At 51.0% G+C, this 57671-nt stretch carries 54 protein-coding genes, 2 tRNA genes, 1 other RNA gene and 1 other annotated feature (1 of these 58 running past the window's edge); of the genes, 47 read left to right on the forward strand and 10 right to left on the reverse strand.

Annotated elements, in window-relative coordinates; translation table 11 throughout:
* Positions 1 to 451: 451 nt before the first annotated feature.
* Both DW817_RS03810 and rlmD read right to left on the reverse strand, forming a co-directional pair.
* A complete protein-coding gene (locus tag DW817_RS03810) occupies positions 452 to 862 on the reverse strand; it encodes a TIGR04076 family protein (RefSeq protein WP_009014510.1) in 411 nt (136 codons plus the stop codon).
* Positions 863 to 1002: 140 nt separating this feature from the next.
* Positions 1003 to 2385, reverse strand: coding sequence for a 23S rRNA (uracil(1939)-C(5))-methyltransferase RlmD (rlmD, locus tag DW817_RS03815; protein WP_243634062.1), 1383 nt, complete (start codon positions 2383 to 2385; stop codon positions 1003 to 1005).
* Between the two features lie 326 nt (positions 2386 to 2711).
* Here rlmD and DW817_RS03820 point away from each other — a divergent pair, with 326 nt between their 5' ends.
* The gene (locus DW817_RS03820; RefSeq protein WP_016459414.1) at positions 2712 to 3104 is read left to right on the forward strand and encodes a CrcB family protein; all 393 of its coding nucleotides are present in this window, start codon (positions 2712 to 2714) and stop codon (positions 3102 to 3104) included.
* Between the two features lie 35 nt (positions 3105 to 3139).
* Positions 3140 to 4234, forward strand: coding sequence for a metallophosphoesterase (locus DW817_RS03825; protein ID WP_165851868.1), 1095 nt, complete (start codon positions 3140 to 3142; stop codon positions 4232 to 4234).
* Between the two features lie 42 nt (positions 4235 to 4276).
* Here DW817_RS03825 and DW817_RS03830 read toward each other — a convergent pair whose 3' ends face one another.
* Entirely contained in the window at positions 4277 to 4942 is a 666-nt protein-coding gene (locus DW817_RS03830; protein ID WP_009015866.1) for a Crp/Fnr family transcriptional regulator, read from the reverse strand.
* Positions 4943 to 5059: 117 nt separating this feature from the next.
* On the opposite strand from DW817_RS03830, the gene DW817_RS03835 reads away from it, so the two are divergent.
* Positions 5060 to 5815: an ATP-binding protein gene (locus DW817_RS03835; RefSeq protein WP_120111147.1), complete on the forward strand. Its 756-nt coding sequence runs from the start codon at positions 5060 to 5062 to the stop codon at positions 5813 to 5815.
* Positions 5816 to 5970: 155 nt separating this feature from the next.
* Here the strand turns inward: DW817_RS03835 and DW817_RS03840 are convergent, their stop codons facing one another.
* Positions 5971 to 6546, reverse strand: a complete 576-nt coding sequence (locus tag DW817_RS03840) for a chromate transporter (protein WP_120111150.1) — start codon at positions 6544 to 6546, stop codon at positions 5971 to 5973.
* Positions 6534 to 7148: a chromate transporter gene (locus DW817_RS03845; RefSeq protein ID WP_165851869.1), complete on the reverse strand. Its 615-nt coding sequence runs from the start codon at positions 7146 to 7148 to the stop codon at positions 6534 to 6536. Before DW817_RS03845 ends, DW817_RS03840 begins: the two co-directional genes overlap by 13 nt.
* Positions 7149 to 7304: 156 nt before the next feature.
* Here DW817_RS03845 and DW817_RS03850 point away from each other — a divergent pair, with 156 nt between their 5' ends.
* A complete protein-coding gene (locus DW817_RS03850) occupies positions 7305 to 8189 on the forward strand; it encodes a LysR family transcriptional regulator (RefSeq protein WP_009015862.1) in 885 nt (294 codons plus the stop codon).
* A gap of 119 nt (positions 8190 to 8308) precedes the next feature.
* Here the strand turns inward: DW817_RS03850 and DW817_RS03855 are convergent.
* The 3 genes from DW817_RS03855 to metA form a co-directional block, all read right to left on the reverse strand.
* A tRNA-Ser gene (locus DW817_RS03855) sits at positions 8309 to 8396 on the reverse strand.
* Between the two features lie 23 nt (positions 8397 to 8419).
* Positions 8420 to 8881, reverse strand: a complete 462-nt coding sequence (gene tadA, locus DW817_RS03860; RefSeq protein ID WP_009015861.1) for a tRNA adenosine(34) deaminase TadA — start codon at positions 8879 to 8881, stop codon at positions 8420 to 8422.
* Between the two features lie 10 nt (positions 8882 to 8891).
* The gene (gene metA / locus DW817_RS03865; RefSeq protein ID WP_009015860.1) at positions 8892 to 9815 is read right to left on the reverse strand and encodes a homoserine O-succinyltransferase; all 924 of its coding nucleotides are present in this window, start codon (positions 9813 to 9815) and stop codon (positions 8892 to 8894) included.
* Between the two features lie 41 nt (positions 9816 to 9856).
* Positions 9857 to 10097 (reverse strand) — a binding site (T-box leader).
* Between the two features lie 251 nt (positions 10098 to 10348).
* Here metA and alr point away from each other — a divergent pair.
* Entirely contained in the window at positions 10349 to 11494 is a 1146-nt protein-coding gene (gene alr, locus DW817_RS03870; RefSeq protein WP_021736543.1) for an alanine racemase, read from the forward strand.
* Positions 11495 to 11592: 98 nt separating this feature from the next.
* On the forward strand, positions 11593 to 12993 hold the full coding sequence (locus DW817_RS03875) for an FAD-binding oxidoreductase (RefSeq protein ID WP_009015858.1): 1401 nt from the start codon (positions 11593 to 11595) through the stop codon (positions 12991 to 12993).
* Positions 12994 to 13388: 395 nt separating this feature from the next.
* On the opposite strand, the gene ffs is transcribed toward DW817_RS03875, so the two are convergent.
* An RNA gene (gene ffs / locus DW817_RS03880) (signal recognition particle sRNA small type) lies at positions 13389 to 13488 on the reverse strand.
* Positions 13489 to 13555: 67 nt separating this feature from the next.
* A tRNA-Ser gene (locus DW817_RS03885) sits at positions 13556 to 13646 on the reverse strand.
* 164 nt (positions 13647 to 13810) lie between these two features.
* On the opposite strand from DW817_RS03885, the gene dnaX reads away from it, so the two are divergent.
* The 41 genes from dnaX to lpxC form a co-directional block, all read left to right on the forward strand.
* Entirely contained in the window at positions 13811 to 15697 is a 1887-nt protein-coding gene (gene dnaX, locus DW817_RS03890) for a DNA polymerase III subunit gamma/tau (RefSeq protein WP_120111158.1), read from the forward strand.
* A gap of 12 nt (positions 15698 to 15709) precedes the next feature.
* Positions 15710 to 16042, forward strand: a complete 333-nt coding sequence (locus DW817_RS03895; protein ID WP_009015856.1) for a YbaB/EbfC family nucleoid-associated protein — start codon at positions 15710 to 15712, stop codon at positions 16040 to 16042.
* Between the two features lie 7 nt (positions 16043 to 16049).
* Entirely contained in the window at positions 16050 to 16646 is a 597-nt protein-coding gene (recR, locus tag DW817_RS03900; RefSeq protein ID WP_021736552.1) for a recombination mediator RecR, read from the forward strand.
* 37 nt (positions 16647 to 16683) lie between these two features.
* Complete coding sequence (locus DW817_RS03905; protein WP_009015854.1) at positions 16684 to 16929, forward strand: pro-sigmaK processing inhibitor BofA family protein; 246 nt, start codon at positions 16684 to 16686, stop codon at positions 16927 to 16929.
* Between the two features lie 3 nt (positions 16930 to 16932).
* A complete protein-coding gene (locus DW817_RS03910) occupies positions 16933 to 17331 on the forward strand; it encodes a GtrA family protein (protein ID WP_009015853.1) in 399 nt (132 codons plus the stop codon).
* Positions 17332 to 17376: 45 nt separating this feature from the next.
* Positions 17377 to 18324: a diacylglycerol kinase family protein gene (locus tag DW817_RS03915; protein WP_014128820.1), complete on the forward strand. Its 948-nt coding sequence runs from the start codon at positions 17377 to 17379 to the stop codon at positions 18322 to 18324.
* A 9-nt stretch (positions 18325 to 18333) separates the two neighbouring features.
* Positions 18334 to 20370, forward strand: a complete 2037-nt coding sequence (locus tag DW817_RS03920; RefSeq protein WP_009015851.1) for an LTA synthase family protein — start codon at positions 18334 to 18336, stop codon at positions 20368 to 20370.
* A gap of 102 nt (positions 20371 to 20472) precedes the next feature.
* The gene (locus DW817_RS03925) at positions 20473 to 21822 is read left to right on the forward strand and encodes an MATE family efflux transporter (protein ID WP_243634063.1); all 1350 of its coding nucleotides are present in this window, start codon (positions 20473 to 20475) and stop codon (positions 21820 to 21822) included.
* Between the two features lie 451 nt (positions 21823 to 22273).
* Positions 22274 to 22813, forward strand: a complete 540-nt coding sequence (locus DW817_RS03930; protein WP_009015849.1) for a chromate transporter — start codon at positions 22274 to 22276, stop codon at positions 22811 to 22813.
* Positions 22810 to 23385 (forward strand): chromate transporter, encoded by a 576-nt coding sequence (locus tag DW817_RS03935; protein WP_016459420.1) that lies wholly within the window; start codon positions 22810 to 22812, stop codon positions 23383 to 23385. The genes DW817_RS03930 and DW817_RS03935 overlap by 4 nt, the downstream gene beginning before the upstream one ends.
* Before the next feature lie 441 nt (positions 23386 to 23826).
* Entirely contained in the window at positions 23827 to 24474 is a 648-nt protein-coding gene (locus DW817_RS03940) for a hypothetical protein (RefSeq protein ID WP_120111164.1), read from the forward strand.
* Positions 24475 to 24603: 129 nt separating this feature from the next.
* Complete coding sequence (locus tag DW817_RS03945; protein ID WP_009015846.1) at positions 24604 to 25614, forward strand: glycosyltransferase family 4 protein; 1011 nt, start codon at positions 24604 to 24606, stop codon at positions 25612 to 25614.
* 15 nt (positions 25615 to 25629) lie between these two features.
* The gene (gene wecB / locus DW817_RS03950) at positions 25630 to 26790 is read left to right on the forward strand and encodes a non-hydrolyzing UDP-N-acetylglucosamine 2-epimerase (protein ID WP_021736573.1); all 1161 of its coding nucleotides are present in this window, start codon (positions 25630 to 25632) and stop codon (positions 26788 to 26790) included.
* Between the two features lie 10 nt (positions 26791 to 26800).
* Positions 26801 to 27187, forward strand: coding sequence for a hypothetical protein (locus DW817_RS03955; RefSeq protein WP_243634064.1), 387 nt, complete (start codon positions 26801 to 26803; stop codon positions 27185 to 27187).
* A 12-nt stretch (positions 27188 to 27199) separates the two neighbouring features.
* Positions 27200 to 27901 (forward strand): F0F1 ATP synthase subunit A, encoded by a 702-nt coding sequence (atpB, locus tag DW817_RS03960; protein ID WP_009015843.1) that lies wholly within the window; start codon positions 27200 to 27202, stop codon positions 27899 to 27901.
* Between the two features lie 30 nt (positions 27902 to 27931).
* On the forward strand, positions 27932 to 28192 hold the full coding sequence (gene atpE, locus DW817_RS03965; protein ID WP_009015842.1) for an ATP synthase F0 subunit C: 261 nt from the start codon (positions 27932 to 27934) through the stop codon (positions 28190 to 28192).
* A gap of 32 nt (positions 28193 to 28224) precedes the next feature.
* A complete protein-coding gene (gene atpF / locus DW817_RS03970; protein ID WP_009015841.1) occupies positions 28225 to 28710 on the forward strand; it encodes a F0F1 ATP synthase subunit B in 486 nt (161 codons plus the stop codon).
* A 133-nt stretch (positions 28711 to 28843) separates the two neighbouring features.
* Positions 28844 to 30712: a F0F1 ATP synthase subunit alpha gene (gene atpA / locus DW817_RS03975; RefSeq protein ID WP_009015840.1), complete on the forward strand. Its 1869-nt coding sequence runs from the start codon at positions 28844 to 28846 to the stop codon at positions 30710 to 30712.
* 2 nt (positions 30713 to 30714) lie between these two features.
* Entirely contained in the window at positions 30715 to 31623 is a 909-nt protein-coding gene (gene atpG, locus DW817_RS03980) for an ATP synthase F1 subunit gamma (RefSeq protein ID WP_016459423.1), read from the forward strand.
* Positions 31624 to 31647: 24 nt separating this feature from the next.
* The gene (gene atpD / locus DW817_RS03985; RefSeq protein WP_367281716.1) at positions 31648 to 33117 is read left to right on the forward strand and encodes a F0F1 ATP synthase subunit beta; all 1470 of its coding nucleotides are present in this window, start codon (positions 31648 to 31650) and stop codon (positions 33115 to 33117) included.
* 1 nt (position 33118) lies between these two features.
* The gene (gene atpC / locus DW817_RS03990) at positions 33119 to 33559 is read left to right on the forward strand and encodes an ATP synthase F1 subunit epsilon (RefSeq protein ID WP_009015837.1); all 441 of its coding nucleotides are present in this window, start codon (positions 33119 to 33121) and stop codon (positions 33557 to 33559) included.
* 48 nt (positions 33560 to 33607) lie between these two features.
* Positions 33608 to 33796, forward strand: coding sequence for a hypothetical protein (locus DW817_RS03995; protein ID WP_014128814.1), 189 nt, complete (start codon positions 33608 to 33610; stop codon positions 33794 to 33796).
* A gap of 182 nt (positions 33797 to 33978) precedes the next feature.
* On the forward strand, positions 33979 to 34398 hold the full coding sequence (locus tag DW817_RS04000; protein WP_131219503.1) for a hypothetical protein: 420 nt from the start codon (positions 33979 to 33981) through the stop codon (positions 34396 to 34398).
* 74 nt (positions 34399 to 34472) lie between these two features.
* Positions 34473 to 35732, forward strand: a complete 1260-nt coding sequence (gene murA / locus DW817_RS04005; protein ID WP_021736530.1) for a UDP-N-acetylglucosamine 1-carboxyvinyltransferase — start codon at positions 34473 to 34475, stop codon at positions 35730 to 35732.
* A gap of 7 nt (positions 35733 to 35739) precedes the next feature.
* On the forward strand, positions 35740 to 36780 hold the full coding sequence (locus tag DW817_RS04010) for a rod shape-determining protein (protein WP_120111167.1): 1041 nt from the start codon (positions 35740 to 35742) through the stop codon (positions 36778 to 36780).
* A 70-nt stretch (positions 36781 to 36850) separates the two neighbouring features.
* The gene (locus tag DW817_RS04015) at positions 36851 to 38263 is read left to right on the forward strand and encodes a phosphodiester glycosidase family protein (protein WP_021736564.1); all 1413 of its coding nucleotides are present in this window, start codon (positions 36851 to 36853) and stop codon (positions 38261 to 38263) included.
* An 87-nt stretch (positions 38264 to 38350) separates the two neighbouring features.
* A complete protein-coding gene (locus DW817_RS04020; protein WP_021736571.1) occupies positions 38351 to 38659 on the forward strand; it encodes a biotin/lipoyl-containing protein in 309 nt (102 codons plus the stop codon).
* A gap of 73 nt (positions 38660 to 38732) precedes the next feature.
* Complete coding sequence (locus DW817_RS04025) at positions 38733 to 40448, forward strand: SpoIVB peptidase S55 domain-containing protein (RefSeq protein WP_021736578.1); 1716 nt, start codon at positions 38733 to 38735, stop codon at positions 40446 to 40448.
* A 262-nt stretch (positions 40449 to 40710) separates the two neighbouring features.
* On the forward strand, positions 40711 to 41493 hold the full coding sequence (locus DW817_RS04030) for an ABC transporter permease (protein ID WP_021736525.1): 783 nt from the start codon (positions 40711 to 40713) through the stop codon (positions 41491 to 41493).
* 1 nt (position 41494) lies between these two features.
* Positions 41495 to 42256, forward strand: a complete 762-nt coding sequence (locus tag DW817_RS04035; RefSeq protein ID WP_021736585.1) for an ABC transporter ATP-binding protein — start codon at positions 41495 to 41497, stop codon at positions 42254 to 42256.
* A 4-nt stretch (positions 42257 to 42260) separates the two neighbouring features.
* Positions 42261 to 43517, forward strand: coding sequence for an MlaD family protein (locus tag DW817_RS04040; protein WP_021736535.1), 1257 nt, complete (start codon positions 42261 to 42263; stop codon positions 43515 to 43517).
* 125 nt (positions 43518 to 43642) lie between these two features.
* Positions 43643 to 44962 (forward strand): TolC family protein, encoded by a 1320-nt coding sequence (locus DW817_RS04045; protein WP_021736579.1) that lies wholly within the window; start codon positions 43643 to 43645, stop codon positions 44960 to 44962.
* Positions 44963 to 45303: 341 nt separating this feature from the next.
* Positions 45304 to 49623, forward strand: coding sequence for a translocation/assembly module TamB domain-containing protein (locus tag DW817_RS04050; RefSeq protein WP_120111170.1), 4320 nt, complete (start codon positions 45304 to 45306; stop codon positions 49621 to 49623).
* A gap of 329 nt (positions 49624 to 49952) precedes the next feature.
* Positions 49953 to 52151, forward strand: a complete 2199-nt coding sequence (locus DW817_RS04055) for an outer membrane protein assembly factor (protein ID WP_016459429.1) — start codon at positions 49953 to 49955, stop codon at positions 52149 to 52151.
* Positions 52152 to 52178: 27 nt separating this feature from the next.
* Positions 52179 to 52667 (forward strand): OmpH family outer membrane protein, encoded by a 489-nt coding sequence (locus DW817_RS04060; protein ID WP_014128806.1) that lies wholly within the window; start codon positions 52179 to 52181, stop codon positions 52665 to 52667.
* A gap of 24 nt (positions 52668 to 52691) precedes the next feature.
* On the forward strand, positions 52692 to 53615 hold the full coding sequence (locus DW817_RS04065; RefSeq protein ID WP_021736547.1) for an OmpH family outer membrane protein: 924 nt from the start codon (positions 52692 to 52694) through the stop codon (positions 53613 to 53615).
* Between the two features lie 14 nt (positions 53616 to 53629).
* Positions 53630 to 54034, forward strand: coding sequence for an OmpH family outer membrane protein (locus tag DW817_RS04070; RefSeq protein WP_009016385.1), 405 nt, complete (start codon positions 53630 to 53632; stop codon positions 54032 to 54034).
* A gap of 134 nt (positions 54035 to 54168) precedes the next feature.
* A complete protein-coding gene (lpxD, locus tag DW817_RS04075) occupies positions 54169 to 55203 on the forward strand; it encodes a UDP-3-O-(3-hydroxymyristoyl)glucosamine N-acyltransferase (protein WP_021736593.1) in 1035 nt (344 codons plus the stop codon).
* Positions 55204 to 55218: 15 nt separating this feature from the next.
* Positions 55219 to 55827, forward strand: a complete 609-nt coding sequence (locus DW817_RS04080) for a YjbH domain-containing protein (RefSeq protein WP_009016383.1) — start codon at positions 55219 to 55221, stop codon at positions 55825 to 55827.
* A gap of 143 nt (positions 55828 to 55970) precedes the next feature.
* Positions 55971 to 56888, forward strand: a complete 918-nt coding sequence (locus DW817_RS04085) for a lysophospholipid acyltransferase family protein (protein WP_009016382.1) — start codon at positions 55971 to 55973, stop codon at positions 56886 to 56888.
* A gap of 20 nt (positions 56889 to 56908) precedes the next feature.
* On the forward strand, positions 56909 to 57671 hold the 5' portion of the coding sequence (gene lpxC, locus DW817_RS04090; protein ID WP_009016381.1) for a UDP-3-O-acyl-N-acetylglucosamine deacetylase. It continues 86 nt past the right edge of the window; only the first 763 of its 849 coding nucleotides appear in the window; it begins with the start codon at positions 56909 to 56911; the stop codon falls past the right edge of the window.

Genomic DNA, 57671 nt, shown 5'->3' on the forward strand with positions numbered 1-57671 from the left:
AAAAATGGGGTGAGGAAAGAATATTTCCTCACCCCAACATTTATTATAGAACCCAAATTTTCTTAACAAGCGTACAAGCCAAAGAAATGAGCCATGTAGAAAACGCTTTTTTCTACATGGGACTCATTAAATAAAGAGGTCACCATCCAAATCACAAGACGGATTTGGATGGTGACTCTCTGTTTTTCGTTTGAGATAGGTGCCTTTTCCGCAAGATAGCATCACAGCATCTTTGCGAGGCTTCCTTACTGCGCCCGCGTCATGAGAACGACTGTCTCGACATGGCATGAGAGGATAGCAAGAACGTCATATCGCTTTTTTTAGTCGTTGAACGTTGTCGGGAACATATCCACCGTTTTTTGTCTAAAGTCCTAGTTGTTGGAAACATATCCACGAAGTATTTTAAGGACAATTTTTTATTGGTAACGATTCTATAAAATGAAATTTTGATTTATCCCGTATATGCATTATCTGCAGTATTTTTGAAGTTCTGCTTAGATAGCCATTCTTCTTCATCCCTGTTTTCAGGAATATCTATACGCTCAATCTTGAAGATAACTGGTCTAGTTCCATCATTGCAGCAAGCAATCATCATGCGTTCGTCATTTGTCCAGCCGTGCATGATGGATCCTCCCTGCAGCGCAGTATATACATAGCGACTAACTGCATCCCACGCTTCACCGCAAAACTGACCATTCATCAGATGATAGAAGTCATCTTTTTGGGATGTCCTATCCAAAATAAACTCATCTCCAACTTTAAAACACGGACATGGTCCAGACTTCGGATCAGCAAGATATTTTTCCTGCAAATCCGGAAATACCTTAGTTTCCAAAACCGTTATTTTGCACTGATGTTTCACTATCATTCTCCTTAAAAATATCGATTCATTTTTAGTAAATCCTAGATAAGTCCTGATAAAGCAATTTTGGATAAATTCCAGAGGGAACTTATCCAAAACATGAATCTCTAAAAGCCCATATTTAAGCCACTTTCTGGCATCTATTGTTCTTTCCTTGACATCAATACCACTGACTCGACATGGCTCGTATGGGGGAACATATCAACGGGCTGGACTTGACGAATCTTATAGCCGCCTTCACAAAGGATGGCGGCGTCACGGGCAAGAGAGGCCGGTCCGCAGGAAACGTAGACGACGCGTTTGGGACGCACGGCAAGGATGGCGTCAAGAACGGGCCGCTCACAGCCGGCTCTTGGCGGATCAAGGACAACGACGTCGGGGCGGATTCCGTCCCTCACAAGAAGGGGCAGCTCTTTAGCCGCATCAGCACAGATGAATTCACTGTTTTTGATGTGATTGTCCCGGGCATTTTTTCTGGCGTCAGCAATCGCTGGTGAGACAATCTCGATTCCCAAGGCGTGCCGTGCCTTTTGGGCGAGAAAAAGGGTAATCGTCCCTGTGCCGCAGTAAAGGTCGATAACGTTTTCCTTTCCTTCCAAGGCGGCATAGGAAAGGGCAGTTTCATAAAGGCGCTGCGCCTGCAGCGTATTGACTTGGAAGAAGGAATGGGGGGAAATGACAAAGGTCAGGTCGCCCAAGCGGTCATGGATGACACCGGGCCCATAGATTACCTTGTTGTGAGGACCCATAATGACGTTTGTGTGGCGGGTATTAACGTTCTGTACCAAGGTAACAAAGCCGGGGATGGCTTCTTTCAGCATATGGGTCAGTTCCTTGAGATGGGGTACACGGTCCGTATTGGTGACAAGGACAGCCATGACCTCTCCGGTCTGGACGCCGACGCGGCCCATGATATGGCGCACGATGCCCGTGCGGGCGTCTTCTTTTAAAGCGGGGATATGGTAGCGTTCCATCCAGGCACGGACGACGGCCGTAAGTTCGTTATTTGCATCATGCTGGATGAGGCAGCGTTTTACGTCGATGACGTGGTGCGTGCCCTGGGCAAAGCAGCCAATAGACAGGCTGTGCTTTTTCCCTTCTGCCACAGGGACCTGCATCTTGTTGCGGTAATGCCACGGATCATCGGCTCCCAAAGTGGGATTCACGTTGATGCCCGAAAAATGACCAATGCGTTCCAAGGCATCGATGACGGTCTGACGCTTTTGAACAAGTTGCGCCTCATAGGCTAGATGCTGGATCTGGCAGCCGCCGCAGGCTTCATAGACAGGGCAGGGCGGTGTGATTCGGTCCGGACTGGGGACCAGGATCTTTTCCAAGCGTCCCAGGCCGTAGTTTTTCTTTTTGGCTGTGACTGCGGCCGTTACTCGTTCACCAGGAAGGGCTCCGGGGATAAAATAGGTAAATCCTTTCACTTTACCGACCCCTTCGCCGGAACTGCCCAGCCCCGTTATGGTGATTTCAATATGTTCGTTAGGTGTGGTTGTGCGTTTATCTCTTTTCATACCAATCATTATAGCGGGGAAGAAGAGGGAAGGCAACTTTTCCCTGTTTTCTCTTTGTACAAAAATTGTAAAGCTAAATTTACCTCAAAAAAACGATATTTTGAAAAAATGAATCATCTTGCAAAATTAATGATTGACAGATAATATCTTCATCATCTACCATAAGAGTAGCTATTCAGGATAGAGAGACGCTTCTTTAGCAAGCGCCTTTTTTCAACGGTAAAAAGTATACAAAAATAGCGTAAGAAAATAAAAAAATGATTATTCTTGTAGCGGGTGTTTGCTCGGGACTGGGAATGTTGCTTTATTGAATTGAGGGGGGAATCATGACAATTACAGAAGATTTGCACATGCTGCTTTATGTGGCGCTTGGAGGCGCCTTGGGCTCCGTGGGGCGTTATCTTGTTGCCGGAAGCCTCAAGGGTGTGGGGGGGACGGATTTTCCCTGGCACATGATTGCTGTCAATACGCTTGGCTGCATTTTGGTTGGCTTTTTTGTGGCTGTATTATACGTTAAACTGCCGCATCCTCGTTGGATCAACCTCTTTTATTGGGGATTCATTGGAGGTTTTACAGCCTTTTCTTCATTTATCAAAGAAGGAATGCATTTTTTCCTGCATGGGGAGCATATTACGGGATTCCTTTATATTTTCCTGCAGAACATGCTTGGTATGTTTGCTGCCGGTGCCGCTTTTTGGTTGGGCAAGATGCTGCTTTAAGGATGACCGCGGCTCCTTTGTAAGGGGTGATGGAAGTGAGTATCAATATGTTTTTTCTTATTGTGACGGCTTTGGGTCTTGTAGGATCGACCTTTTCCTGGGGGATGTACCGAACGGGATTTTCCCTGCTTCACTCTGCTTGGACGCTCCTGCCCTTTTTACTCATGCCCTTGATTTTTGCCATTGGTAATATTTTTACGGAATCGCTTCCTGTTACGCTGATTCGTTATTTTAGTTGGAGTGGCGGAGTGTGGATGGGTTTTATCTTTTATTCTGTGCTCTTATCTATCTTTTATGGTGTTTGTTGGCTCCTTGGCCGGTTTTCCCAGTCTTCGAACCTTGCACCCAATGCGGCCATCACAATTTTTTTCATCGCTTTTTTGGGGACCGGTCTTGGTGTTTACCAGGCCCTTCATCCCCATGTGCGGCGGATCACCCTTCGCACGTATAAACCTTTGACGCGGTCCATGCGTATCGTCTTTGCTTCGGACCTGCATTTTGGAACTCTTTGGGGCCGCCGGTATGGGCAAAAGCTCGTGAGCCGCATTAATGCGGAAGACCCCGATCTTGTGATTTTTGGCGGTGACCTTGTGGACCGCAGTCTTTCCTTTGTCATGCGCGAGGGCAGTATGGATGCCTTGCGCAGCCTCCGCGCTCCTATGGGCCTATATTCCGTCATGGGCAATCATGATCTCATGGCAGGTACGGGAGAGCAGGAACGGACTTATCTGGAACGAATGGGCATTCGGTTCATTGTGAATGAGTCCATTCCTGTGAGCAGTTCCGTTTGGATCACAGGCCTTGATGATGAGCGCTTTGGAAAAAAGGGCTATGAGGCGCCTGCAGCCCAAGGCAGTGACCTCCATATCTTTGCGGAACATGAACCATACCATGTTTTGGAAGCATCACAAAAGGAGTATGACCTTTATTTTGCCGGCCATACTCATGGAGGACAATTCATTCCTTTAAACCTCATTACACAGCGACTTTTTGCGCTGGACCATGGCACTCAGGCCTTTGGGAATATGCTGGCGACTGTATCGACAGGCCATGGCCTGTCCGTTATTCCCATGCGTCTTGGCGTACCGCCGGAAATTGTGGTTGTCAGTGTAGAACCGATTAAAAAATAAAAAAGGCCGTTACGAATCCTGTGTTCGTAACGGCTTTTTACTTCAAAGTTCATCGGTGAAAAGGGTGAAATGGTTCTTTTTGTAGGCAATAAGTCCGTCTTTTTGCATGCGGCTCAGTTCCGCTGAGAGAGCAGAACGGTCGACGCCGAGGTAATCCGCCATTTCCTGACGGTCAAAGGGGATGGAAACCTGCTTTTTTCCTTGTTTGTCAGCGAGAAAGGACAGATAGGACAGGACACGGCCGCGGATCGATTTTGATGCCGTATAGACCATACGCCGGGATAGGCCCAAGTTTTTGCGGGCCAAGATGGTCAGGAGGTTTTCTACAAGCTTATGATGATGACTGCAGTTTGAGGGACAGATGGTCAGTATCTTGTGCATATCCATCATAAGGACTTCCGTATCTTCTGCTACTTCCACGCTGATAAGGAGCGGCTCGTCATCCATGCAGGCATAGGCTTCGGCAAATATTTCCCCGCTGTGGGCCTGTCCCAAGATGGTCCGGTTTCCCCAGATGTCATCGTAGGCGATGTTGACGCAGCCTTTGAGGATAAGACTGACTGTGTGGACCTTGTCACCGGCACGGTGAATGTAGCTGCCTTTTTCAAAATGGCGGGTCACTGCGCCCAAACAGGTGAGGGCCGACTTGATTTCCTCCGTACGTAAGGTACGGAAAAAGGGTGTTTTCGCTAAAAATGCAAAATCCATGGTTTCTCCCCTTTTGTTGTTGAAACAACGTAATTAATTGTACCCCTATCGTATAATGACACCATCGAAAAAGCAAGTGAAACCATGAATCTTTTACATACAGGGGAGGAAACACTCATGAAACGGAGAATCATCAAAATCGACGAAAATAAATGCAACGGCTGCGGCCTTTGCGCTAAAGCCTGCCACGAAGGTGCCATCGGCATGGTCAATGGCAAAGCCAAGCTCTTGCGCGATGATTATTGTGATGGCCTTGGCGACTGTCTGCCGCACTGCCCGACCGATGCCATTACTTTTGAAGAACGGGAAGCCCTGCCTTATGACCGGGAAGCTGTTGAAGCAAAGATGCGGGCTGAAGGAAAACCGGTTCCGCCCCAGGGGGTCTGCCCTGGCTCCCGCGTACGCATGATGGCGCCCAAAGGCGGCTGCCCTGGGTCCCGTATGAAGATAATGGATCAGGCGGGAAAAGCAGCTGCGCCTGCTGCACCGGCTGCCGCGTCTGTAAGCCAGCTGCGCCAGTGGCCTGTGCAGATCAAACTCGTTCCTATCCAGGCTCCGTTCTTTGACGGAGCAAAGCTCCTCATTGCGGCTGACTGTTCAGCTTATGCGTATGCAAATTTCCACGAAGAATTCATCAAAGGTCATATTACCATCGTGGGCTGCCCGAAACTTGATGCCGTCGACTATTCGGAAAAATTAGGTGCGATTTTTGCTTCAAATGATATCAAGAGCGTGACCGTGGTCCGCATGGAAGTTCCTTGCTGCGGCGGTCTGGAACATGCTGCCGTCAAAGCCCTTCAGGAAAGCGGCAAGATGATCCCTTGGTCCGTTGTAACGATTTCGACCGATGGCAGGATTCTTGATCGGACGTAAGGCGGCCTTTGAAACGAGGCGCTTCTTAAAGTTCGGCATTTCCTTAAGGCGCGTCTCTAGCTGGAAGCTAGTTGCAGGGCTTTATTTAGCTCCGAACAGATGATCTTTCTAAAAGTGCAAAATGGCCTCGAATCCGCTAGGTTCGGGGCCATTTTTTAGTGTTCCAAAAGGATGCCGACGGCAGCAGAAAAGGCAATGTAGATGATGGGATGGAGCTGCCACTTGCGATAGCAAAACCAGATGAAGGCTGTCAGTATCATCATTTTAACTTTAAAGAGGTCGGCCAGGTTTCCCGTAACTTTCCAGGTATTTACCTGGAAGAGGGCAATCTGTGCGACACTCAGGCCTGCAGCCATGATGAGGGCCGCTGACGCAGGGCGGAGGCCGGAAAAGATCTGGCTGACGATGGCTGAGGATTGAAATCTACGGAGCATCCGTGCAATGATGAGGATGATGATGATGGACGGGGCAATGAGTCCTAAGGTGGCGATGGCACCGCCTGCAAATCCCGCCGTTTTGAAGCCGACATAGGTCGCCATGTTGACGCCCAGGGGCCCCGGCGTCGATTCAGAGACGGCAACCATATCGGCAATGTCGGTCGTAGTAAACCAATGGGTCAGACGGCTCATCTCCTGAAGAAAAGGCAGTGTCGCGAGCCCGCCGCCAACGGCAAATAACCCGGTTTTGAAAAATTGCCCAAATAGTTGGCCGTAAAGAATCAGTGTTTCCATGATTCGTCCTCCTTTGCGTAGTTTTCAGCGTGGTCTTGTGGATCTTGTTCCTTGCTCCTTGTCTTAATAGAGGCAGACTTTGAGGAAAAGAGACAGCCTGCTATGCCGGAAAGAACAATCAGCATGACAGTTGGGATGCTTGTCAAGAGAGATAAGACAAGGACGATGAAAAATAACAGCCAGCTGGTCTTGTCAATGAGGGCTTTTTTCCCTAATTTGATGACCGCATCAAAAATCAGGACGGTGACGCAGGCGCGGATCCCGTCAAAGGCATGTTTTACAATAGCAAGGTCAGCAAAATTCAAAAGAAAGGCGGCAATGGACGTAATAATCAAAAGGGAAGGAAAGATAACTCCCAGTGTAGCAATGATGCCGCCTGTGATTCCGTACAGCTTGTAGCCAATAAAGGTAGCCGTATTGATGGCGATGACGCCGGGCGTACACTGCCCAATGGCATAGTCATCCATGAGTTCCTCTTCCGTTGCCCAGTGGCGCTTTTCCACCACTTCCCGCTGCAGAATCGACAGCATGGCATAACCGCCGCCGAATGTGGTGATCCCGATTTGGGCAAATACCCAGAAAAGCTTCCAACACTTTTTCATTCCATCCATTTTAGCTTCCTCCTTTAGGCTGCTTTCGTCCCCTTAGGCGCATCTAGGTACCGTTTACGGGATTTTGGCGGTTTTCTTTTTCTGCACCATAGCGTATCATAGAATTAACTATATGAATAATATTTGTTTTATAATGAGGTATATGATATGAATATATATCAACTGCGCTATTACATCGCTGTCGTTGAAGAAGGTACGATTTCAGCAGCAGCCAGGAAACTGAATCTTTCTCAGCCACCCCTGTCTACCCAAATCAAGCTGCTGGAAGAAGAGGTAGGAACGGAGTTGTTTATACGCGGTGCGCGCCAGATCACGCTGACACCGGCCGGACGCCGGTTCTACCAGTATGCACTGGAAATGACAGATATAGAACGGCAAGCCTTGGAAGAAATCCGCGATATGGGCCGAGGCGGAACTGGGACCGTGCATCTTGGTTGTATCTCTTCCGCCCACGTGAAGGAAGTCTATGAAGGGCTTGATGCTTTTCACAGGCAATATCCCCTTGTCCGGCTGCGAATCGTAGAAGGCAACACGCTTGAACTGGAAGAAAAACTGGCTCGAAATGAGCTGGAAGCTGCTTTTGTTCGGACTCCGGAAACTTTTAAGCATGTTGAGCGTCTTCCCCTTCGCCAGGATCCGATGATGGCTTCCGGCAAACGAGCGTTTTTCAGTGAGATTCCTTCGCATAGGAAGCTCATCATGAAAGACCTTGCAGCGTGTCCTCTGATCCTTTATAAACGCTGGGAAGCAAGGATCCGTGATCTTTTTTCTCACGCTGGAAGGCAGCCGCAAATTGTTGGTGTTGCAGACGACCTTCGTACTTGCCTTATGATGGCTGATTATGGACTGGGAATCAGCGTGACACCCTTGGAGGCCCTTCGCGGCTATCCCCATCTGACGCGTCGGGTGATTGCGGAAAAGGGCCTTGTTTCCACGCTTGAACTTGTACTTCGTAAGGATGCCTATATTTCAGCCAGTGCAAAAGCCTTATTTACTGTTTTTAAAGAGCGTGACAAAAATCAGGAGGAATAGGGACAACTGGCATGGACGGTATTTTGAATCAGCAGGAGGCAGGCTTCTGGACTTTTTTACCCAATAAGAACCCCCACCATGGTGTGACCCATGGTGGGGGTTGATGTGACTTATAATAATGGCGGATGGGGTGGGATTCGAACCCACGATACCTTGCGGTATACTTGATTTCGAGTCAAGCACCTTCGACCACTCGGACACCCATCCGCAGACTAGGCTATTATATCATATTAACGGCGCCGTGTAAAAAATTCCTGCAAAATTTTTTTACAGCGCTCTGCTTCGATACCGGCTTTGATGATGGTATTTGCATGGAGACTGGGGTGGAGGGGAATCTGGAAGAGGCTCCCACAGGCTCCGGCTACGCTGTCGCTCGCCCCAAAGACAACGCGTCCGATCCGGGCATTATAGATGGCACCGGCGCACATGGGGCAGGGTTCCATGGTCACATAAAGGGTGGAGTCAGCTAGGCGCCAGCGCCGGAGCTTTTCACAGGCTTCCCGGATGACAAGGATTTCTGCATGGGCCGTGGCATCATGCGCTCTTTCCCGTCGGTTATGGTTCCGGGCAATGACGCGTCCATCCTGGACGAGAATGGCCCCTACGGGAATTTCCCCTTCAAGAGCGGCCAAGGCTGCTTCCTTCAGGGCTTCTTCCATATACATCTTTTCTTCGTCTGTTGCAAGCTCCATGGTAGGATTCCTATTCTTTCCGGGTCAGCTGCAGCAGGTCATAGGGCGTTTCCTGATAGACCATATTGACCCAATTGGTGTAAAACAGGTGAGCATAGCTGCACCACTTGAAGCAGGGCTGCTCACTGCTGTCATTGTCGGGATAGTAAAATTTCGGCTGCTCCGGGTCAAGGCCCTTGTTTTTGTCACGGATGAATTCATCCTGCAGGGAATTTCGGTCATATTCAAAATGGCCCATGACAAAGATATGGCGCATGTCGCTCGTACTGCAGATGTTGATGCCGTTTTCGGCGCTGCGGCTCAACACTTCAAGGCGCGGGTCAGCGTCGATCTTATTGTCATCGACACGGGTATAACGCGATTGGGGAATGAAGTAGCGGTCATCAAAGCCGCGCAGGAGCGGATGGAAGTTTGTCGTAAGTCCATAGGGATAGATGCCGTAGAGCTTTTTGGGGAGCATGATCTTTGGTATATTGTAGTAATAGTATAACCCAGCTTGGGCGCCCCAACAATAGTGGAGAACAGAAAAGACATGGCTCCGGGCCCACTCAAAGTACTGGACAAGTTCAGGCCAGTATTCAACATCTTCAAAGTCAATCTTTTCGACTGGTGCGCCGGTGATGATGAAGCCATCATAATAGCGGTCCTTGATGTCATTCCATTCAAGATAGACTCGGTCTAAATAGGAATTATCCGTGTGCGTACTGACGCGGGACACAGGGCGGCAGAAATCAATCTCGATTTGGATAGGGGAGTTGCCCAATAGGCGCAGGAGCTGCAGTTCCGTCGGCTTTTTAAGGGGCATGAGGTTAAGAATCAGGATCTTCAAGGGCCGGATATCCTGCGTCATGGCACGGTCTTTTCCAATGGTGACGATTCCTTCTTCACGGAGACGGTTTACAGCGGACAGGCCGCCGTCAATTTTAATGGGCATGACAAAAACTCCTTTCCTGCAATAAAAAAAGCTTTCCTCCCTGCAGGGACGAAAGCATCGTGGTACCACCCAGCTTTACCTTGCCCTTGGGCAAGGTCTCTTGGAAACGCGGCCAAAGCCGGATTCCCCAGTGCAATAACGGGCACACCCGTACGGCCTACTGTGATTTCAGCCAATCAGCTCCAGGACCATCTTCCTTTTCTCATCTGCACTCCCTTTCACCGGTGCGGGAGTTCTCTGGAACCAGACAATAAAAAGTACTCTTCCTTTCATCGCATTTTACTATGAAATTGGAAAAATTTTAGCATGCATGGAAAGGTCCGTCAAGGAGCAAGGGGAGAAATTCCGTAGGAAAAGGATATCTTGTACAATCTGTTACAAAGTCATCTTGAATAGACCTGAAAGAAGCAAGGCCCCCTTGGAATTTTCGTTGCCAAACAAAAAGGGAAAGAGTATGATAAAGGCGTATAGCCCTTTTCTAAAAAAGGGCCGGGGAACAATTCCCGTAAATTTTAAGGAAACGGTGGCGTTTTATGAGAGCGAGGAATGTTTGGGCCGAAGTCGATCTGTCGGCCATTGCCCATAACGTACAGGTCACGCGCAAAGTCCTCAAACCGGGGACAAAAATCTGCGCGGTTGTCAAAGCTGATGCCTATGGCCACGGAGCCGTGCCCGTTGCAACGGCAGCCCTGGCGGCAGGCGTCAATTATCTGGCGGTGTCCATGACACAGGAAGCCCTGGAGCTTCGCGAAGCTGGTATCATGGCGCCTATCCTCATTTTGGGGACCATGACGGAAGAACATGAAAAGGCCCTTGTGGACTATAACATCACCCAAACGGTCTATGATCTTGCCGTGGCCCAGGAGCTTTCGGCAGCAGCCCTGCAGGAAAACAAGGTGGCCAAGGTCCACCTGGCTGTCGATACGGGGATGAACCGGATCGGCTGCCGTCCTGAAGAAGCGGCCGATCTTGCTGAGGCCATCAGCAAGCTGCCCCATGTGGAGCTTGAAGGGATGTTTTCCCATTTTGCCAGCGCCGATGAAATGGATAAAAGTTTTGCTGAAAGCCAATATCGAAAATTCATGGAAGCTGACCGCGCTGTCAAGGACCGAGGCATCCAGATTCCCTTGGTCCACATCGATAACAGCGCTGGTATCACGGAGATGAAGCATACAGAATGTGACATGGTCCGTCAGGGCATCACCCTTTATGGACTGTGGCCATCGGACGACGTAGAACGCTGTCTTGACCTAAAACCGGCCCTCAGCCTCAAGGCAGAAGTCGTCTTTGTGAAGGATGTTCCAGCCGGTGAGAAGATCGGTTATGGCTGTACCTACGAGACGAAAGCACCCATGAAGGTAGCTACGATTCCCTTGGGCTATGCTGATGGCTATTCCCGCGCCCTGTCAAACCGTGGCTATATTACGATCCGTGGTTATAAGGCTCCTGTTGTGGGTCGCATCTGTATGGACCAGTTTATGGTTGACGTGACGAATGTGCCGGGTGTCCATAAGGGGGATGAAGCGGTTATCTTTGGGCCGGGTGGTGTTTCCCTTGACCAATTGGCTAAGTGGGTGGGAACCATACCCTATGAGCTCATGTGTCTTTTGTCAACGCGTGTTCCCAGAAAGTACACCTACACGTATACCATCAAGCATTACGAAAACAATCGTTTTTAGGAAAAAGGGCGTAAGCCCACTAGGTTCACACACGGGTTCCGCTTCTTTTTCTGCAGAAAGGCGGGCCCTTTTTTGCATCAGGAAGGTAGGAAAGCAGTATGGAGCACTATGAAAAATTAACAGAAAGTACAATTGAAGAACTAAAAGCCATTGTAGGCGAAAAATATGTCCTCACGACGCCGGAGACCCTCGAAACGTATCAAACGGATCAAGAGACAGATTCCCGGTTCTTCCATGTGCCGGAAGCTGTTGCAGCGCCAGGAAGTACGGAAGAAGTGGCGGCCATCATGAAACTTGCCAACAAGCGCCATTTTTCCGTAACACCCCGCTCCGGCGGGACCAGCGTCTCCGACGGAGCCATTGCTGTCTGCGGTGGCATTGTCATGCTCATGGAGCGCATGAACCGCATCTTGGAAGTAAACCCGGATGGTATGTATATGGTTGTCGAAGCTGGGGCTAGGACCCTCGATGTGCAGGAAGCGGCCAAGAAGGAAGGTCTCTTTTATGCCGGTGATCCGTGCAGCGCCGACAGCTGCCTCATTGGCGGCAACCTTGCGACAAACGCCGGTGGCGATAAGGCCGTTCGCTACGGCACGACGCGCAGTCAGGTCCATGCCATCGAAGTGGTCCTGCCCACGGGCGAGATTGCACACCTGGGGGCCCGAACGAAGAAAAATACAACTGGTTTCTGTCTTGATCAGCTCGTTCTTGGGAGCGAAGGGACCCTTGGCGTCATTACAAAAGCAACGCTGAAACTGCTGCCCATTGCCCCCTACCGGTCGGACGTCCTTCTTGTCTTCACAGATCCACGGAAGGCCACGAGCCTTGTTCCCATTCTTTTAAAAGCTGGGCTTGACCCGACGAGTGTTGAATTCATGGATCATGGTTTTGTGCAGGCTTCCAGCGACTATTCAAAGATTCGACTCAGTCATTATGACGACGGCTGCTACGTTATTTTGACCCTCGAAACCTTTGATGAAGATGAGATGGATAAAAAGCTCATAAAGGTCGATGAGCTGGCTCAGGCGCATGGTGCCGTGGAAGTGTCCCTTGCTGATGACCGGGTGTGGACAATCCGCAAAAATTGTCTTGAAGCGACGAGAATCCTAAGCCGCGTCAGTACCAGTGACGATTTTGTCTTTCCGTTGGATAAGATTTCAGATGCCATCATGGATCTGTCGGAACTTGCCGCAACCTATCCTTTCCGCGTCTTTACCTTAGCTCATGCGGGAGATGGGAACCTGCACTTTAATATACTTAAAGGGGAGCTCAGCGATGAAGCTTGGGAGGAAACCCTTTCATCCTTCCATGAAAAGGCCTATGCCTATGTCTATGCCCATGACGGCCTTCTTTCCGGTGAACATGGAATTGGGGCAAAGAAAGTAGGACAGCTCGAGCGTTTGACGGACCCTGGGCAGATGTTCATGATGACAGCCATCAAGAAGGCCTTGGATCCTTTGGATGTACTCAATCCGGGGAAGGTCATTGCAAGATATTGAGGCCGGCTCAAAAATCGGGCTGATTTGATGCAGGACCTGAGCCACTTGCTTTAGAAAAGGTCGACCTGAGGCAAGGGGCTCACGTTGTAGCGTACGATGGACCGTCTCACGTTTGGGGACAGGATAGTTCAGTTGTGAGTTTAAAAATTGTGGGTTACAACACGAAGGCCTTAAGGTCTTTTCCCCTGCGGTCTTTTCGCACCATGGCATCACAGCATTGCAGGCACCTTTACGTCTTTTGCTTGGCAGCCAGAGCCGGCGTCTCGAGACAGCATTCTGGACTCTTCCTGAATGGATTGCCTGACCGCCATTTTTCCTCCACGGCAAAAAAGTCCCGCTGGGAGACTTTTCGTTTCCCAGCGGGACTTTCCCGTCCTTATTTTCTCGATGGGCCACAGGAACAGGCACTCCTGCGGCACACGAAGCGGTCTGCTTATTGCTGCTTCCTTCCGGACCTGACAAGGTTCACAGGACTTCATTGCGCAGGACCTATCCCTATGGTCCATCCAAAAAATAAAAGCGTACTTAAAAGAAAAGCCGCATGCTGCGGCGGATTCTTAAATGGCGGAGAGTGAGGGATTCGAACCCTCGATACGGTTATCCCGTATACACGCTTTCCAGGCGTGCTCCTTCAACCACTCGGACAACTCTCCAGGTTGAAATGCTTAGGCAAAGCTTTTCGATTGTATGCAGTCTTTAAAAATGACTGCGTGTTTTAGTATAAAGGATATTCATGCCGTTGTCAAGAAATAAGTTGAATTTTTTTATGGAAACAAGGTATAATACCATGGTACAACAGAGAGAAAGGATGGATTCCATGTCTTACGTCGCATTATATCGTACTTGGAGACCCCAGGATTTTGATGGCCTCGTGGGGCAGGAACACATCAGGAAAGCGCTCACGAACGCACTTGAGTCGGGGCGCATTTCCCATGCTTACCTGTTTACAGGCCCTCGCGGTACGGGTAAGACGAGTACGGCGCGGATCCTTGCTAAGGCCCTGAACTGTGAGAAGGGGCCAACGCCCCATCCTTGCAATACTTGCGATCATTGTCGGGAAATTACGGAAGGTACCAGTGCCGATGTCATTGAAATCGACGCGGCCAGCAACCGCGGAATTGATGAGATCCGGAAGCTTCGGGAACAGGTCCATTTTGCACCTGTTTCCAGCCGTTACAAGGTCTATATTATCGACGAAGTGCATATGATCACGGCAGACGCATTCAATGCCCTGTTAAAGACCCTTGAAGAGCCTCCAGAGCATGTCGTCTTTATCCTTGCGACAACGGAGCCGCAGAAGATCCCGACGACCATCCATTCCCGGTGTCAGCGTTTTGATTTTCGCCGCGTTACGGTCGACGATATTGCTGCCCACCTGCAAAAAGTAGCAGAAGGCAGCAATATCAATGCGGAACCGGATGCCCTGCGTCTTATGGCCATTCAGGCCGATGGGGGCATGCGCGATGCCGTTGGTCTTCTGGATCAATGCAGTATCATGGCTAATCCCGTGACAGCTGAAACGGTGCGGCAGGTCCTTGGTATTGCCGGGCGCGATACGATGCGGGCCTTGGTAGAGAAAATTGGCCGCCGCGATCTGCCTGCTGCCTTGGATCTCCTCAATCAGCTCATGGACGATGGAAAAGATGTCACCCAGGTCCTGACAGAGCTCCTCGAATATATGCGAGCCCTGCTCCTTTATCAGGCTGATCCGGCGTATCAGGAGATTTACTTGACCGATACAGCGGAAAATCTCAAAACTGTGGAACCGCTTTTTACGCGCAGCCGCATTCTTGCTGCAACAGCGCGTATCCATGAGGCCTCCCTTGATGTGAAGCGTTCCCTGCGGTCAAAGATTGTCGCAGAGATTTGTCTTTATGATCTCTGCCGCGGCGAAGGGGAGAGTCCTGCGGCACTTCTGTCCCGCATTGAGACACTTGAAGGGAAAGTCACCCACCTCATGGCAGGCGGTGCTCCAGCCGTATCACCCGCATTTGAGCCGCCAAGGGAAAAAAGGAGCAAGACGCAGGAAGCGGCTTATGCTTCCCCGATGGCAACGGCACCGGACATGCCTTCTGTAACTCAGAAAGAAGCTTCTTTTCCCTCTGCAGAAGGGCCTGCTGCCATTCCTTTGGAAAAACGGCAAGAAGCTTCTTTTGAAAAGCAGGCATCCGCTGTACCGCAGCGAGCGGGCCAGAAAATGGAAGCCGAGGGTGCCTCTTTTACTCCGCCCTTTGAAGAAAAAACGGACGCTCCCCGTCAGCCTTCTGATCTAGCAGGGGCCCAGCGACTCTGGAATGGCGTTCTGCAGGGTCTCAAACAGCGTCATAAGATGGGCTTTTTTGCCTATGCGCGGGAGGCAACTCCCCTTGACTTTGATGGCAAAAGGCTCACGGTGGGGACGGCAACGCAATTGGCCAAGGACCGCCTTGAACGCAATGATCTAAGGGACGAGGTCCTTGCCATCTTAAAGGCGGGGACAGGGCAGAATTTCGAATTTGCGGTCGAACAGGCCAGCGAAAAACAAATGGAAGCGGCAAGGAAAACTGCGCCTCGCGTGGCTTCCCGCCCCCAGCATAAGGCGGCGCCGCCTGCGCCGCCCAAGGAAGCGCCCCTTCCCAAAGAAGACGACGAACTTCCTGAAACCGTCAAACGGGCCATGATGGTCTTTGGCGGAAGCCTTGTAAAAGATGATTCGAATCAATAGGAGGAATGAACAATGTTTAAAGGCGGAATGGGAATGAATGGTATGCAGGGCATGCTGAAAAAAGTCCAGAAGATGCAAAGTGAGATGCTGAAACTCCAGGATGAACTCAAGGAACGCACCGTGGAAGCCACGGCAGGCGGGGAGGCAGTCAAGGTTGTTGTAAATGGCAGCAAGAATGTCGTAAGCCTTGCCATTTCGCCTGAAGCTGTCGATCCAGATGATGTAGAAATGCTCCAAGATCTCATCGTAACAGCTGTCAACGAAGCAATGAAGAAGGTTGATGAAATGACAGAAAAGGAAATGGGCAAAGTAACGGGCGGCATGAAGCTGCCGGGGATGTACTGAGAACACTATGCGCATGATCAAACCTCTGGCCCGGCTTCATGAGCAGCTGCGCAAATTGCCGGGGATTGGCTCCAAATCGGCGCTGCGTCTTTCCTACCACGTCCTTGATATGAAACGAAGCGATGTGGAAGCTCTGGCAGCGGCGCTGGTTGCTGTCAAGGATCAGGTCCATCTCTGTGCGTCCTGTTTCAATCTTTGTGAAGGCACACGGTGCGAAATTTGTGAGGATGAAAAGCGGGACCATGGGCTCATCTGTGTCGTTGAAGAACCGCAGGATGTAGCGGCTATGGAACGGACAAAGGGTTTTGAAGGGGTGTACCACGTCCTTCATGGCGTTCTGTCCCCCCTTGATGGCGTGGGCCCTGACCAGCTGAAGATCCGCGAACTCATGCGCCGTTTGCAGGACGGTTCGGTACACGAAGTGATCCTTGCAACCAATTCCGATGTGGAGGGGGAGGCAACAGCAGCCTATCTGGCGAGTCTCATCCGTCCCTTGGGCATCAAGGTCAGCCGCATTGCCCACGGCCTCCCCATGGGTGGGGACCTTGAATATGCCGATGAATTGACGCTTTACAAGGCCCTGGAAAACCGTCGGGAACTTTGATTGTCCCTTAGGATGTGAAGAAAGGCGGTACGTAGTTATGGAAGTTTGGGTGTTTGGCCTTGCGGCCCTTGTCATTCTTCTGATAGTCGTCAATATCTTTTCCCTTTCCCTCAAGCTTTTGTGGAACGGGGTTGTTGGCATGATCCTTCTTTGGCTGTTCAATCTGGTAGGGGGAATTGTCGGTCTGCATCTTGAAATTGGTGCTGTTTCTGCTTTGGTGGCGGGATTCTTTGGAATTCCCGGCGTCATTCTCCTGCTGCTTTATCAGCTCATGGGGCACTAAGCGATGGCATTTAGTAAATCAGAAAATGAAAGGGTACGAATCCTGTGCTATCTTGTGATTGGCGGGACGGCGGCCCTTTTTGAATGGGCCTTGGTGTATTTATTTGCCGTGCGCCTCGGTCTCAATTATCTTTTGTCAACAGGCCTTGCTTATCTTTGTTCCACGGTCTGCCACTATATTGCGACCAATTGCTTTGTTTTTGACAGTGGCGTCCGCTACAGCAGAAAAAAGGAGTTTTCCCTGGTCCTTATTGTATCGACCCTGGGTCTTTTGCTGAACCTTCTTTTGATGCGCCTTTTCGTCGGTGCCCTAGGCGGCAGCGTCATGCCGAGTAAGATCCTTGCATCGGCACTTGTGACCATTTGGAACTATCTATCCAGAAAAAAATGGATCTATTCATAAGACGGCGGCTCCCACAGCTCCCGTCTCACTAAAAAGGGTGGGTTCATGATGTTTCGAAAAAAAGTTGATATCAAGTCATTCAAAAAAGTATATCTCGTCCATAACCACAATGCGGGTAAGCAGACTTTCTTTGCTGCCATGCACCGCAGTGTGGAGCGCCTTGCCGACGAGTTTATCGCGATGTATGGACCGGCTGCCTTTTCCTATTACCGCATCAACACCTTCAACGATGCTCAAATCGTGGCACGTAAGGCCTGCGATGAACAAGTCGATTGGATCATCATTGCTGGCGGCGATGGTACACTGCGCGCCATTTCAGAAGTACTCGTTGAACGGGACTATATGCCCTATGTGAGTATCTACCCTGCTGGTACGGTGAACCTTGTTGCCAAGGAACTGGCCCAGAAAACCGATGCCACAAGTTGGCTCATGCGCGTTGAAAAGGGCATTACGGCTCCAGTCTGGCTAGGAAAGGCCAATGACCGGATTTTTCTGACTGTGGCCGGCATCGGCGTTGATTCCCTCGTCGTCGATATGGTCACGCCCAAAGAAAAAAAGCTTCTTTCAACCCTTGCCTATGTGCGCCAGAGCGGCCTTGTGGCGGGGAATGAAATGCTGCTGCATCCGTGGAAGTATAAGTTTGAGGTTATGATTGACGGTGATGGCGTATGGCGGGCGGCCAGTTCCGTTATCGTCACAAAGAGCCGTTACTATGCAGGCCGTTTCTCTCTTGTTAACGGGGGCTCCTTATCCAATCCTGCACTATATGTCATCTTATTTAAAAAGGACCGTTGTGTCGACTTCCTGCGCTACACAGCGCTCATTGCGGCCGATATGCTCTCCTTGGATAAATCGGTCGAAATCTGTAAGGCCCAGGAGGTCCAGATTCGCTGCAACGTGAAGAACTTTGCGGCCGAATTGGATGGGGATAGCGTAGCAACGTCGCCCCTTTCCATTTCCCTCCTACCGACTCCGCTTAATTTTATTTCCTAGGGAGGCATTGTGAAAAAGAAGCTTGCGCTCATTCTTCCGGCCCTTCTTATTTTGGGTCTGGAATACTTTTTATGCTGGAATGATCTGAAAGCCATTTCGCCTTTTCCTCTGGCTGAATGCTGGTACCGAACTTTGAATCACTTTCTGCGGGATTTTCTGCTTCTTGGGACGGGCTCACTCCTTTATCTTAAGAAGCACCGGATCAAGGATCGGGCCCGGCGCTATTTCCCCGTCGTGGTCATTGGCGTGCTGTATCTTTTGGACGCCCTCTTCATGGTGACCTATGTTGAGCTTGACTGGGGATTTATGACGGTCCTTTCAATTCTTGCCGGTCTTTTTAACAATATCGTTGTCCTTTTGGTAACGGCCATGGTCTATCACCATTACCCCAATCGGGGAATGAAGGCATTTTATTTCCTTGTTTATTTTGTAACAGCCTTCATTATGTTGGGGGATGCAGTCTACTTCTGGAATACGAGCATGCATGTAGAGAGTGTTCTTTTTGAGAACCTCAATTATTATGCGGCCATAGGCGTCCTGTCAACGACGGATTCTTGGAAGCTGGTTCTTGGCGCCCTGCTTCTTATCGTGCTTGCTGCCCTTTTCCGTGTCGATCGCCCCCAGCGACGCAAGCCTAACCTGCCTTGGTCGCTCCTGTGCGTTGCTGTTTTTGCCTTGGGTCTTAACCTGACCTATCTTTTGTGCCGTGAAGGCGTCTATCATGGCCTTGACCTCGTGCCGGGCCTTGATCTTGAAGTGGATTTGGAAAAGAACCGAAAAACGACACGGGATGCTGTGGCATACCCTGTGAACGTGAACTTTTTCCAAAAAGCCTTTTTCAAGACCGATAAGGTTGTTCACGATCCCAGTGAATATAAGAAACGGGAACTGACCGATAAGGATCGTACCATCTTGAAACGTCTGGGCATCCTGCCTAAAACACCAGTCATTGTTCGAGATAAACCTGCTTATGACCGAATTGTCATGATCATCTTTGAGTCCGTCCATCGGGATTATCTCCATTACTATAATCCCGCGATCCCCAAGGAAACGACGCCTTATCTGGACTTGCTTGTCGAAAAGTATCCGCACCTTGACCACTACTACTCATCGGCAGTTCCGACGACACAGGGCCTTAATGCGACATTCCGCAGTCAGCTCATCTATGATGGTGACCTGCCGGGGACCCACCAGCCGTCACTGTTTCGTTCCCTTGAAAAAGCGGGGATTCCGGGGACATTTTTCAGTGCATCAAGCCGCTACTACAATAATGAGTACCGCGAGTATCCAGAACAGTTTGGTATGGCTCACTATTTTGCTAAGGAAGATATTGCCAAAGAAGGCTACTCTGGAGCAAGTGGCTGGGGTTTTCATAACGATGTCATGTATGACAACATGCTGCGCTTTTTAAAGAAAAGCCGCGGTCAGTCATTCCTTGTTGTCACGAAGACCCTTGATATGCACCAACCTTATCCCTATTATGGGATTACTTACGAAAACATGCCTGAGTCCGTGCGAACCCAAGGCACGGTAACCGTGTGCGGCATGTATTGGGTAGATCAGACCGTGAAGCATTTCTTTGAGGAAGCGGAAAAGGAAGGACTCATGGATGATCGGACCCTTTTTGTGATTACAAGCGACCATAATCCCCATTCGGGTGGGGAATATAAGACCCTTGTCCAAAAGCCGCAGGACAAGAAGAGCGTGGCGCCGATTCCTCTTATCTTTGTGAGTAAGAATCTGGAACCGTTGAAAAATCTCGAAAGTACGGATTATGGCAGCCAGGAAGACCTGGCTCCGACGCTCCTTGCGCTCATGGGCGTCCCCGTACCGGAAGAATTCATGGGGAGAAATCTCCTGCAGCCTACGGATCATCCCTATGCCTTGGGCTATTTTGGCGGTAAAGCCTATTACTATTCCGCCGACTTATCCTTTGTTTCCACGTTGGACGAGCCAACACCGGATCGGGAGGAAAAGGACGCCCTGGCAAATTATGTGATGTACAACTATGTGGAGCGGCATCTTAAGTATATGCCTTCCCTTTAAGGCACATACTTCCTCAGCCTGTTATCAATTGGGGAGGAGCCAAGTGGCGGGACCACCCGCCGCCGGTTCCTCCCTTGGTTTATTTGTAAGGAGTGTATGCTGATGCAAGAAAACGTGACCCCGTCCTTTGGAAGACGGATGAAAAAAATCCTGGAAGTGATGGTGCCAATCCTGATTACCCAGCTTGCCATCACGGGGATGAACCTCGCCGATACAATCATGAGTGGTCACGCGGGCACGGCCGAACTCGCCGGGGTTGCCATCGGAGCCAATATTTGGATGCCTATTTTCACAGGACTCAATGGCATCCTCCAGGCCTTGACGCCGATTGTTGCCAACTACCGCGGTGCAAAAGCCTATGAAAAGATTTCCGGCGCGGTCTTCAGTGGGCTGATGCTTGCCTTGATCCTCAGCGTGAGCATCATCAGCGTGGGTATTCTGCAGCTTGATAAGGTCCTGTCATTAATGAATCTTGAAAGCTCGGTCGAGGTTGTAAGCCATAACTATCTAAGCTACGTGGCCATGGGCATTGTACCCTTATTTGGAGCCAGTATCCTGCGCTCTTTTGTCGATACCATGGGGTATACGCAGCTCACCATGCGGCTTTTTCTTCTTACCATGCCGGTCAACTGCTTCATGAACTACCTTTTTATCTTTGGAAAGCTGGGATTGCCCCGTATGGGCGGCGCTGGAGCGGGTGTGGGAACGGCCATTACCTGCTGGCTGCTCTTTCTGTCCTTTTCTTTTTTGGTTACGCATCTGGGCGTCTTTCGTAGTTTCCGCGTCTTTGATCGCACAGGCTTTTCCTTCAGTCACCTGCGGGAGCATCTGCGCGTGGGGATTCCCATGGGTGTTGCAATCTTCCTTGAAACGAGCATCTTTGGCGTGGAATGTCTTTTTGTATCAAGGTTTGGGACTGTGACGGTTGCGGCAAACCAAGCCGCCATGAGCTTTACGAATCTGCTCTATATGGTGCCTCTTAGTTTTTCCCTCTCCCTTACTATCATTATTGGGGCCTTTGTTGGAGCCAAGGATTATGCTGCGGCTCGGCTGTATGGCAGGACAGGACGCGTCGGCAATGTCATGGTCGGGCTTTCCTTTGCTGTTTTCCTGCTTGTCGGGCGGACACTTATAGCTAGGCTCTACACTCAGGATCCGAGCCTTGTGGCGCCTATTGAGCATTTTCTTGGTTTTGCTATTGCGTTCCAGCTCTGTGATAGTACGGCGGCGCCTATTCAAGGCATTTTACGCGGTTATAAGGATGTCAAAGCAACTTTCTATTCGTCCCTTGCCGCTTATTGGGTCCTTGCCCTTCCCATTGGGCTCGTGATGGACTATGGATTCCATAAAGAAGCCGATGGCTACTGGATGGGCTTGATATCAGGAATCTTCTTTTCGGCCCTGTTTTTAACGCTCCGCCTGCGCTATATTGAAAAGAAATATCATGCGTAAAGAGCGGTCTGGGTTATGAAAAAAGAGGCTTGCAGCCTGCTTCGCTCGTTGGGGGATAACAGATCATTGATAGAAAGCTGTGCCGCGTTCCTAAGGAGTGGGAAAGTTCAGCTCTAAATAGGGGGTGAGCCCTTTTCCTACTTTTCCTTTCAGCCTGAGTTTCTCTCATCACGCTCTTATGATTGAACTCAATAATAGCGATGGCGACGCATAATGAAAAGGCGTATAGATACGATTTATCCAAAAAGTACGCAATGATTTTTATGTAAATATGTCATAATTTATAAGAAAATAAAAGAAAATATAAAAAATACAAAAGATAGCAGGAAAAGACCATTTCAAATGTTTTTTCCTGTTTCTTTTTTACTAGGATAAAGAATCATTTTTATCAGGCGGTAGTATTTAGGAAGCCGATGTGCTACACTTGTAAAATATGAAAGGAGTCGATCCTATGGCCTCACTTTGGCAATTATTCAGCGTGTTTGCCCGCATGGGTGCGGTAACCTTTGGCGGTGGCTACGCAATGCTGCCCATCTTGCAGGCAGAAGTTGTAAACAAATATCACTGGGCAACGGATGAAGAACTGGCCGACTATTATGCCGTTGGACAGTGCACGCCTGGTGTCATAGCCGTCAATACGGCAACCTTTATTGGTATGAAGCTGCGAGGTGTTGCCGGTGCACTGGCGGCCACGCTTGGTGTTATTTTCCCATCCATGGTCATCATTACAACCATAGCGGCCTTTTTGTCAAATTTTGCCCATATTCCTGCTGTGGCCGATGCTTTTGCCGGAATTCGCGTTGGGGTATGTATCCTGATTTTTCAGGCCGTGCGGAAACTTTTTGCAAAGGCCGTCGTGGACAAACTGACCGCTGTACTTTTTTTTCTCGTCCTTATCATTAACGTGATCACGGACATTTCACCCGCCTATCTCGTCGTAGCTGCCGGCCTTGTCGGAATTGCGGCAAAAAGAAAGGACGGTGACGCATGATGCTTCTCTTAGCCCTGTTCATAGAGTATTTCAAGATTGGCCTATTTGCGATAGGCGGCGGCATGGCTACCATCCCGTTCTTAACGAAACTCGCTGATAAGACACACTGGTTTACGCAGATGGATTTGCTCAACATGATTGCCGTCTCAGAATCGACACCAGGGCCTATTGGCGTCAATACGGCCACCTATGTGGGATTCCATATTGATGGGCTGACAGGGATGTTATCTGCCACCATTGGCCTTGTGACACCGTCTGTTATCGTTGTAATCGCTATCTACAGTGTGCTCAAGAAATTCGGCCAGAATCATTACGTCAAGTCTGGTATGTATGGTCTCAGGGCTGCCTCCTGCGGCCTGATAGCGGCAGCAGGACTGTTGGTAGCAAAAGTGACTCTGATTGACGCCGCTGTTTGGAAAGAAACGGGAAACTTCTTCTCGTCTCTCATTGGGAGCCGTCTCTTATTGGCAGCTGTACTGCTCATCCTTACGACGAAGTTCAAAAAGGTCCACCCTGTGGTCTGGCTTGCTGCAGCTGCCGTGGTTGGCGTCGTATTTCATTTTGGAAGGTAGAAAAATAAAAAGCTCTCCTGTTTCCACCGAAAGGGTAAGGCAGGGGAGCTGATTTTTATTTATGGAGCTGAGGGGAAAGGTCGCCCATGGCTTTTTAATAAGGACAAAACCGTTTTGATTTGCTGTCATGCTGTGCCTTATGGCGAAGTGAAAAAAGATGATTCCAAGGTAACATCATATCTTGTCAAGGCGATTCCAGGCTAAGGCCATCTTGCAGCAAGGCAAAGATAAGGAAAAGAGTGGAACACCTACCTTCAAGTCATCTTTGGTCACCCTAACCTGCGATTTTGGCTGGACTGATTTCATTTGTCTTTTTCCTGTCTGGTGAGGGAGCCTGCCTTTTGTTTTTCCCTTCCATATTTCCTCTCCTACAAAAATGTGATACACTAGGGGCACGCTAGAGATTACCTATACCTAACTTATTTGTGAGGGGGCGGACTCATGAAACGTGAACTTCCATATTTTTCCATAGAGGGTGCTTTTGGGGGCAGCCAGGAATGGTTTACCCACGACTGGTGGATGCGAAAGGGCGGCTGTGCTGCCGTTACAGCAACAGACTGCAGCCTTTATTTTTCCCTTTATAAAAACCTTCCTGATGCAGCGCCCCAGGCCCAGAAAAAAATGACCAAAGCAGCCTACCTGGAACTGGGCATGATCATGAAACCCTACCTAAAGCCCCGTATCACGGGCATCGACAAGCTTTCCATCTATATGGAAGGCTTTACGAACTACTTGTGTGACCGCGGTATAAATGATCTTATCCTGACAGGATGGTCGGGGAATCATTCCTATGAATCCTCAGCTGAACTTGTAAAACACCAGATTGATGCCGGATGGCCCCTGCCGTACCTTAATCTTAAGCACCGCGCACCTAGCTTTCGGGATCTTGTTTGGCACTGGTTCCTGCTTACGGGCTATGAGACTTTCTACGATGAGGTCATGGTGAAAGTCACAACCTATGGATCCTGGCGCTGGCTCTCTCTTAAGGAACTTTGGGATACGGGCTATAAACAAAAAGGGGGACTCATCCTCTTTTCCCGTCCGGTAATAGAACAGGAAGGAACGGGCAAATCGTTGGATAGGCTGTAAGAGTCATTGTAGATTTTCTGACGATGTACTATAATATACTTTGTATGTACCAACGGGAAGAAGTGATGCTTCCCATCTTTCAGCAATACATAGACTCAAAGGCGGAAGCTTCCGCAGAAGGGGATTTTTGTGAAACCATATCTTGTGGCGTTGGGCCTCTCTCTTGTTATCAGCTGGATCCTGACACCGGCTGTCAAAAAACTGGCATTTCACCTCGGCGCTGTGGACCGGCCGAATGCTAGAAAGGTTCATCACCGCATCATGCCGCGCATGGGCGGTCTTGCCATTTTTATTGGCTTTATGACGGCGGCGCTCACAACACTTGAACTGACAACGGATGTCATCGGGATTCTCTTGGGCGGTGCCGCAATTGCAGCTGTTGGCATGGTCGACGATATGATCCAGCTGTCGGCCAAGGTCAAACTCGTGGGACAGATTGTGGCGGCTTTGATCCCCGTCCTTTTTGGTGTCCGCATCGAGTGGCTCAATAACCCTTGGGGTGGTTATTTTTATCTGGATTATCTTTCCGTTCCCTTTACTGTTTTTTGGATTGTCAGCCTGACCAATGTCGTGAACCTCATTGACGGTCTTGATGGCCTTGCGGCAGGTGTCTCGGCCATTGCCTCCGTGACGGTCATTATGGTTGCGCTCCAGCAGGGCATGTATCCAGTCGCCATCATGACGGCTTCCCTTGCTGGTGCCATTATTGGGTTCATCCGTTACAATTTCAATCCTGCTACCATATTCATGGGAGATACGGGAAGCTTGTTTTTGGGTTACATGTTGGCGGCCATCTCAATCTTTGGCGCTGTCAAGAGTGCAGCGACTATTGCACTTTTGGTCCCTGCCATTGCCTTGGGGCTTCCCATTATGGATACGGCCTTTGCCATTTTGCGTCGCTATAAAAATGGCCGGCCCATTTTTCAGCCCGACAAAGGTCACATCCACCATCGGCTCCTTGCTATGGGCTTTAGTCAGCGTCAGGCTGTTATTTTCATGTATCTCATCAGTGCAGGGCTTTGCCTTGCCGCCGTACTGCTTACAGAAGTGGACGGGGTTTATGCCCTTGTCCTTCTGGGCGTACTCATTACCATCATCTTCATTGGTGCCAAGAAAATCGGCATCCTGAAGGATCGCTAGAATAGGGGCGTAATTATGGAAAAACTTAAAGTCATGACAATCTTTGGAACGAGGCCGGAGGCCATCAAGATGTGTCCGCTTATTCTCGAAATGAGGAAATATCCGAACACTATCGAACCGATTGTTGCTGTGACGGCCCAGCACCGGGAAATGCTGGATCAGGTCATGACCCTTTTTGACATCAAGCCGGATTATGACCTTAACATCATGACAGCTGGACAGACCCTTTATGATGTCACGACCCGTGCCCTCATGGGCCTTAGGGATGTTCTCGAAAAAGCCCAGCCCGATCTTGTCCTTGTCCATGGAGATACGACAACCACTTTTGTAGGTGCTTTGGCTGCTTTTTACCGTCAAATCCGTGTTGGACATGTAGAAGCCGGTCTGCGTACGGGAAACAAATATTCTCCCTATCCGGAAGAAATGAACCGCAAGCTCACCGGTGCCATTGCTGACTTTCATTTTGCACCAACCGGCAACGCCAAGCGGAACCTGCTAAAGGAAAATGTCCCGGAAGATGCCATTTATGTAACGGGGAATACGGTCATCGATGCCCTTAAAAAGACTGTAAAGGATGTTTTTGATTTCCACAATCCGAAACTGGAAGCGGCCATCCGGAGCAATCATAAGCTAATCCTCATGACGACCCATCGCCGGGAAAACCTGGGGGCACCGATGCGCCATGTCTATCAGGCCCTGAAGGAAGTTCTCCGTGACTATCCGGAAGCGGAAGCCATTTTCCCCATGCACAAGAATCCCAAGGTTCGGGAAGTGGCGGAACAGGTCCTTGGTAAGATGGACCGCGTACACCTCATTGAACCCATGGATTATGAACCGTTTGCCAATCTCATGGCTCGCGTCGATATCGTCCTTACGGATTCGGGCGGAATCCAGGAAGAAGCTCCGGCTCTTGGTAAACCGGTCCTTGTCCTGCGGAATACGACGGAACGTCCTGAAGCAGTTACGGCAGGGACGGTGAAACTCATCGGGACGGGCAAGGAAGATGTATATGCCGCGACCATGCGCCTTTTGAGTGATGAAGCCTATTACCGCAGTATGGCCGAAGCCGTCAATCCCTATGGGGATGGCAAAGCCTCGGAGCGCATTGTAAGTTATCTCTTGGAAGCCTATGGTTATCAAACGGGGCGTATGACGGAATTTGAAAGTGAAAAATAAGGGAAAACATATGCCACATCCCTTGCCGCCTTCATTTAAGCGTGATGTTCTTCGTCTTGCAGCCCTCCAGGCCTTGGCAATTCCTTTGGTAGGCGGCTTTGCCTTCATGTTCTCACCCCAGCCCGGCGGTTGGCTTCTGGGAAGCCTCGCTGGCTGGTGTGATTCGGCCTTGTTCCTTTATGGCCTTTACAGCGGCATGAAAAAGGCTCCCCATCATGCGGCGCTTTCCATGCACCGCATGATGTTCGTGCGGCTTGGTACTGTCCTGGTCTTTGTCCTCATTGGTCTCAAGCTTGATTGGGGTGGGCACAGGGTGCTTTTTTCCTATTTGCTTTTTTATGGACTTCTTCTCATCCAGATGGCCCGAAAGGGCATCGGGAAATTCCCTACAGATTAAGGAAGTGATAACATGGGTGTAGCAGAAGCTGCGGGTACGGAAATCATCCATTATGGACCAACGGAGATCCTGCCCGGTGTTGTCATCAACATGCAAACCATGTACATGTCATGGCTTACCATGCTGATTGTGGCAGCGATTGTCTTTGCGGCTACCCGCCACGTGGAGCGGATTCCCCACGGGATCCAGAACCTCGTTGAAATGTTCATTGAGTGGCTTGATAAACTCATGGACGCTAACCTTGGCATTGAAGGACGCCGGATGGCGACTCCCTTTGTCATCACCCTGTTCCTGTTTATCTTTGTGGCGAACGAAATTGGATTGATGCCCTCCATAGCCTTCCATTTTTCGTCACCTACGAATGATATCAACGTGGCGCTGGGTCTATCCATCATGGTTGCGGTGGCAACCTATATCTTTGGCTGCATCAAGCAGGGACCGAAATACTTCAAACATCTCATTTCTCCTTTTGCCCTCATGCTGCCGCTCAATCTTTTGGAAGAGCTCGCAAAGCCACTGACCATGGCCCTGCGTCTTTTTGGCAACATCCTTGCCGGTGAAATCCTGCTTGCCGTCTTGTATCAGCTGGTCCCGTTCATCATCCCTAATCTTTGGATCGGCTTCAGCTTGATCATTGGTTTCTTGCAGGCCTTTATCTTTACCATGCTGACCATCATTGCTTTGGCGCCTATTTTCAAACAGGCCCACGAGTAAATTTCTTTGAGAAACGAAAGGACGATCAAAATGCTTGATTCGAATACCATTATCATTGTTGCTTCTATCTTAGGGGCTGCCCTCATTGGTGTCGGTGCCTCCTTTGCTGCCACCCGCGGGGACTCTAGTGTCGCCACAAAGGCCCTCGAATGCATGGCCCGCCAGCCTGAACAGGCCGGCAGCTTCCAGACTAACATGCTGATCGGCATCGGTCTTGTCGAATCCATTCCTATTATTGCCTCCGTTATCGCCATTGTCCTCATCTTTGCCAATCCCTTTGTGACGAAATGAGGCTTCAGTTTCCGAGAAAGGATGTGCTTTGAATGGTCAGTGTGAACTATACGATAATTGCCCAGATCGTGAACTTCATCATCCTGCTCTGGATCTTGGCAAAATTCGCCTACAAGCCGCTGTTAAAGGCCATGGATGATCGCCGCAACCGCATTGTCAAGGACCTTGATTCGGCAGAACACGCCCGTAAGGAAGCTGAGACCCTAAAGCTTGAATATGCCAATCAGCTGAAGACGGCCCGTAAGGAAGCCAGCGATATCATTGCTAAGGCTAACGCTGATGCCCAGAAGCTCCATGACGAGGCTTTGGCCCAAGCACAAAAGGAACGGGATGCTCTCCTTGAAAGCGGCCGCGAGCGGGTGGAAGCTGAAAAGAAAAAGGCCCTTCTTGATGTGCGTGAACAGGTTATTGCCCTCAGTACAGAAATTGCCAGCCGCGTCCTGCAGGCAAAACTTACCAGTGAGGAAGACCAGGCGCTTGTGGCCCGTAAGACGGATGAGGCTCTCCAAAGTCGCTGAAAAAAAGGAAGCTCCCCATTGTGGCGGGCTTCTTTTCGTCGTCATAACGGCCATTTTTGTGACAATGGCCTCAGGTGATGCATGAGATTCCACGGCTGCCGCAGGCAGCCGTTTTGGGAGGAAAATAGAACGTATGGATAGTCAAAATAAGGAAAGCTTTTGGAAGCAGGTCTTCATGCGGCTCCATGTAACGGACGATGACAGGGCGATTTTCCCTGCTGGTTCCGTTCTTCCCCTTGACGTGACGACGGCAAGACCGCTCGTCGGGGACGAAGAAGTCCTTGTAACAAAGCTTTTAAGTGAAAAGTTTGGAAAAAATGTTGAAATCGCGTCTCGCACGGTGGATCCTTCTGTTGTGGGCGGCATTGCCGTTCGCTATGAAGATCATATCTTCGATGCCACGGTCAAGCGCCAGCTTGAAAAGATGGATGAACTCATGAAGACTATCCACCTAAGAGAAGAGAGCCTGTCCGGCACGGATCATCTGACAGACGCACTGAAAGCCGGCGTTGAACATTTTGATAATGAAGTGGGTCTTGAGGAAATCGGAATAGTCAAGACTGTCGGCGACGGAATCTGTACAGCGACGGGTCTTGGGGGAGCTATGAGCGGTGAACTTGTTTCTCTCCATGATGGGATTTACGGCATGGTCCAGAACCTTTGGCCACAAGAGGTGGGCATCGTCCTTTTGGGCGGTGCCAGTCAGGTCAAGGAAGGGGACACGGTGCGCCGCACAGGGAAGATTATGAGCATTCCCGTGAGCGAGGAAATGCTGGGTCGCATCATCAGTCCTTTGGGTCTGCCCCTGGACGGGCGGGGCAGCATCAAAGCTTCCGATTATCGTCCTATCGAATCACCGGCTCCTGGCATTGCAGCGCGACAGCCTGTTGATGTACCTCTGGAAACAGGTCTTAAGGCTGTGGATGCCCTTGTTCCGATTGGCCGCGGCCAGCGTGAACTCATTATCGGTGACCGCGGAACGGGAAAAACGGCCATTGCCATCGATACTATCCTCAATCAAAAAGGTAAGAACGTCATCTGCATTTATGTAGCCATTGGGCAGAAAGCTTCCAGTGTAGCCCGTTTATCGGCTGCTTTTGAAAAATATGGAGCTTCCGGCTATACCCTCATTGTTGCCGCGACCGCTGCCGATACGGCCCCGCTGCAGTATCTGGCGCCTTATGCCGGAGCGGCTGTTGGGGAATACTTCATGGATCAGGGCAAAGATGTCCTCATTGTTTATGATGACCTAAGCAAGCACGCGGTGGCTTACCGCGCCATGAGCCTGCTCCTGCGCCGTCCGCCTGGACGGGAAGCTTATCCGGGCGATGTGTTTTATCTCCATTCCAGACTGCTTGAACGTGCTTGCCGCCGAAATAAAGCCCATGGCGGAGGGAGCATGACGGCTCTTCCTATCATCGAGACCCAAGCTGGCGACGTGAGCGGGTATATTCCAACGAACGTCATTTCCATTACGGATGGGCAGATTTATTTGGAAACGGATCTTTTCAATTCCGGTGTGCGGCCTGCCATTAACGCCGGTCTTTCCGTTTCTCGTGTTGGTGGGGCTGCCCAGACAAAGGCCATGAAATCCGTTGCGGGAACGCTGCGACTCACGTTGGCCCAGTATCGGGAACTCGCCGCCTTTGCTCAGTTTGGTTCCGATCTCGATAAAGCAACCAAGATGCAGCTTGACCGTGGGGCCCGCGTGACAGAAATGCTGAAACAAGCCCAGTATCATCCCCTGACCATGGCAGAAGAAGTCATTGGACTGTATGCTGTGACACAGGGATATATGGACCATATCCCTGTGTCCGATGTCATTCGCTATGAACATGAGATGCTGACCTACATCAAGGCCCATTACGAAGGCATCCTCGCGCAGATCTCGAGTACGGGGAAACTGACGGATGAGGTCAAGGAAACCTTGAATGATGCACTTACGGATCATAACAAGGTCTTTATCCCCACGCCGGAAGATGCCCCTATAGGGAGTGAATGATCATGGCCAATACCAGTGGAATCAGGGCCCACATGAAGAGCGTCAGCAGCATCGGAAAAATTACCGGTGCCATGCAGATGGTCGCGTCGGCCCGTATGCATCAGGCCCAGCAGCGAGCCACGGCGAGCCTGCCCTTTGCAAGGAAGCTCCAGCGCCTCCTTCAGGAAGCCATCAGTGATCCGTCCGTCCTGGCCCATTTGGATCCTGTAAAGAACCCGCTCCTTGAACGGCGGCCTCTGTACAGGACGGCCTATATTGTGATCGGTTCCGATAAGGGTCTTGCCGGTTCCTATAACAGCAACATAGTCAAGCACACGGCCATCGAGCTTCGTGGAAAGGAAGAGTCCCCTCTCATTGCTGTAGGAAAGCAGGCCCGTCTGGGACTGTTGCACCACGGCTACAACGTCGTGCGGGAATGGGAAGGATTCAGCGAGAAGCCAACCTACGAAGCCGCCGAGGAGATTGCCGACTATGCGGCTAGTATGTTTACGCACCGCGAAGTGGACGAAGTGGACCTCATCTTTACGTACTTTAAGTCTCCTATGGTCCAGATTCCCCGCACTGATGCCATCCTGCCCCTGAAGACGAACTTTGAAAATGATGAGCAATGGCAAGCCCAGGAAGTGTGGGAAAAAGATGACCCAACGGATTTTTCGACCCTTGTCTACGAACCGGAAGCTGGGGAGATGCTTCCCTATCTGGCTTCTTACTATCTCAAGAGTCAGATTTTTACGGCCCTCATCCAAAGTTCCGCCAGTGAGCTCGCCGCTCGTATGACGGCCATGACGACTGCTACAGATAATGCCAATACTCTCCTAGGAAAACTGCGCCTGCATTACCAGAAGGTCCGGCAGTCGTCCATTACGACGGAAATCAATGAAATTGTGGGCGGGGCGGAAGCCTTGAAATAAGAGGAGGTCCCATCTGTGTCAGATATTAAGTTAACAAATCGTGTTGACCAGGCAGTTGCCCGGCTAACCGCTAAAAAAGAAGGTCATGTCGGCAAGATTGTGCAGGTCATGGGACCTGTTGTCGACATTCAATTTCCTGAAGGATCCCTGCCTGCAATTTTCAATGCCATTGAAATTGACGGGAATCCGACCAAGGACATCCATATCCATCTGACGACGGAAGTCGTGCAGCATATCGGCAGCGATACGGTGCGCAGCGTCGCCATGAGCTCTACTGACGGGCTTGTGAGAGGGATGGAAGCCTTTGATACGGGGCATCCCATTACCGTCCCCGTTGGAAAAGGATGTCTAGGCCGTGTCTTCAACGTCCTGGGCGAGGCCGTCGATGATGACCCGACCCCAGTGGACGCCAGTGAATATTGGCCTATCCATCGGCCTGCACCGGCCCTTAGTGAACAGTCAACAGAAACGAAGATCATGGAAACGGGCATCAAGGTTGTCGATCTAATTGCACCTTATGCTTTGGGTGGTAAGATCGGTCTTTTTGGCGGGGCTGGTGTCGGTAAGACCGTCCTAATCATGGAACTGATCCATAACGTGGCCACCAACCATGGCGGCTATTCCGTATTTTCCGGCGTTGGTGAGCGGACCCGCGAAGGCAATGACCTGTGGGGTGAAATGAAGGAATCTGGTGTCATCGACAAGACGGCCCTTGTATACGGTCAGATGAATGAACCGCCAGGAGCCAGAATGCGCGTTGGCCTGACAGGACTGACTATGGCAGAATACTTCCGTGACGCCATGAGTCAGGATGTCCTGCTCTTCATCGATAATATCTTCCGTTTCATCCAGGCTGGTTCAGAAGTTTCTGCCCTTTTGGGGCGTATGCCAAGTGCCGTTGGTTACCAGCCGACCCTTGCCAATGAACTGGGGGCCCTGGAAGAGAGAATCACATCGACGAAAAATGGATCCATCACTTCCGTCCAGGCTGTCTACGTCCCCGCTGATGACCTCACCGACCCGGCGCCGGCAGCTACCTTCTCCCACCTCGATGCGACGACCGTCCTTTCGCGTGAAATCGTAGAACTGGGCATTTATCCTGCCGTTGATCCCCTAGCTTCGACGAGCCGAATCCTCGACCCGCTCATTATCGGCGAAGAGCACTATAAAGTAGCCCGCGGCGTTCAGGAAATCCTCCAGCGTTATAAGGAACTCCAGGACATCATCGCCATTCTCGGCATGGAAGAACTGGGCGAAGCCGATAAGATTATCGTTTCTCGGGCCCGCAAGGTCCAGCGCTTCCTGAGTCAGCCTTTCCATGTCGCCGAACAGTTTACGGGCCAGCCGGGCTGTTATGTGCCCCTTAAGGAAACTATCCGGGGCTTTAAGGAAATCCTTGAAGGCAAGCATGACGACTTGCCTGAATCAGCTTTCTATATGGTGGGAACCATTGATGAGGCAATTGAAAAGGGCCGGAAGATGAGAGGCGAGTGATATGGCAAGTTTAATGACCCTTGAGGTCCTGACGCCTGATCAGTATCTCATGAAGCGAAAGGATATTGCCTATGTGCTCCTTAATACGGTCACAGGCGGCATTGGAATCCTCGCAAACCACGGACCCCTCATTGCCGTTCTCGGTGAGGGGACCCTTAAGTTGCAGGATGGAAACAACCATGTTATTCTATTATATGTTGAAGGCGGGTTCGCCGAAGTCAAGGATAACAAGGTCATCATCCTCACGCCCAAGGCAGAACTTGCAGAACATATTGATGTGAAAAAATGGGAGGCTGTCCGCGATGAAGCTGCGGCGCGCCTAACCCGTCCCGGCGTCCTCACCGATATTGAACATACGGAAAAGACGCTGCGCCGAGCCGAAGCACGGCTCAAGACGGCAAACCTCATGGGGCATGTCGCACCCTATGAATGGGAAACCTAATGAAAATCAACTGTCTGCAGCATGTTTTGCGAGAGGGGGACAGCCACAATGGATTTTATCAGCAAGATGGCTGCAAGCAAGATGGGTCAACTAAAGGCCGAGATTGCCGAGCTGAAGGAACGTCTCGAGGAAACCCATACAGACGAGCAGCGGGCGCGCCTTAAAAAGACCATCCGAGAAAAAGAGACGTACTATAACATTCTAGCCGATCGTATCCGTATGCATTCCATTTTTTGATTTCAGCGGGAACTGGGGCCATGGTCCTGGTTCCCGCTTTATGCGCCAAGGGCCTTATTTCTTTGCTCTATACAGTAGGCAAGCGCCGTATAGTATGGTATAATCTAAAAGTTAGCAAGAAAATCAATCGTCGCATGATGACGTAACAAGACCCATGGACATTTGAGGGGGTGCCATTGGGCGTGAGACACGTTCTGGGAGTTGTGTTCCTCGTTGTTTCTGTTGCGTTTGTCCATTGGGACGCAAAAAGGACCAAAATGCACCATCCAAATTTTTGGATTGTTGCGGTGGCCTTTTTCCCGCCCATGCTTGTCCTGTATCTCATTCGCCGCTATCAGCACCTGTCACAGACCAAACTGTCCAAACGTCAGGTGCGGGAGCTCATCAAACGCCGCAAGAGCCGGGCGCGGATGAAAAAAGCCGATGCTGACCGCAAGGCGTGGTCAAAGGCTGAAAAAGGTTACAAGAAAAGGGATCCAGATGGATTCAAGGAAACCAAGGAACGCGTAGAAGAGGAGAAAGAAGCCCTGCGCGAGCAGTTTGAAGACGAGCTTGAAAGACAGGAAAAATTACGAAAGCACCGCATGGGCGTCCGCCATTAGGCGCCTGTGGTTTTTGATTGAAGTTTAGCCTTGTACTGGGTCAAGGCCCCAGTCAAAGAAGTGAGGGAATCAGAGTGGAAAAATTGGTAGTCAAAGGCGGACATCGCCTTTCGGGAACGGTTCGCGTGAGCGGGGCCAAGAATGCGGTCCTGCCCATCATTGCCGCCTCTGTCCTGGGGACGGAAGGCAGCGTCATTTCAGAAGTGCCTGAACTGGAAGATGTATCGACCATCTGCAAGGTCCTGGAGTGCCTGGGCCTTAAAGTCGATGCATCCAAACCTCATACACTGAAAATCGACAGCCATGTCGTTACGGGGTATGAAGCTCCCTACGACCTTGTGAGCACCATGCGGGCTTCGTTCCTTGTCATGGGATCACTTCTTGCCCGTGTGGGAAAAGCCAAGATTTCTCTGCCCGGGGGCTGCGCCATTGGGACGCGTCCCATTGATATCCATCTGAAAGGCTTTGAGGCGCTGGGAGCACGGATTGAACAAGGTCATGGCAGTATTGAGGCCTCGGCTCCGAACGGACTTGTGGGAACGACCATCTACCTTGATTTCCCCAGTGTTGGAGCAACGGAAAACCTTATGATGGCGGCTTCCATGGCCAAAGGCACGACCATCATTGAAAATGCAGCCCAGGAACCGGAAATCGTTGACCTTGCCAACTACATCAATGTGATGGGAGGAAAGGTGCGCGGCGCAGGTACGACGGCCATCCATATCGATGGGGTGGAATGCATGAAGGGCGGTGAGCATATTGTCATCCCCGACCGCATCGAAGCTGGAACCTATATGGTGGCCAGTGCCATGACTCAGGGGGACATCAAGGTGGAAAATGTCCTGTGCGAACATATGAAACCGCTCATTGCCAAACTCCGTGAGGCAGGCTGTACCGTTGAAGAAGGAATCAACGACGTGCGCGTCGTGGGACCGAGAAAACTCAAGCCGATTACAATCAAGACCTTGCCTTACCCAGGGTTCCCAACGGATATGCAGGCCCAGGTCATGGCCATGATGTGCATTGCCGATGGACAGAGTTCGGTCCTTGAAACGGTCTTTGAAAACCGTTTCATGCATGTGGATGAGCTCCTGCGCATGGGAGCCAACATCAAGACAAGCGGCGGCAGGGCAGCTCTCATTGAAGGCGTGGATAAGCTTTATGGCTGCCAGGTACGGGCGACGGACCTGCGGGCTGGGGCGGCCATGGTCCTTGCGGGACTTGTGGCTGATGGTACAACGGAAATCACCGATATCTACCATATCGACCGCGGCTACGAGAATCTAGTAACAAAGATGACGGCCCTTGGGGCCGACATCCAGCGCGTAGGCTGAGGCGCATATGAAGCGGCTGGAAGAAGGTTTCCTGTCAAGGCTCTTTACCAATGTTGACGTCGGCGTGGACCTGGGAACGAGCAATCTGCTTATTTTCCTGCCAGAGCGGGGCATTGTTTACCGTGAGCCTTCCATGGTGGCCATTGACAAAACAAATGGAAAAGTCGTTGCCGTCGGTCGGCGGGCAAAGGAAATGCTGGGGAAGACGCCTGACCGCATCGATGTGGTCCAACCTCTTGCTGGCGGCGTTGTCGCCGACTATGAAGCGACTGCCGGCATGCTTGGTACTGTTCTCGAACGGGTCGTAGGACGCAACATCTTTTTTAAGCCCCGTCTTATGGTCTGCATCCCGACGGGAGTGACAAGTGTTGAAAAGCGAGCTGTCATTGAGGCTTGTGCCCAGGCTGGCGCGGCAAGGACCTTTCTCATTGAGGAACCCTTGGCAGCGGCCATTGGAGCTGGCATCGACGTGCGGGAAGCAAAAGGACGCATGGTCGTCGATATTGGCGGCGGGACGACGGATGTGGCCGTCATCAGCCTTGGCGGTATTGTTGCCAGCAAGGCACTGCGCATCGGCGGCAATAAATTTGATGAGGCCATTGTGCGTTACCTCAAAAAGGATTTGAACATTCAGGTCGCAGACAACGTGGCCGAAGAAATCAAACTCCAGATTGGCAGTGTGAGCCGTCTGGGAATGCACGGTGATATGCTCGTCCGCGGACGTGATCAGATTACGGGCCTGCCGACTGCACTGCGCATGACGAGCCGTGACACAATGCGTGCCATGGGGGAACCCGTATCCCAGATCCTATCATGCATCCGTTCCGTTTTCGAAAAGACGCCGCCGGAGCTTGCGGCGGATATCCTTAGTGAAGGCATTGTCCTGACGGGTGGGGGTGCTCTTTTGGAGGGACTGGCCGACGTTGTCCAGTCTGATACACACATTCGGACAAAGGTCGCTGAAGATCCTTTGGACTGCGTTGCCATCGGAGCCGGCAAGGCTTTTTCCCATTCGGTCATCATGGACGGACTGCTCCATCAGGAATAGCAACAACATCATAGACGGGGTGCTGCTGTGCGGCGCCCCGTTTTCATCTGTATGAGAGGGAACAAAAAACATGAACATAAAACAAATTGGGCGAACCCTGACCATTGCGCTTCTAGCAAGTCTTATGGCTGGTTCGGCCATGGCAGCAACCATCAGTGACCTTCGGGGCGGCGTCAAGGATACACGGGCGCGGCTTGTCATGGATATTGATGAGACTATGCACTATGAGGAACGGGCCCAAGGCAGGACACTCATCCTTACCTTTGACGCCAAGACGGACCGGACGCGGTCCGTACGGGTGAGGGACCGGCGCGTCAAAAACGCGGTCCTGGCGCCATTGGGAAAAAAGAGCCGTCTTGTCGTCACCTTCCGGGAAAGTGTACCGGACTACAAGGTCTTTTTCCTTAAGAAGCCAGGCCGCTTGGTCATTGATTTTCCGACAAAGAGCAAAAGCAGCACGGAATCCCCCCAAAAAACGGGCGAGAACCTCGGCAAAGGGGTGACCTACCGAAAGAGCCGCGTTAATTTGGGAGCAGGCAATGTTGACACCTATGTTCTCACGATTGCGCCTGACAGTGCTTATGAACTCCAATTTGTACCGGGTTATGGCCATACCATCCAAAAGGGGACCCTTTCCATGATTTCCCGCCGTTCTGGGGCCAAGGCCCTTGTCAATGCTTCCTATTTTGACTCCGATATCTGGGTTGTTGGAAATCTCAAGATTCGTGGCAAGTGGCTTGGTATGGAAGAAACGCCCCGCACAGGTCTCGTTCTTGAAGAAAAGGGAAAAGCAGCCATCTTGCCGCGGCTTTCTTTTACGGGCACCGTGACCCGACCTGATGGGGCGGAAATGAAGATAACGGGTCTGAATCGCATGCGCCTTGAAAATGACCTGATTTTTTATAATAATGGCTATGACGATACAACGGATACGAACGCGGCAGGCGTGGAAGTGGCCATCCGTAACGGCCGCGTCATAAAGACTGGCACAACAGGCAGCATGCCCATGAGCTGGAACATGACCGTTCTTTCCGGACATGGCACGGCAGCGGACTTCCTGCGCCCCCTTGCTGTTGGGGATAAGGTCAAGATCAAGACCAGTCTTGGCAGTCCTCTTGCCGATAAGGCGCCTAGTGTGGGTACGGCAGGGCCTCTTCTGGTTTATGACGGCCTTGTGAATGTGACGGCAAGTCTTGAAGAGATTCCTTCCGATATCGCGGATGGACGGGCACCCCGGACCGCGGTTGGCATCAAGAAGGATGGGACTATCCTTGTTGTGGTGGCAGACGGACGGTCAAGCCGCAGTGCAGGGATGACCCTTCCTGAACTGGCACGTTACCTGATCCAGCTTGGCGCGGATCGGGCCATGAACTTTGACGGCGGAGGATCCAGTGAAATGGTGGTGAATGGAGCCGTGAAGAACCGTCCCAGCGATGGTGCTGAACGGCCAGTCCGTGTGGCTCTGGGCCTTTTCCCGCGCTAAGGGGACTTGCATGAAGGGATACTTTCGATATATAATGATAGCTACAACGAAACCTAATTTGTCGTTGTCATAAAGAAGGTGGATATCATGATGAGAAATTTACTCCATAAAAGAAATGTGTGGGCCCTCGCTATCCTTATGGTCATTGCTGCGCTGGGTATTGCTCAGGCAGCAACCACAAGACCGCAGACAGCCAGTCTTTCCGGACAGGTGGTGACCGCTGTTTCCGTTGGGGCTTCTGTCCAGGAAGGCAGCGTCCTGGTTACGGTCAAGACCCTTGCTGGTTCGGCGTCGGCTGCAAGAGCCAACTGCAGCGGCAAGGTCGTTTCCGTATCGGCAAAGCCAGGAAGTACGGTTTCGGCTGGCCAAGTTGTTGCCCAGATTGAAGAACCATAACAAGTCTTAAAGCTGCAGCGCGTGAAGGGTTGCAGCTTCTTTTTCGTATCTATAACAAAAGTAGGGAGGACCTATGCTACGCTTTTTGAAACGAATGGGGCTCATGGTAAGCCTTGTTTGGATGATGCTCATTTCGGTGGCATTTGCCAATGTACCCACCATTGCGGTGGAGGAGCTGCGCCCAGGCATGACGGGCTACGGCAAGACCGTTTTCCAAGGTACCAAGATAGAGACCTTTGATGTGGAGGTCCTTGGCGTGACCGGTTCGGAAACAGGGGGCTATAGCATCCTCATCCGTGCTTCTGGAGATAACCTCAGGAAAAATGGCGGTATTTCCCAAGGCATGAGCGGCAGCCCGGTCTATATTGATGGACGCCTAGCCGGTGCTGTGGCGTATGGACAGGCCTTTTCAGACCCTAACTACTGCTTTTTGACCCCCATTAGCCAGATGCTCGATATGCTTCAGGAACCTGATCCGCGTCCGTCCGTCTTTGAGGGCCTCGCGGCAAAAAGCACGCCCCTCATGGTCAGTGGGTTTACGGAAGATGGACTTCATCACCTCAACGAGAACTTGAAACCCTTTGGTCTTACAAGTTATGCCGTACCGACAGGGGCTGATGCTCTTTCCGGTGTGGGACTCGAACCGGGAAGTTCCGTCGGTGTTTCCTTGGTCCGGGGTGATATGAATATTGGTGCCATTGGCACTGTTACTTGGGTGGGGGATGATGGCCATATCCTGGCTTTTGGTCATCCCTTTATGCAGCATGGTAAGAGTGACTATTTCATGACAAATGCCTATATCTATGCAGCTGTCCCTAATATTCAGAGCGCCTTTAAAGTGGGCTCTCTTGGTGATACCTTGGGGCGCATTACAGAGGATCGCTTAAGCGGCGTTGCGGGAAAATTGGGAGAAAATGCCAAGATCATCCCCATGTACGTGTCTGTCACTGATATGGACCGTGGCCTTCACCAATCAACGAATGTTCAGCTTGTCACTGATGAGGACCTTGTGCCAACCCTTGTGGACGGGGTTGCGTATAACGCCGTAAGCCTTGCCAAGGACCGTAAAGGCGGCGGAACAAGCCGTATCCGTTTCACCGTAACTGCCCAGGGAGAGAAGGAAGGTCCCATCCGCCTGCGCCGGGAGAACATGTTCTATAGCAGCAAGGACATCGGCAAGATCACGAATTCCGAGCTCAATATCGCGCTTGATATGCTTATGAACAACCGCTTTGACACGGTGAAGATCTTTGATGTCAATGTTGATGTGGAAACAAGCGCTCAGTGCGAAGTAGCGGAACTGGTCAGCGCCTCCTTCCCCAATCAGCCTGTGGTACAGGGCGGGGATCTGCCCATTCGCCTGACCTTTAAGCCCTATCGGGCCAAGGAATTTACGAGGACCATCCACTTCAAGGTCCCTGATAAGCAGAAACCGGGGCCCATGAACCTCATTGTACGCAGCGGCAACGCGACACAATGGCTGCAAAACGCCTTGAACCGCCGTAACCAGCAAAATGCGGGGGATGAGCAGATGGCTGGCTCTATGGCCAATGCTCAGCGGGAATTCAAGGATTTCCTGAGTGATTTCAATAGTATGGATGCCAATAATGAAATTGTCGTAGATCTTGCCCAGAATCTTGATTCTGTAGAAGCTAAGGACGGAGATGCCCAAAGCTTTGCTTCCGGTGTTTCGACCCTCCTCAAAGGAAGCCCAAACAAGCAGAAATATACCATGGACTTCATCATCAGCGGGGAAACAGGAATTACAGTGCAGGTGAAAAAGCGATAAAATGATTCCCGCAATAATTGCGGCACCTTGATAACGATAGTGAGCCCATTGCTTTAGGAAAGAAGGTCCTGAAGCAATGGGCTCATGCCGTATCAGGAAAACTGTCCGGACGATTTTTCTCGCATACAAGTCGTGACGGGCCAGCAAGGCTTCATAAAGAGACCTATTTTTTCATTAATTTTTTCTACAAAATGCGGTATAATGATAGAATGATTTCTAAGTATGCAGAACGCCTGCGTTCCTGCAATAAAGGAGTTACGTCATGGGACTTAAGACAATCTGTGCCTATTTGGGCCGCCGGGCCGTTTATGCCTTTCAGGCGACAGGACGCATCATGAATCTTTTTTTTGCGACATGCAGCGCCCTTTCCAAGGCCACACCGCGGGAGGTCCTGCGCCAGATGGCAAAGCTTGGGGCAGATTCCCTGCCTATTGTAAGCATGACGAGTATGTGTACGGGCATGGTCCTATCCGTTCAGACGGCGAAGGAATTTGTCCGTTTTGGTGCAGCTGATTCCGTCGGCGGCATTGTGGCCATTGCTATGGCCCGCGAGTTGGCACCTATCCTTGCCGGTGTTGTTGTGGCCGGCCGAATCGGAGCCGCCATTGCTGCTGAAATCGGTACTATGAAGGTCACGGAACAAATCGATGCCCTACGCGTTATGGCGACTAGTCCAACCCAGTATCTTGTGGCCCCGCGCTTTCTCGCCATTGTGCTCATGATGCCCATCCTGGTTATTTATGCCAACCTCGTCGGTGATATCGGCGGCGGGTTTGTTGCTATGAACTATGCCGGAATCGGGAGCCATATGTTCATCGAATCCATTCGTGGCTTCGTTGAATCTTGGGACCTTGTGGGCGGCCTCATCAAAGGTGCCGTTTTTGGTGCCATCATCGCCGTCATCGGATGCCATAAGGGCCTTAATGCTCAGCAAGGGGCCGAAGGGGTAGGCAAGGCTACAACGGCATCCGTTGTTCTTTCCATTATCTTGATCTTTATCTTCAACTATTTCCTCTCCGTTATGTTGTACGTCCATGGAGGCTGATATGAGCGAAACGGTAATTGAATTTAAGGACGTGGACATGTCCTTTGGGGACAAGACGGTCCTTGACCATGTATCCTTTTCCGTTGAAAAAGGAGAGACCGTTGCTATTATCGGTCCGAGCGGTACGGGCAAAAGTACGACCCTGAAACTTCTTATTGGGCTTCTTGAACCGATGGGGGGCAGTGTCCGGATAAAAGGCCGTGAGGTCAATCATTTTACGGAAAAACAGTGGAACGAACTGCGACTTCACATGGGGATGGTTTTCCAGTATTCTGCCCTTTTTGATTTTCTGACAGTGGAAGAAAATGTGGCCTTTGGTCTTAAGCAGCATACCCACATGCTAACAGACGATATCAAACTGCGGGTAAGGGACCTCCTTTCGTCCGTAGGACTTTCTGGGAACGAAAAAGCCTATCCCGCAGAACTTTCTGGGGGAATGAAAAAGCGCGTTGACCTCGCCCGTGCCCTTGCCCTTGATCCTGAAATCATCCTTTATGATGAACCTACGGCTGGCCTTGATCCCATTATGGCGGCAAACATCAGTCAGCTTATCCTTGATACGAAACGTAAGCGGGGCATTACGTCCGTCCTTGTAACCCACGATATGGCGTCCGCCTTCCTCTGCGCGGACCGAATCCTCATGCTCAATCAGGGTAAGATTGTCTTTTCTGGGACGCCCCACGAGGCCCGTCATACGGACCAGCCCCTTGTAAAGGCCTTCATCCGCAGTGACCTATTTGAAGAGAACCCAACAAAGGAGTGAAATCATGAAATCCACAGACGAAGTAAAAGTTGGAGCCGTGACGCTGGGCGGGTTTGTTATCCTGGCGCTGATGCTCACCTTTTTGGGTGTATTCAGTTTTGCGTCCCGGCAGTATAAGCTCAATGTCATCTTTGACAATGTCAATGGTCTCAAAGTCGGCAACGAAGTCCGCTTTGCCGGTGTTCCGATTGGAAAGGTCGATGATATTCTCGTCGATGGGTCCAAAGTCAAGGTTGTCATGAAAATTGACCAGAAACAAAAAGTGCCCCGTAATTCCCAGTTTGGCATTGGCATGGACGGCGTCATGGGAACCAAGTTTGTTACCATTACCCCTCCGGAGATTGCTACGGGTGTCACCTTCCGGGAAGGGGAGACAATCACGGGGCAAACAACGGGAGGCGTTGATAAGCTCATGAATTCATCGGGCAAGGTTATGGAAAAATTGGAGACTGTTGCTGATGCCTTCAGCAACGTCTTTGGTGATAAAGCTGTCCAGAAGTCCATGCGGGAAGGTTTTGTCCAGACCGGAGAAATCACAAAGAACCTCAATGCTTTTACGAAGGCTTTGGCCCAGATGGCCCAGGATAACCAAGGTGATATCCATGCCATGGTCGGCCAAATGAAGGAAATGACAGTCCACATGAACAGCATCATGACCCAGGCTGACAATAACGGCGAAACGGGCCGCAACGTAGCCCTCATGGCGGCCAATATGAAGGACGTCAGTGAAACCATCAAGGAAACAGCGGCTTCCCTTCAGGGCGTTGTGACCGACCCTAAGGTCCAGGACGATCTTAAGATTACCATCCATAACGCGGCTGAAACAAGCGAAAAAGCAAACCGCGTCATGGGCGTCGTTGCCGATGCCCGCATTCGGACAGATGTCATGTATCGCGACAAGGACAGTAAATGGCGTGCCGATATCGGTGCCGAACTGCCGACAAGCCAAAATGATTTCTTCTACCTCGGTGTGAGCGACGCCGGCGGCGATGATGATTTCAATTTCCATTACAACAAGCGCCTTGGCAAGTTCATTGTGGGCCGTGTTGGCCTCATGGAAGGCGAATTTGGTGTTGGTGCGGATTGGCTCTTGTCGCCCAAATTCCATCTCTTTACGGATTACTATGACTTCAATGACGGTAAGCTCAAGGTAGGCGCTGAGTGGGCCTTTTCCCCAAAACTGTCCCTCATTGGAGAAAACATGGATGTCCTTGATGGGCATAGTGATCTCACCTACTTGGGACTGAGGGCCCGTTTTTAAGGATTTGTGAACAATTGGTGGAACGGGAGTAAAAACCGGCTCACCCCGTTGACTTTCAAAAATATTGCGCATATAATGTGTATTACTGACTAGCCAGTCAGAATTTGAGGAGGGTACGATACGTCATGCATATCCATAAAAAAGCACTGATCGGCGCTGTCTTCTTGAGTGTCCTGTCTCTTGGTACCGCTTTTGCCCAAGAGGCACCTCAATCTGTCAGCCTCGATCTGAATAAGGCCGTTCGCATGGCCCTTGAAAATAACTCTGATGTCAAGATTTCCTCGTCCGAACTGGATGCCGCTAAGGCAGGACTTGACGCGGCTCGGGCAGCTCGTTGGGGAAGCATTGATTTTGCTCATTCCACGGGGCGGAACATGAGGTATAAGACGGCTGCTGGTGCAACGCTCGCTACTGGCCCTGTGGGGACAAACAGCAGCACGAACACTGTGAGCATTTCCGTTCCTATCTACACGGGCGGGAGACTCGAAGGTCAGATAGAAGAAGCCAAGGCCAACCAAAAATATTATGAATATGGCATGAATAGCGCCTACCAGACGACGCGCTACAATGCGGCCAAGGGATATTATGATGTCCTTGAAAGCATCAATACGGTGAACCTCCAGAAAGAAACCGTGGACCGGCTGGCTGAGCATCTGAGGAATACCCAGTCCCAGTTTAATGTAGGTGTTTCCGCAAAAGTCGATGTTCTTCGCAGTCAGGTGGAACTTGTCGATGCCCAGCAGACCCTGACCCAGGCCCAAAATAACTATGATGTGGCTGTAGCCACCTTGAACAATGTCTTGGGACTTCCGACGGGAACCCCTCTTTCCTTGAGTGAAGGACTGGAATATAAACCCAATGATTATACCCTTGATAACTGCCTGTCCTATGCCATGCTGAACCGGCCCGAGATCCATCAGGCCCAGGCTTCCGTTGATATGGCAAAAGCAGAACAAAAGATTGCCAACGCGGCAACCCTGCCACAATTGAGCCTCAGCGCCGCTAATGGCTGGGCTGATGACCGTTTCCCTGGTGCCCATAAATATGAGTGGTCCGTTGGGGCTTCTGTGGACTTCAACATCTGGGACTATGGCGTCAATGCTGCTAAGATCCGTCAGGCCAAGGCTAACGTTGTCAAAGCCGAGGAAAGCTATCGCCAGATCAGCGATCAAGTGAACCTTGCTGTCAGAACGTCGTACCTTAGCATGCGGGAAGCAGAAAAACGCATCAAGACAACGGAAGTCGCGGTTGAACAAGCAGAAGAAGATTACCGTATCGCCCAGCTGCGCTACCAGGCCGGTGTGGGAACGAACACGGACGTCCTCGATGCTTCCGTTGCCCTGACGACCGCCAAAAATAACTACATCCAAGCCCTCTATGATTACAACACGTCATGGGCACTGCTTGAACAGTCCATGGGTGTTCCGACGGATGTGGAAGAATAAGATAGGAGTGCTCGGCGCACAAATCGACCGATTTGATGTGAAGACATGCCCCCATTGTTCTATGGAAACAATGGGGGCATGTTCTTTTGTGTGATGGACGTCTCACCTTAGGAAAGGGCCGGCCCGTCGGACTGCGAATGAATTTGCACCGCGCTTTACAGTTTTAGCGTTACTCCCTCATAGCATTACAGCATTCCTAATCCCGTTCAACTAAAATTTATTTTCTTCTTTCCCTTCACTTTGGTATACTATAGTTGTATCTATGGGAAAACGGAACAACCAGCCCCTTTTTCACCCGATTTTCCCAAGGGGAACGGTATCCCGTTCCAGAAAGGCGGATCATGCGGCCAAAATGGAAAAAACGCCTGCCTTTCCTTCTCCTTGTCATACCGGCACTCTATGTAGGGACATTCAAGGTTCTCATGCCAAGGGTGCTCCCCACGGTGCGGCCCATGGTGGAGGAAACAGCGGCTCAGTATATCAACGGAAAACTCCATATTGACCGGATTGAGGTCAGCCCGGACCTGACCTTCCGCATCAAGGACAGTGCGGTCTATGACCGAGCGGGTATCCTTGTGGCAAAGATTCCGGAAGTCGCTGTTCGCGTCAATCCATTGAACCTGTTGCTGGGACACGGAACTAGTAGGATGGTGAGCCTTGTTGCCATCAACGATCCAACGGTGTATATGGTCATGGACAGCAGCGATCGCTGGAACGTGGAAAATCTTATTAAAAAGTCTGAGTCGTCCAGTGAGGACTTCCGCGGCTTAGTGACGGTCAATCGAGGCTCGATTCAGCTTTCAACGCCTTATGGCGCATGGCATGTCGGTGCATCCGGTTCCATTGACCTTGTCCATAACCCTGTCTATGGTCTTGACATGGATCTTACGACGGTAAAGGGGGAGAAGCTGCAGCTGATTGGTTCCATTAAAAGTGACGGAACCGGAGAAGTGTCGGCGAGCACTGAAACTTTTTGCGTAACGCCCTACGCGGCCCTTGTGGCACACTATGCCCCTATAGCGGATCTTGCAGGAACCCTTTCAAAGCTTTCTGTTACCTGGCGCAACGATGATCAGGAAAGTAAGCTTTCGGGGAGCGTCAAGGCAGATTCCCTATCCTTATCCGTTCATAAGGACAATCTCCTGCTGCCGCTTACGGCTGTAGGAACAGTCCACTTTGATAATAAGGACTTTGCTTTTACAGATTTTACGGTGTCCCTTGATAGGTCATCGGTTACCTTGAATGGGGGACTTGACCTTACAGACGCACAGACGCCTGTTTTTCACCAATTTGCTGTAAAGACGGATGACTTTGACCTTGACGCAATTCCCTTGGACCTTCCTCTTTCAGGCCGTGTTACGGCAAGTGCCTCCCTGGATGGCTCTTTTGACAGCCTTCTTGCCGCGGGAACCGTGGACAGTCCGGCCTTGACCGTGAATGGATATGAAATAGATAACCTTCACTTGCCCCTTTCGGCTCAGGGAACCCAAGTAAATGTTACGGACGGAACCTTCTATCTTGCTGGCGGCAAAGGAACCTTGACGGCTTCATATGATACGCAGGACCGCACTTTTGCTGCGACGCTTAAAAGCGAGAGTCTTGATTTGGGAGCGGTGGCCCCTGATGTAGGCAGCATTGTCCTTTCCGGCGACCTCTATGCTGAGGGACGCTATGATGATGACCTTTTTGCCCACGTCCTTAGTGATGATCTGTCCCTCACGGTCCATGGGCTCTCCTTTACCCATGTTGATTTGGGCGCTGTGTATGAAAAGGGTCGCTTGACCTTGGACCGCTTTGCGGCCAATTCGGAAAATGGCGGCTCTGTGACAGGCTCGGGCAGTCTTGAAGGCTCAGCCCTTAAGGGAAATTTTTATGTTACGGATCTCCCTGTGGGACCTATCCTTGCCTCCTTCGGAGAAGAAGGAGAGGGTCTCCTTTCTGCCCACATGATGATTGAAGGAACCACGGATGACCCAGAAGGGACGGCAGCCTTTTCTCTCAAGGATGTCTCCGTTAAAGGCTTTATCGCAAAAGAAGCCCACGGTCTTGTCAGCTGGAAGGATCGTGTCGTCCGTCTGACGAAGGTGGAGCTTGATCCGCCGCAAGGCCGTCACGAACTTGATGGCTCCGTTGTCCTTACGGGTGATGATCCATGGCTTGACCTGACAGTCGTCACCAAGGGCGTACGTCTTGAACCTTTCTCCGATGCCTTTGCCCTGCCTCTTCCTGTTACAGGAAACCTCACCAATACGGTCCACGTGACAGGGACGCTAAAAAATCCTAATATTACGGGTCATGTGCGGGCCTACGATGGCTCGGTCAATAAGTTCCTTGTCGATGAGCTATCTGGTGACTACTCCGTCAATGACGGCGCTATTACGATGAAAAACTTCAAGCTCCAGGCCTTGACATCGACCGCAACCTTTGCAGGGACCATTGCTAAAAATGGAGACCTTGCCCTAGGAATCGACGCCTACGGCATCATGCTCCAGCGTCTGCCTTGGCTTAAGGAAGCAGCCAGTCTCCAAGGCAGCGTGAACTTTAACGGGGCTGTAAGCGGCAACCTTTCCAATCCGCTTTTCACCGGTGTATTGTCCTCAAATTCCGTAATCATCAACGGTGAGGAGTTCACGGGACTTGCCCTATCCATTGATTCCACGGGGGGCAAAATCAATGAACTTGAAGGCTCCTTCCAGCAGAAATCAGGAGGAGACTATTTCCTGTCCGCTCATATTGACCTTTTGAACCATTACTACCAGTGGAAAGCGGAAGTGGAGCGGGGGAACGTACGGAGTCTCCTTAAAATGGGCGGCTACGACCTTGATATTGATGGGTTTCTTTCCGGTACCATTGCCCTTAATCCGAATGGACGCCGAACGGGCCTTGCCATCAAAGGTAAGGTGGAAGATGGAAAAGTGCAGGGTGTTCCCTTTGATTCCGCTGATTTTGATATTTTTGGTCACCTCGGCGTTTGGCATATCAACCAGCTCCAGGCCCTTGAAAAAGGCGGCGGTCTCTTTGCTGCCCAAGGTGAAGTGGATATGAAGAACCGGACCTTGGACCTTGAAGTCGCGGCAAATGGCATTTCGCCTAAAATCCTTACGGTAAGCCTTGATGATCCGCCGGAAATTGGGGGTGCCCTCAATATGGCCGCACAGGTCAAGGGGCCCTTTGATGATCCAAATGGGAACTTCTCCCTTGAAGTAACGGGCGGCTCTGTAAGCGGAGTAACCTTCGACTCCATTTACGGCATGGCCACACTGCGGGATGGTATGTTTACCTTGAACCAGTTCCTTGTCCAGCGCGGAATCTATAAGCTGTCTGCCTACGGTACCCTGCCTCTTGACCTGTTACGGGCCAAGGAGGATCGCCGTAATCCCGACGCGCGGATGAACCTTGACTTGCACCTTGACAATGCAAACCTTGACATCCTGCCGACGCTTACGAAATATGTCCAGTGGGCAACCGGTCCTATGAAAGGAAACCTCAATGTGAGCGGGACCTTGGAGGACTATACCTTAGATGGCGCGATTCGTCTCGATGACGGCACCATCAAGCTGCGGGGCATGAATAATACCATCGACCACGTGAAGCTAGATACAGAATTTGCAGGAACGAAAGTCAATCTTAAGGAACTGTCTGCCGTCATTGGCGATCATGGCAGCGTCATGGCGTCAGGAAGCTATGAACTTCATGGCGGGGAATCTCCTTATGCCCTTACGGCGGCCATCCGCGATGTCTTCATTGATTCGCGGCAGATTGGAGGCAAGGTCAATGGGGACATTTCCGTTACACAGAAAAATGGGATGCCATTTGTAGCGGGCGCTCTCAATCTGGAGGACCTCTATATCGGGCTGACCTCCGTGCCGAGTTTTGGCAGCGGCGGATCGCCTATTGGTCTTGACTTTACCGTTGACCTCGGGGAGAAGATGCACCTTCATACGGCGTCCTTCTATGATATCTGGGGCGGCGGTAAGATCCACCTCGGGGGAACGACAGCAGATCCGGACATTACAGGCGCCATCAATCTGACAAAGGGGACCCTCAATTACCTCAATACCCCCTTTAGGATGGGCCGCAGCATCGTCACTTGGCCGGAGCGAGGAACGTTTACGCCCCACCTTGATATGAAAGCTTTTACGCGTCTTGGCCAGTACATGATCCTTGCCACCATCGAAGGACCGCTGTCCATGGATGGACTGCAGGTCCATCTAAAGAGTGATCCGCCCAAGGATGAAAATACGCTCAAACGCTTCCTGACCTTGAAGACGGATAACGCGGACCTGACCAACAACGATTGGATGGGGCTCATCGACGCTGGTATCCAGCTAAGCTACCTGTCCGATGTGGAAGATGCCATCAAACAGGCCCTGCAGCTGGACGAACTGCGCGTCTACAGTGGCAGTCTCCAGTCCGGCATTGGCTTTAGCGTCGATGCGAAACGGGCAAATGAAGTGATTGGCGATGATCGGCGGCAATACAACTGGCTTGTGGCTAAAAGTTTCGGCGACAAACTTCGTCTTGGCTATACGGCAAGCTTCGATGGGGAAGACTCAAGCATCTTTGCGGAATACTTCCTCAACCGCCGCCTGAACCTCAGCGTATCCGTCGACGAAGAAAACAGGGCCTGGTATGGTGTACAGTATCATACGAGGTTCTAAAGAAAAGCACGGCCCTGATTGACCTAGGTGCGTGGCCCATTGCTCCTTTTCGGCGTAAGGTGGCGGTGGGCTCACGGGCTATGGAGAGCGAGCGCCCTCTTCCAGTCTGGAACCCGCCCCCTTTGACTGATCGTTTTCCCCTTCTGCCTTTTTCTGGGCTAGGAGCCGCCTAGAAAAAGGCCGGAAAGGGGAATTCTTTTTTGTGAACTTTTTTCTCGAATCCTGCCTTTGACTAGTAATTTTTCTTTCTAAAGGGTATAATTGTAGCGTGTATTTACTGAATCCAACCAGCTAGAAGGATTCTAACCGAAACTTGTAGGGGGTTATGTATGAATAGCAAATTACATTGGCAACAGCTGTCGGCAGCCATTTTTGCATCTTTACTGCTGAGTTCGCCTGCCTATGCAGAGGTTTCCCACAGCCAGGAAGTGACGCTGACCAAAAATGGGGTCCAGACCCAATCGGGAGAAGTCGGAACCATTGAGGTAACGGAAGAAGCAAAAGAAGGAATTGGCACCGGAACCGGAATCACGGATGACTCTCAAAAAGAGAGTGCCAAGACAGAAGAAACCCTGCCTGATAAGCCCATCTATCGTGAGGTGCGCCGCAATGGCATTACCTATATCGAAAAGGTGGGGAAGGAAACCCTCCAAAAAGAAAGCAAGGAGCAAGAAGCCCAGGATGAGCAGCTGGCAGCCCGTATGCAGCAGCAGAAGGAAATCGCCGAAGCCCAAAACCGCAAGGCACCTGGCCGCAGTTTCCTTACGCCTGATGATGGAGCAGGCATTGTTGACGAATACGATAAGCTTGCCAATTCAGTTAAGGGATATGAGAATCTGACGGTGACGAAAGTAACCTTTGAGGGCAATCAGCATGAAAAGGCGGAAGTCCTTCAAGACAGCCTCAAGATGAGCGCGGGTACGAAGTTTACCGCGGTTCAAATGCAGGACGACATCCGTTCCCTTTATGAAACTGGCTGGTTCTATGATATCGTTCCGACCTTTACCCGCGTTCCCGAAGGCGTCCAGATTGTCTATCATGTCGCTGAAAACCCCATCCTCACGGAACTTGAAGTTGAAGGCAACACGAAGATCTCGAGCCATGACATCATCCGTGCCATGGGACTTAAGGAAGGCGAAGTGGTGAATTCCCGCGACGTCAATGTCGGGGCCCGCAAGGTGGAAAGCCTCTATGCGGAACAAGGCTATATTTTGGCCAAAGTCAGCGATATCCGCATGCTCCCTGATGGTCATCTGATCCTTCAGGTTGCTGAAGGCGTCATTGAAGATTATCGCGTCAAGGGCAACACAAAGACGAAGGATTATGTCATCATCCGTGAAATGCGCATGAAAAAGGGCGATCCCTTCAACGCCAAGCTGGCGCGCCGTTCCATGCAGAAAATCTACAACCTCGGCTTCTTCGAGGATGTCAATATCCGACTGAATCCAGGTCAGATGCCCAATACCGTATCCGTTGAAATCACGGTCGTTGAGCAGAGCACGGGAACTTTCGGCATTGGGGCCGGGTACTCCGATGCAGATGGTTTCTTAGGCATGGTCAGCGTCGGCGATAAGAACTTCCGCGGGACGGGTGACAGTGTCAATGTCCGTTGGGAATTTGGCGGCGATGATGAAACCAATACCAACTTTGAAGTCTCCTACATCAAACCGTGGATTGATGACAAGGAAACTACGGCGGGCTTTACGTTCTATAATATGACGAACGAATATGCCGATTACGATCGTGACGGCGATGAAATTGCCCGTTACTACAAAAAGCGCATCGGCGAAGAAATTTTCTTCAGCCGCGTCACTGACAACGAATTCATCACTAACCAGATTACCTTGAAAAACCGCGACGACAAGTACAAGGGCAAGGTCGATGGCTACGATTCGAACCAGTACTTTGAAGGCGTTGATGAAGGCAGGTATCTTGGTGAAGACGTTGCTGCGGAACGCCGTAAGAAGAACTTCGGTACGACCCGCAGTATCACCTTTGCCCGTATCCTTGATACGCGTGATAACATTTATGATCCCCGCGAAGGCAAGCGTACCATGTATTCCTTTGAATGGGCAAACTTCGGCGGTGACTTCCGCTTTGAAAAATATCAAGCCGATTATCGTTACTACTATCGCATGGGTAAGGACAATGTCTGGGCACTTAATCTCGGTGCCGGCTATGCCAACGGGGATATGCCGCTCAGCCAGCGCTTTACCGTCGGCGGCAGTGAATTCCTGCGTGGCTACCGCGATGACCAGTTCAAGGGCAACAGCATGCTGAAGGGCTCCCTGGAATTCCGTTATCCAATCATCAAGCAGGTTCAGGGTGTCACCTTTACGGATGCTGGCTATGCTTGGAGCAAGGATTATGATGAAACGGATTTTGACCTGTCCGACCTGAAGTACACGGTGGGCTTGGGACTGCGCATCAACTCTCCGCTTGGCCCAATCCGTCTGGACTATGGCTATCGCCTTGACAGTTCTGATCGGGGCGGCCGCTTCCACTTCAGCTTCGGTGGACAATTCTAAAAGAAAAACGAGGAACGAGGGATAGAAATGATTGAATTTGCCAATAAGAAAAACGTGAAAGTGGTGTCCCTTGCGATTGCCGCCATCTTCGTCATCGGTGCTTTCGCCATTGCTGTGCGGGGTGCCGGTCTCACGGGTGGTTCCGGCGGAACAACTGATTCTGCCATTGGCAAAGTAAACTACAACCAACTGGTCCAGGCCGTCCCAGGCATCCAGGATGCTCAGGTGGAAATGCAGAAAGCTGCCCAGGATGCTGAAAGCCAGTACAACGAAAAAAGTAAGGACATGAGTGACGCCGATAAGCAAAAGCTCCACGAAGAGCTGCAAAAAGGCCTTGAGGATAAGCAGAAAGAACTTGTCGACCCCTTGAAGAAAAAAGTTGATGACGCCATTGTCGCTGTCGGCAAGACCAAGGGGCTTACGGTCATCGTCAATGAAGGCGCTGTCGTTTATGGCGGTGTTGATGTGACGGCTGATGTCCAGGCAGAACTCCAGAAACAAGCCAAGAAAAACTAAGGGCTCATGAAGGAGGAGGGACCTATGAGGAAGCTTATCTGCCTCCTAGTGGCGTGCCTTATGGTGACAGCGGGCTGTGCGTCCCTGAAAAACGGCCTCCTTTCGAGGGAAGTACCACGGTTTGCCGTCGTGGATTGGGACCGGCTCGTCAAACAGCATCCCAAGTACAAGGTGTGGCAAAAACAAAAAACGGACCTTGAAACAGCAAAGGCCCTCCGGGAACGGCAGCTCAAGGACGGTCATCAGCAGCTTGCCATTTTGGGTAAGATGCGCTCCCTTGCAGGAAAGGGCCGAGACCGCTTCCGTTCCGCCCAGCTGGCGGCAAAGATTGCGGAAAAAGAAGCCCAGGAACAGGATCTTCTCCAGAAAAAGGCGGAAAGCCTTGATGCAGCGGCTGAATCCTATGTCCAAAAGGACCGGGAAGATGTGGAAACCCGCTTCCGTATCCCGCTCTTTAATGTGCGCTTAAAGCTTGGCAGTATCAAGATGAGTGAAGCCTCCCAAAATGCCTTGCTCCAAGAAGAACAGGAGCTTTTGGATAAGCGCCGTGAGGCCATTGAGGCCATCGAGGAAAAGAAAGCGGCGTGGATCAAGGAGCAGATGGCTTCTGACATCAGCGAAAGCCGTGCCCGCATGGATGCCTTCCAACAATCCCTTACGGTGGATCTTGTAAAGGAAGAAACGGGTCTTGACCTGACGAAAAAAGAACAGCAACCTGGACAAAAAGAGCTTGATACGCTCATTGCTTCCATGGATACTCAGATTCAGCGTCAGGACGCGGAGACGCAGAAACTGCGTGAGGAAATCGACAGTGATATCCTCAGCGCCATCAAGAAAATCAATCTTACCAGGAAGTACACCCTGGTTTTTCGGAATCCGCGGGCCAACATATCGGCCGATGACATCACGGACGACGTGGAAAAAGAAGTACAAAATATAGTTGAGTAAGAGGGATCAGAAACATGAAAAAAATTTTGGCAATCGGTATGATCGTTATGGCCATCTTTGCTTTTGGCTGTGGCCGCAATCAGCAGTTTGGCGTTGTAGATATGCAGAAGGTCCAGACGGACAGTGAAGTCTTCAAGAATGCCACAAAGGAACTGCAGGAAAAAGGCAAGGCTATGGAAGACGAACTTACCAAGGAAACAGAGGGTAAGAGCGATGAAGAAGCAAAAAAAATCTATACGGAAAAAAGTGCCAAAATCCGTACCTTCCAGGCTGAGCAGCAAAATAAAGTAAAGAGCAGTTTTGAAGCTGCCGCGGCTCAGGTTGCCAAGGAAAAGAACCTCGGTGCCATTCTCGTGAAGGAAGCTGTTCCGCAAGGCGGCGTCGACGTCACGGAAGACATCATCAAAGCCATGAAATAATGGACATAAAGGGCGAACCGTGTGTTCGCCTTTTTCCCGTATTCCAACGCTCCATTTTTGTCACTCTGGGATAGACAGGTACGCAGGGGAGCGCACTGCCCAGGCTGAACAAATCACAAGAAAGGATGTTAGCTATGGAAAAAACGCTGCAGGAACTGGCAGATCTCTTACAGGGTAGTATTATCCAAGGAGATCCTTCCCTGAAGCTTACAGGCGTGAACGGCCTTGAGGAAGCAGGCCCTACGGAAATTTCCTTTGCCGTACCGCCCTATTTGGAACTGGCCGGTAAGAGCCGGGCCGGCGCCATCATGATTCCTGAAGAAGGAGAACTCAAAGGCCCCCAGGCCCTGATCCGTGTAAAGAACCCACGGGCGGCTTTTGCCAAACTGCTGATGCTCTTCCGTCCGCCTGAAAGTGTCGAATCAGGTATCAGTCAGTACGCATTTGTCCATCCGACGGCTCGTATTGGAAAAAATGCCGCCATCCTGCCTTTTGCCTATATTGCAGAAGATGCTGAAATTGGGGATAATGCCATCATCTACCCGCATGTTTATATCGGCCGCCATGCAAAAGTGGGCAGCGACTGCACTTTTTATTCGAATGTCACAGTCCGTGAAAACTGTATCATCGGTGACCGGGTCATCCTCCAGTCTGGCTGTGTCATCGGCGGTGATGGCTTTGGCTATATCACGAGCGAAGGAAAGCATACCAAGGTCCTTCAGACGGGAAACGTCGTTGTTGGCGATGATGTCGAAATCGGCTGCAACACCTGTATTGACCGAGCAACCGTTGACAGTACGGTCATCGGCAAGGGCACCAAGATCGATAACCTTGTCCATGTCGGGCATAATGATGTTATCGGAGAAAACTGCATCCTTGTGGCCCACGTCGGTATTTCAGGATCTGTCACGGTAGGCCACAATACGACTTTTGGCGGTCAGGCCGCGACCGCAGGCCACCTCAAGATTGGCAGCAACTGCACCTTTGCCGGGCGAACCGGCATCATCAGTGACGTCCCGGACAATGTTGTCTGGGCTGGCTTCCCGGCGCAGAGCCATGTAGACTGGCTGCGCATGATGGCCAGTCAGCGTAAGCTCGGTGATCTTGTGAAAAAAGTCCGCAAACTGGAAAAACTCGTGGAAACCCTCGAGAAAAAAGACGATAAATAAAGGAGTTTTGGTTTCATGAAAAAGACTGTTGCGACCCTTGCCATTCTGACGCTTGCTTCTGCCATGCCGCTGGCGGCAGAAGCCAAGATTACGCCAAACGGAACGAGCGGCATTATTAATACCCCGAGCGCCTTTGTCCGTTTGCCAGGCCATGTTTCCGTTGGTTACGACATGACAAAGGATGGACAGATCCTTCATGGCAATGTGGCCTTGCCCCTGGGCCTTGAAGTGGCAGGCGCCCGCTTTGATCCGAAAGACAGCGATATCTACAGCACAGTAAGTGCGAAATGGGAGCTTCTGCGCGAAACCCCTGTAACTCCGGCCATTGCCATTGGCGGCGACGACCTGGGGGATGAAAAGGACCGTCGCGGTTATGTTGTCGTCAGTAAGGCCCTGCCGTTTGGGTTTAAGATTCATGGCGGGATTGGTACGGACCAATACAAAAAGGGATTTGGTGCCATTGAAAAGGACATCAAACTCGGAAGCCAGTCCCTTACCCTTATGGGGGAATATGACGGCAGCCATTTCAACTATGGCGCATCCATTCCCCTTGCTAAATTTACGACGGCTGAAGTTGGCTATCGGACCCATCATCTTTATGGGAGCGTCAACTTTACTTTCTAACTCATGAGAAAGGTCCGCGGCCGCCTTTCGGGCTGATTTGTCCCAAGGCAGCGCCGCATCCTTTCAAGGGCCCTTTGGGCAGCTCATTCCCGCGGGAAGGGGTGCCAAAGAAGGAGACCCTGCCTTAAGGAGGCACTGCTGCAATGCTTGCGTATTCCCTCATGAAACTGATGAGCCGGATTGCCTGCGTGCAGCCAACCTGCTTCAATGATGCCCTGGCCTATGCCTTGGGCCAAATTGGCTGGTTGGCTACACCCAAATGGCGGCGCTATATGGCCAAGGAAAACGTCAAGGAATGTCTTGGCGTGTCTGAGACTGAAGCAGAACGCATCGCCAAGGAGAGCGTTACCCGTTTCGGGCGCATGCTCATCGAAGTCCTGCGCTATCCCCTCATCAATCAAGCCAATTTTAGGAACCTTGTCCACTTCGAAGGCCTGGAACACCTCGAAGAGGCTTATGCCGAAGGCCGCGGCGTCATCATGTGTACGGCCCATTACGGAAATTGGGAAATGCTGGGGGCCAGTATGGCCCTTCTGGGCTATCCCATCCTTTCCATCACCCGCAAACAAAACGATGGTGACGCGGACCGCTTCATCAACGAATACCGGCAGATGGTCGGCCAGCATGTCACCTACAACCATGGAAAGAGCAGCATGCTTTCCATCGGACGTTATCTAAAAGATAAACATCTTGTAGGAATTCTCTACGATCAAGATTCTGCCCATACGGGGGAGCACCTTGAACTGTTTGGGAAACCGGCCCGCGTCCCTGATGGGGCAGCCCAGCTGGCACGGGTCTTCAAAGCTCCCATTGTCCCGCTTTTCATGCATAATCAGCCTGATGGGACGCTTACGGCCGTTATTCATCCCTGTTTCCACGCAGATCCCCAACTGAGCCGAGAAGAAAACAGCCACGTTATCATGGAAAAGCTCATCCGGATTGCCGAAGAGGAAATCCGCCGCGACCCGGCTATGTGGTTCTGGGTCCATGACCGCTGGAAGGATGGAAAGAGACGTTACCGTGACCGCAAGCATTTCAGCACGCCCATGACGGGCAATTGAACATAGAAAGGTGATTCAATATGGACAACAATAAACAGCACACCCTCAAAGCAGATGTCTGCTGTGACGGGATTGGGCTCCACTCCGGCAACCCAGTTGCAATGACGCTGAAGCCGGCTCCTGCGGACACAGGCATTGTCTTTATCCGTACGGATCTTGAGGGTCGGCCCAGTGTGCGAGCCATTGCTTCAAATATTTCGGCAACGACACGAGCCACGACGCTGACTGAAAACGGAGCCAGCGTCACGACCATCGAACACGTCATGGCCGCCCTTGCCATCCTTGCCATTGATAACTGCTACATCGAAATGAACAGCGCCGAACCGCCCGTTGGTGATGGCTCAGCCAAAGGCTTCATGGATCCTATCTTAAGGATGGGCCTTCTTGAACAGGACGCACCGCGTCACGTCTACGCCATTGATCACGCCTTCAGCTGTTATGACGGCGACCGCTATCTTGTGGTCCTGCCTTATGACGGCTTTCGCGTGACCTTTACCTCCATCAATCCCCATCCGCTGCTTGGGACCCAGGTCCTTGATGTGACGGATGCGGGGGATACGCTTTCCCAGGAAATTGCTCCGGCAAGAACCGTAGCCTTTGAAGAGGAAATTGCCCAACTGCGCAAGATGGGCCTTGGCCTTGGCGGCACCGTCGAAAATGTCGTTGTCTTTACTAAGGACGGGGGAACCCTGTCCAAGGTCCGCTTCCCTGACGAGCTTATCCGTCATAAGATCCTTGATGTCATTGGTGACTTGTATCTGTTGGGACCCATATCGGCCCATG

The sequence above is a fragment of the Acidaminococcus sp. AM33-14BH genome (assembly GCF_003603525.1).
Lineage (GTDB): Bacteria > Bacillota > Negativicutes > Acidaminococcales > Acidaminococcaceae > Acidaminococcus > Acidaminococcus intestini.

Excerpts from the sequence above, each read along its gene's own strand:
- rlmD (WP_243634062.1), bottom strand. The coding sequence starts at position 2,385 with ATGAAAAGAGATAAACGCACAACCACACCTAACGAACATATTGAAATC.
- DW817_RS03820 (WP_016459414.1), top strand. The coding sequence starts at position 2,712 with ATGACAATTACAGAAGATTTGCACATGCTGCTTTATGTGGCGCTTGGA.
- DW817_RS03830 (WP_009015866.1), bottom strand. The coding sequence starts at position 4,942 with ATGGATTTTGCATTTTTAGCGAAAACACCCTTTTTCCGTACCTTACGT.
- DW817_RS03835 (WP_120111147.1), top strand. The coding sequence starts at position 5,060 with ATGAAACGGAGAATCATCAAAATCGACGAAAATAAATGCAACGGCTGC.
- DW817_RS03840 (WP_120111150.1), bottom strand. The coding sequence starts at position 6,546 with ATGGAAACACTGATTCTTTACGGCCAACTATTTGGGCAATTTTTCAAA.
- DW817_RS03845 (WP_165851869.1), bottom strand. The coding sequence starts at position 7,148 with ATGAAAAAGTGTTGGAAGCTTTTCTGGGTATTTGCCCAAATCGGGATC.
- DW817_RS03850 (WP_009015862.1), top strand. The coding sequence starts at position 7,305 with ATGAATATATATCAACTGCGCTATTACATCGCTGTCGTTGAAGAAGGT.
- tadA (WP_009015861.1), bottom strand. The coding sequence starts at position 8,881 with ATGGAGCTTGCAACAGACGAAGAAAAGATGTATATGGAAGAAGCCCTG.
- metA (WP_009015860.1), bottom strand. The coding sequence starts at position 9,815 with ATGCCCATTAAAATTGACGGCGGCCTGTCCGCTGTAAACCGTCTCCGT.
- alr (WP_021736543.1), top strand. The coding sequence starts at position 10,349 with ATGAGAGCGAGGAATGTTTGGGCCGAAGTCGATCTGTCGGCCATTGCC.
- DW817_RS03875 (WP_009015858.1), top strand. The coding sequence starts at position 11,593 with ATGGAGCACTATGAAAAATTAACAGAAAGTACAATTGAAGAACTAAAA.
- dnaX (WP_120111158.1), top strand. The coding sequence starts at position 13,811 with ATGTCTTACGTCGCATTATATCGTACTTGGAGACCCCAGGATTTTGAT.
- DW817_RS03895 (WP_009015856.1), top strand. The coding sequence starts at position 15,710 with ATGTTTAAAGGCGGAATGGGAATGAATGGTATGCAGGGCATGCTGAAA.
- recR (WP_021736552.1), top strand. The coding sequence starts at position 16,050 with ATGCGCATGATCAAACCTCTGGCCCGGCTTCATGAGCAGCTGCGCAAA.
- DW817_RS03905 (WP_009015854.1), top strand. The coding sequence starts at position 16,684 with ATGGAAGTTTGGGTGTTTGGCCTTGCGGCCCTTGTCATTCTTCTGATA.
- DW817_RS03910 (WP_009015853.1), top strand. The coding sequence starts at position 16,933 with ATGGCATTTAGTAAATCAGAAAATGAAAGGGTACGAATCCTGTGCTAT.
- DW817_RS03915 (WP_014128820.1), top strand. The coding sequence starts at position 17,377 with ATGATGTTTCGAAAAAAAGTTGATATCAAGTCATTCAAAAAAGTATAT.
- DW817_RS03925 (WP_243634063.1), top strand. The coding sequence starts at position 20,473 with ATGCAAGAAAACGTGACCCCGTCCTTTGGAAGACGGATGAAAAAAATC.
- DW817_RS03930 (WP_009015849.1), top strand. The coding sequence starts at position 22,274 with ATGGCCTCACTTTGGCAATTATTCAGCGTGTTTGCCCGCATGGGTGCG.
- DW817_RS03935 (WP_016459420.1), top strand. The coding sequence starts at position 22,810 with ATGATGCTTCTCTTAGCCCTGTTCATAGAGTATTTCAAGATTGGCCTA.
- DW817_RS03940 (WP_120111164.1), top strand. The coding sequence starts at position 23,827 with ATGAAACGTGAACTTCCATATTTTTCCATAGAGGGTGCTTTTGGGGGC.
- wecB (WP_021736573.1), top strand. The coding sequence starts at position 25,630 with ATGGAAAAACTTAAAGTCATGACAATCTTTGGAACGAGGCCGGAGGCC.
- DW817_RS03955 (WP_243634064.1), top strand. The coding sequence starts at position 26,801 with ATGCCACATCCCTTGCCGCCTTCATTTAAGCGTGATGTTCTTCGTCTT.
- atpB (WP_009015843.1), top strand. The coding sequence starts at position 27,200 with ATGGGTGTAGCAGAAGCTGCGGGTACGGAAATCATCCATTATGGACCA.
- atpE (WP_009015842.1), top strand. The coding sequence starts at position 27,932 with ATGCTTGATTCGAATACCATTATCATTGTTGCTTCTATCTTAGGGGCT.
- atpF (WP_009015841.1), top strand. The coding sequence starts at position 28,225 with ATGGTCAGTGTGAACTATACGATAATTGCCCAGATCGTGAACTTCATC.
- atpA (WP_009015840.1), top strand. The coding sequence starts at position 28,844 with ATGGATAGTCAAAATAAGGAAAGCTTTTGGAAGCAGGTCTTCATGCGG.
- atpG (WP_016459423.1), top strand. The coding sequence starts at position 30,715 with ATGGCCAATACCAGTGGAATCAGGGCCCACATGAAGAGCGTCAGCAGC.
- atpC (WP_009015837.1), top strand. The coding sequence starts at position 33,119 with ATGGCAAGTTTAATGACCCTTGAGGTCCTGACGCCTGATCAGTATCTC.
- DW817_RS03995 (WP_014128814.1), top strand. The coding sequence starts at position 33,608 with ATGGATTTTATCAGCAAGATGGCTGCAAGCAAGATGGGTCAACTAAAG.
- DW817_RS04010 (WP_120111167.1), top strand. The coding sequence starts at position 35,740 with ATGAAGCGGCTGGAAGAAGGTTTCCTGTCAAGGCTCTTTACCAATGTT.
- DW817_RS04015 (WP_021736564.1), top strand. The coding sequence starts at position 36,851 with ATGAACATAAAACAAATTGGGCGAACCCTGACCATTGCGCTTCTAGCA.
- DW817_RS04020 (WP_021736571.1), top strand. The coding sequence starts at position 38,351 with ATGATGAGAAATTTACTCCATAAAAGAAATGTGTGGGCCCTCGCTATC.
- DW817_RS04025 (WP_021736578.1), top strand. The coding sequence starts at position 38,733 with ATGCTACGCTTTTTGAAACGAATGGGGCTCATGGTAAGCCTTGTTTGG.
- DW817_RS04030 (WP_021736525.1), top strand. The coding sequence starts at position 40,711 with ATGGGACTTAAGACAATCTGTGCCTATTTGGGCCGCCGGGCCGTTTAT.
- DW817_RS04035 (WP_021736585.1), top strand. The coding sequence starts at position 41,495 with ATGAGCGAAACGGTAATTGAATTTAAGGACGTGGACATGTCCTTTGGG.
- DW817_RS04040 (WP_021736535.1), top strand. The coding sequence starts at position 42,261 with ATGAAATCCACAGACGAAGTAAAAGTTGGAGCCGTGACGCTGGGCGGG.
- DW817_RS04045 (WP_021736579.1), top strand. The coding sequence starts at position 43,643 with ATGCATATCCATAAAAAAGCACTGATCGGCGCTGTCTTCTTGAGTGTC.
- DW817_RS04050 (WP_120111170.1), top strand. The coding sequence starts at position 45,304 with ATGCGGCCAAAATGGAAAAAACGCCTGCCTTTCCTTCTCCTTGTCATA.
- DW817_RS04055 (WP_016459429.1), top strand. The coding sequence starts at position 49,953 with ATGAATAGCAAATTACATTGGCAACAGCTGTCGGCAGCCATTTTTGCA.
- DW817_RS04060 (WP_014128806.1), top strand. The coding sequence starts at position 52,179 with ATGATTGAATTTGCCAATAAGAAAAACGTGAAAGTGGTGTCCCTTGCG.
- DW817_RS04065 (WP_021736547.1), top strand. The coding sequence starts at position 52,692 with ATGAGGAAGCTTATCTGCCTCCTAGTGGCGTGCCTTATGGTGACAGCG.
- DW817_RS04070 (WP_009016385.1), top strand. The coding sequence starts at position 53,630 with ATGAAAAAAATTTTGGCAATCGGTATGATCGTTATGGCCATCTTTGCT.
- lpxD (WP_021736593.1), top strand. The coding sequence starts at position 54,169 with ATGGAAAAAACGCTGCAGGAACTGGCAGATCTCTTACAGGGTAGTATT.
- DW817_RS04080 (WP_009016383.1), top strand. The coding sequence starts at position 55,219 with ATGAAAAAGACTGTTGCGACCCTTGCCATTCTGACGCTTGCTTCTGCC.
- DW817_RS04085 (WP_009016382.1), top strand. The coding sequence starts at position 55,971 with ATGCTTGCGTATTCCCTCATGAAACTGATGAGCCGGATTGCCTGCGTG.